This is a genomic window from Veillonella parvula, assembly GCF_042850485.1.
Taxonomy (GTDB): Bacteria; Bacillota; Negativicutes; order Veillonellales; family Veillonellaceae; genus Veillonella; species Veillonella parvula_Q.
In genome coordinates this window covers 2,046,373-2,104,043 of sequence record NZ_AP031417.1, presented here as the reverse complement: position 1 = coordinate 2,104,043, position 57,671 = coordinate 2,046,373, and the positions used below count along the sequence as shown (strand labels likewise).

Below are 57,671 nucleotides of genomic sequence, written 5' to 3'. Positions count from 1 at the left end.
CCCTATTGGGTGAAAGTGCGCGTGTCTTCTGGGTTAAACGGAAGGAAGCAAAGCAGCTAGAAAAGCTAAAAGCCGAACAGGGTCAAACAGCGTAAGGATATATAAAGTCAATTGAGTATATGAGCTGTATTATTATAGCTATAATAATAATACTTTCACAAAAAGCGGAGGTACTGTGATGGAGAACAGTAATGTAAAAGAGAATTTGGAAGTCCTATTCGAGAAGTTTAAAAATATGATTAAAGTGGAAACTGTAGTTGGTGAAGCTGTGCAAATCGGCGATACTACGCTCGTTCCATTCGTTGATGTAACCTTTGGCTTCGGTACTGGTACAAACCATTGCACAGCCAACAAAAGCCAAGAATCTGGCGGCGGTGGCGGTGGTGCCAAAATGGAACCAAGTGCAATCCTTGTTATTAAAGGTGACCGCATCGAATTGTTCAACATTAAGGGCAATCCTTACAGCAGCAGCTTTGATCGTCTTATCGGTTTGGTACCTGATCTTGTATCTAAATTGAAATCCGATAAATACATCTATTTAAATGATGAACAATAATTCGGTGAATAATAAACCATAATTTGATGACAAATCATAAATAATTGGTGAAAGCCGAAATGCCCACATGTGTGTTCTGAATATGTCTGTATCGACTGCTTTAAGGGTCTCAGAGTATGCTTGTGGGTATTATTTTAAGTTCTAATAACTTTCATAAGTAGTTCATAGGCCTTTATTATGCTATTTATCATAGTCTTGTGAAAGTTAGCAAGATTTGTTATAGTAAAAATAGTACACTATTGGATTGTATAGTGACACTTTTAATCGAGGAGGATTTCAGATGAAATTATCTAAAAAATTGACTACCTTAGCTATCGTTGGTGCTATGTCTGCTACTGCTGCAGTAGCAAGTGCTGCTAACATTGGCTTAGTAAATATGAGCCAAGTAGTAAATAGCTACCCTGGCTACGGTGCATTAGATATGAAAATGCAACAAGTAGACGCTCAATACCGTCCACAAATTGAAAAAAAAGTTCAAGAAATTGAAAAAATTAAAGACTCTGCACAAGCAGAAGCAGAATTCAACAAAACTGTAGCTCCATTGCTTCAAAAAGAAAACGAAGAAATCAATAAAATTGCTCAACCTATGATGCAAGCAATTCACAACACTGTTGAAGCTATTCGCGTTGAAAAACAAATGGACGTAGTATTGGATGATCCATACACAATTCGTGCTGCTGACGCTAACAGCAAAATCGAAAACATTACTAACGAAGTAATTAGCCGTCTTAAAAAATAATAAGTACAAAACCCCCTAGCTGAGGTATCAGCTAGGGGGTTATTTATTAAAATACATTTTAATAAATCCGATAAAGGAGTGAGATTTAATGAAAGATTTTAAAGCGTTAGCCACAGAGCGGTATTCAGTTCGGAAGTTCGATGCTCGACCAGTGGAGCAAGAGAAGGTAGATATGTTACTCGCAGTTGCTCGATTAGCACCTACGGCGCATAATTATCAGCCACAACGACTGCTCGTGTTAAATACAGAAGATAGCTTAAAGAAACTAAAAGATTGCACTAATGGTCACTTCAATGCACCGTTAGCAATTATCGTTTGTTACGATAATACGGTGAGCTGGAAGCGAGAATACGATGATACAGATATGGGGGGTGTAGATGCTAGCATTGTGGGATCCCACATTATGTTTACCGTAGCCGATATAGGTTTAGGCACAACGTGGATTGCTCATTTTGATCCTGCTAAAGTACGCAAGGCATATAACTTGCCTGATAATATCATTCCTGTAGCCATCTTCCCAATTGGTTATCCTCATCCAGACTGTGTTCCTGCACCGGGCCATACAAAACGCTTTGATGTGAGTGAATTTACAATCTATAATTCCTTTTAAAAGGATGCTCTTTAGATTATGTATTATTCTATGGGTATTTAATAACTATGGATATAACTGAACCAATAAATAGCTATATAAAACCTAATAATTATACTATTTCTATTTAATATATACTCCATATAAAAAGGACAGTTGTTTGTATCAACTGTCCTTTGGTATTTTATTCTGGTTTATGAATGAGGTTTACAACGAATTCGCTGTCTTCTACGAGTGTAGCTTGGATGTAGTTGTCGCCGTTAAATTCCAATACTTGGCCTGGTACAAGTACATGCTCTTCAGTTTCATTAAGGAACACTTGTACTTTACCTTTTACAACTGTAAAGATGACATTAGCTTCAGGGTGGTTATGTTTTTCCACCTTTTCACCAGCCTTGCCGCCTTTTTTTACGATTACATAGTTAGGACCTTGGAATAATAAACCTAATTCTTGATTAACTGTGCCTGCCATAATGGACCTCCTAGTTCTAATTTTTATATTGAAAGTTTAATGTAATACATACTATGTTGTATATCTATCTTATAATTGTATTATAAATGATATTGTTTATCAATTCTGTGCTTATGGCTACAGTTTCGAAAATAGTTAAGCTATTGTATAATTTATATAAAAATAGGTATGAAAAAAGGAGCGTAAGTTACGCTCCTTTTTCAGTACATATATCTGAGAGTAGATAGTTTATATTATTTTTTACGAATGGTATATAAACGTGTGCCATTTTCTTCTGTCGTTACAAGTTCAAATGCTGGATCGATAGCTTTTACAAAGGCCTCGAACCATGTTTGGTAAGCTAATGCCATGAACTTAGGGTCAACGCCCGCTGTACGCCAGTAGCCTGCTTGTAATCTGTGGTCGCCAACCCAGGTAAATTCATCTGGGCTTTCAGAAACCACTTGGTCACCACCATCGCAAGGCATGCCATTTACGTAGAAGTTTTGTAACGCATTGTAAATCGCTGGTGCAGTGTGTTCTTCAAGGTTATCTTGAGCCACAACGCCACATGCTTGGCCTTGTACTGCAAAGGCATCTAGAATAGCGGTTACTACGTGTACTGCTTCATCGCCGGAATTTGTGTCGAGCATATCTTTGATGAAAGCTGCTTCACGAACGGAAGCAATGTTGATTTGGTTAGCTAACCAGCCGTGAATATTGCCATGGTCGATGATATTTTCCAAGGGAATGCTTGGATTAATTGGCTCGCCGTATGTATCTACGGAGATGGAGTGTAGTTCCTCCGCCAAATCATCAACAACTTTAGAAGTTTTTTCTAAAATCAAATTTTCACGCTCAACGAGCAATTGAATTTTGCGATATAACCAGTAATGGATGTGACCTAAGAATGCGGACATATTAAGCTCCTTTTCGTGCTGTTTCTAATTTCTCTACTAAATCGTATACATTAAAACCGTGGATTTCTGCGGCTTGCCATAATGGCTCAGCTGTTGCAGATGGGCAACCTAAGCAGCCCATACCAATACCTTGTAATACAGGTACAACATGTGGGTAGGTTTCAACGATGTCGCGAATAATTGTGTCTGGAGTGATAGGGGAACCTGCTTCGAGACGTGGTGCTTCTACTTCAGGATCGTTACCTTGACCAGGCAAGAACACAGCTGGTTCTTCGGATTTGCTTTCAGCTGGAGCCCCTTCAAGGTCGCCCAATACAGCTGCTTTGAAAGCCTCTAAACCAATGCGGTCGATGAATTCGCCCATGCGTTCGATTTGTGCGTTTTCTTTATAGTATGCGATGATTCGATCAACTAATGCAAGAGCTTCTTTTTCTGTTTTAACTTCTGCGATGAGGTCGCCGATGCGAGGATGCGCACCGCCGCTACCGCCAGCGTATACATTCCAACCATCTACAGTACCGATAACGCCCACATCTTTCATGCGGCTTTCAGTACAAGAGTTTGGACAACCGGACACACCGATTTTCATTTTACTTGGCATTTCAAGAGATAAATATTTGCGTTCGATTTGCATGCCAAGGTGTACGCTGTCTTGTTTAGCGCGTTTACAGAAGGTAGTACCTGGGCAGATTTTTACGCTGCGCACGCGGTTGGACACAGTGTATGCTGGCTCCATGCCAAGCATTTCCCATGCTTTATCTACGTCTTCTGCTTTCAAATTCGTAATCATAATGCGTTGGCTGCCAGTTAATTTGAGAACAGCGCCGAACTCATTCGCTACGTCGATATATTTTTGTAATTGATCTGGTTGAATGAAACCTGCAGGAACGCGAGGTGTAATTGCATAACGGCGTTGACCGTTTTTTATGCGTTGTAAATTTGCTGCAATTTGTGCCATATTAAATCCTTTCTCGAGCCCTCTCTGCGGAGAATAGTGGCTAAAACTACTTAGTTAATCTATAAAACTCTTTATATATTAATTATTTACGCCCTAGGGTTTTGTGAAAGCTTCGCACATATATACGGACAAGTGGGATGAGATCAACTAGGCGATGCCTCATCAAAACCCGGCGTAATGATCAGTATGGGTATTTAGAATACTGACCCGACGCTCTTAGTATAAACCATTTTAACAAACAATAATGTAACTCAAGCTACAAAAATAGAACTTTTTTAATATTAATTATTGATTGTTTACTAACTATCATTATATACGATACTGTTTACAGATGAAACCCAAGGTTACATATCGTATAATAGACATATAGAGTGTTCTTGATGTAGGAGAAACGATGAAAGTCCTTTACGATACTATTTTAAAAGCAACATACATAGGTCGCCCGAATCGTTTTGTGGTGACTTTAGATTTGAATGGTGAAAGTGTACTCGCTCATTTGCCAAATCCTGGTCGCATGTGGGAGCTCTTGTTTACGGGGGTAACGATGTACATCGTGCCTCACGACAAGCCGGATGCGAAGACGAAATACCGTGTGGTAGGTATCGAGCGCGATGGCGTTGTTATCATGCTCGATACAAACTACAGCAACGATGTAGCGGAACATTTGATTGAAAATAAATGTATCCCTGGTTGGGAGGAGTGGCGCGTAGTGAGACGGGAATATACGGTTAAACTACATGGCACATCATCTCGATTTGACTTGCTCCTCACCAATGATAAGGGGGATGAGTTTTTACTAGAGGTTAAGTCGTGTACCTTGTTCTCTAAGATGGGAGCCATGTTCCCTGATGCTATTACAGAGCGAGGCCGCAAGCATTTATTGCATCTGAAAGAATTACAAAATGAAGGCTACCACACGGGTGTTCTATTCCTCGTACAATGGGATCAAGCGCAGTGGTTCTTGCCAGATTATCATACGGATTTGGAATTTGCTAAAACCTTTAAAGAGGTGGCACCTTCATTAGATTGGAAAGCTGTGGCTGTGGCGTGGGATGAGACTTTCACCATGCCTACGGTGACACATGAATGTTCCTATCCAAGTAGTATCCTCGACACAGAGGCTCATGATAGTGGTGTGTATGTGATGGTCATGTACCTCAATCACGACCTAGATCTCGAAATCGGGTCTAAAGGGATGATGCATTTCAAACCTGGTTACTATATGTATGTTGGTTCCGCGAAGGCAAATTTAACGAAACGCATTGAACGTCATAAACGAAAACGGAAGAAAATGCATTGGCATCTAGATTACTTCCGCGGTCACTGTGAAATGATAGCGGGCTTGCCGATTCGTACTAGTGGGCGGCCGCAGGCTATGACAACTTCTGCTCAGGAACGGCGTAAAGGTAAACTCTCTGACGATGATTCCGCTGCTCGTGAAAGTGCAGATGTAGATCTAACCAAAATCGACGTAGAATGTGCTCTTGCTGATGCGGTGCGAGCTATTGCGGAATGGAATGTACCGAACTTTGGGTGTAGCGACTGTGACTGCAATAGCCATCTATTCGGAATGAGCGAAAATCCGATACACAATCAATTCTTTATGAATGTAATAGAAAATTACAGGATGAATATGCTAGATGAACTAGTTAATAGGTAATTATTATTGATGGGGCCCGAGAACTATATACGTAATTAATTAAAAAGTGCTATTACCTATCTCTTCGCTCCATAGTGACCTAAGTCGCTCATCAATAGGTAATAGCACTTTTTAAAACACTAGCTATAGAGGTGTCCCATCAATAATAATATAGTCCTATCCATAGTTATCCCAGCATATTCATTCTATAGTTTCTACAAAGAGAGAGGGGAGGTTTTGTGTATGAGGTTGTTTAGGTATGTGTTGTTAGGTATCGTTGGTGTTTGTAGTGTTGTGTTGAGTGGTTGTTCTTTCATTTGGACGACGGAGAATGGTGATCCTGCTACACCAGAGGATATCAAGTCTAGCGTGGAGAAGGAGTTTGCTGCTGTGCATCCGAATCTTGTTCTCCAGTCGTCTGTGGTGGAGAAGGAGAAGCCATTCCAGCGAAATGTGTATGTGTTTTATGATGAAAGTAATGGTATTTCCTTTACTACAAATTCTGTAGTCAAGCGGCCAACATTGCCGGCCCCTGGTGGCGAGCGAAAAAATGATGCGGATTTTGCGTATTCACAAGCGTATTTAGTTCATTTGAATGGTTCGTTAGTGGAACGTGCTAAGCAGTATGGCATACGGATGGCGACGCACGAGGAAGCCTTGGAGCTAGCTAAGTCTAAAGCGACACGTGTAGCAGGTACTAATAAGATATCTCTATTCACATATGATGAGATTATCTTTGTAGACGAATCTGTAAAGGGTGGAGATATTCTAACCTTTATGAAATCTATATATAGCCTGTATAAACCGCAAGACAACCCAGCGTTATTGCACCCTCGTTCTGATAGAAGCGTAGGCTTTTATTATCTACCAAAAGGAGAAGCGGACAAAACAAAAGCTAAGTATTTGATCGCCTTTCGATTTATGGCAAAAAATGATTGGAAAGAAACCATGCTAACAGGTATTGGTAGTACTGGTAACGACACTTCGGCTGTAGAACGAGATTTTGTTAGCATTTTAGATCATATGATACAACATGCGGCTCATTGAATAAGAGATAGAGGTTACTATATTTTATAGAATTAATTACAGCTATGCAACAGTTGTACAATTGGGCCATGTAATGGGAAGGAACTTTTACAAAATATAGCGTTATATACGCAAAAATGCTATAATTATATGATGAATTAGTATCAGTGTTAGTAAAATGAGGTGAGATTGTGGCAGACCAACAATGGTCCCACGGGAATATTCATCCCGTTCAGATTGATAAAGAAATGAAGAATGCGTACATCGATTATGCAATGTCCGTAATCGTTATGCGTGCGCTTCCAGATGTGCGCGATGGCTTGAAACCAGTACATCGTCGTATTTTGTATGCGATGCACGAAACAGGCATGACGCCAAATAAACCGTACAAGAAATCCGCTCGTATCGTCGGTGACGTACTCGGTAAGTATCATCCACATGGTGATAGATCCGTTTACGATGCGACGGTTCGTTTGGCACAGGATTTTAATACGCGCTACCTTTTGGTTGACGGTCACGGTAACTTTGGCTCCATCGACGGCGATAGTGCCGCTGCGATGCGTTATACCGAAGTACGTATGGCGAAGATTACAACGGAAATGCTTGCCGATATCGACAAGGAAACTGTTGATTTCATGCCGAACTATGATGAAAGCTTGCAAGAACCAACTGTATTGCCAGCGAAGATTCCAAATCTTCTCATCAATGGTTCCAGTGGTATCGCCGTAGGGATGGCGACAAATATTCCACCACATAACCTCAACGAGGTATGTAATGGCCTAGCGATGCTCATCGACAATCCAGATGTGACGGTAGATGAATTGATGACCGCTATTAAAGGTCCAGACTTCCCGACTGGCGCACTCATTTTGGGCCGAGAAGGCATCAAAAAAGCGTACTCCACAGGTCGTGGTAGCGTTAAAATGCGTGCTCGTGCAACCATCGAAGAGATGTCCAAGGGCAAGCATAAGATCGTAGTGACTGAGATTCCGTACCAAGTGAATAAGGCTCGTGTCATTGAAACCATTGCGAACTTGAGCCGTGATAAGGTCATCGATGGTATTACAGCACTTCGCGATGAATCTGACCGCCAAGGTATGCGTATTGTTATTGAATTACGGGCTGACGTGCAACCAGACATCGTACTTAACAAATTATATAAACATACTCAACTTCAAGAAACATTCGGCGTGATAATGCTAGCTCTCGTAGATGGCCATCCTCGCGTATTGAATTTGAAAGAAGTATTGGGTTACTACTTAGATCATCGTCTAGATGTTATCGTACGCCGTACTCAATTCGAGCTTAACAAAGCCGAAGCACGTGCTCATATCTTGGAAGGCTTGTTGATTGCCCTCGACCACATCGATGAAGTAATCGCTACAATCCGCAGTTCCCAAACTGACGAAATTGCACGCAATGCATTAATGCAAAAATTCGGACTTTCAGAGAAACAAGCGGTAGCCATCCTCGACATGCGTTTACGCCGTTTAACAGGCTTGGAACGGGAGAAAATCGAAGAGGAATACAAGGAATTATTGGCATTGATCGAAGATTTGAAAGCTATCTTGGCTAGTGAAGCACGTCAACGTCAAATCATCAAAGACGAACTTGATGACATGAAGAAAAAATACGGCGACCCTCGTCGTTCTGAAATCACCATCGATACGTCCGATCTTGATGTGGAGGACCTCATCGCTGACGAAGAAATGGTTATTACCTTGACGAAACAGGGGTATATCAAGCGCATGAATGCGAACGTATATCGCAACCAACATAAAGGCGGCGCTGGCGTTATCGGTATGAAGACGAAGGAAGACGATTATGTAACGCAAATTATGCATGTGCGGACCCATAATACATTGTTATTCTTCACATCTACAGGCCGTGCATATCGCCTCAAGGCGTATGAAGTGCCGGAAGCAGGCTCTCGCAACTCTCGCGGTACCGCTATGGTTAACGTATTGCCACTCGCGGTAGGCGAATCCGTTACGACTATGATCGACCTTGAACGGGTCCATGAAGATGTAAATTTATTCATGGTCACTGAGTTCGGCGTTGTAAAACGTACAGCTATTGAAGAATATCGCAATATCCGTCGTTCTGGCCTCAATGCAATTAACCTCGACGAAGGCGATCGCTTGATTTCCGTTAATGTAACGACTGGAAACCAAGATATCTTGATTGGCACTAAGTTGGGTATCGCTATTCGCTTCAGCGAGCACGATGTGCGCCTCATGAAACGGGCGGCTCACGGCGTGCGCGGTATTAAATTGAATGCAGGCGACGTAGTTGTAGGCGCTGGTGTTCTTAATACTGATGAAAGTGAAGCACAAGTGTTTACTATCTCTGAAGAAGGTTTTGGTAAACGCAATGATGCGGAAGCTTACACATTGCAAAAACGCGGTGGTAAAGGCTCTAAGAACTTTAAGATTACGAACAAAACCGGCGATGTAGTGGCCGTAGAGGTTGTTCATAATGATGATGAAGTTATGCTTATTTCTGAGCAAGGCAAAATCATCCGCTTCAATATGAATGACATCGCTGTGAAGAAGGGCAAAGCTATTTCTGGTGTGAAAACACAAAATCTCGATGAAGGTGATAAGGTAGCTAGTATTGCTGTTATTCCAGGCGCTGAAATCGAAGAAGAAGTAGAATAATATAAAACACTATATAACGATTAAGTAACCATGGGCGATCATCTTAGATGGTCGCCTCTAGTGTTAAGGAGTTTAAAAATGAAAAAATGGTTAGCTGCTATGTTTGCAGCAGGAGTTTTCTTTGTAGGTGGCTTTGGTCAAGCTAGTGCTGCTGACTGGTACTATATCGATGCTGATGCTGACGATGCGGCATGGTTTATTGACAACTCTTCTGTATATAAAACAGATGATGCGGCTACAGTACTTGTTAAAATTAACAATGTAGAAGGCTTTACATATATCTACACAGTACGAATCGATCGCAAAGAAAAAACATGGACAGAACTTGATACAACAGTATATAGCAATGCTGGTATAGCATTGTTATCCAGTAAACAAGCACAAAAACCTACGAAAATTGAACCGGATACCATGGGGGCGGAAGTTATGCAGGCCCTATGGGGTAAATAATCCAACAATTTAATAGAAGCTGATATTCGCTCTGTCTATTTAGATACTCAGAACGTATAAGTAGCCCCGAACTATCCTGAAAGACTCCATAGTGACCTAAGTCGTTTTCAGAATAGTTCGGGGCTTTCTATATTATTAGTACTCTTACAGGGCAAATATCAGCTTTCAAATCCGTTGGATTATTTAATCCCATCGGACTTTATTAGACGATGTTACGGGAGTGGAAATCTTATGTTCTTTATGCATTAAATAGAGTTTTTATTAGCATTTTGCAATTATGATGATATAATGAAATTGTATGAAAATTATATGAATAGTTAATTGAAGGTACAGTAATGTACAGATAGAAGAGAACAATTATAAAAAATGGTTCTCGTGCTATAGTGCGTTTAAAATTAGTAGAGAATATTGGGGAATATTCCATCTATACTGCAATATTTGATCGTGGAGCTAAATATGCACGTCTTACTGACGCTTTGTCTTATAATCAACAAGGTAATCTAGAAGAATCAGAAGCTTATGATGATATGAATGTTGAAATCGAAGAGGGCAGTAATCTAGATCACGTGTATCACTTGATTTGGTAAATTTCCTCTTTAGTTTTAGAAAACGAGATATATCTCTACGTCCTCCAAAGCGAGCTAAGTCGGCCTACGAGATATACCCCGTTTTCTTCTAATCCTAATGGGGAAATTTACGATATTTGCGTTCGGGAGAAAGATTCCAATATGCCGTTTTTAGAAAGTAATTAATTTTAATGAAGAAGAATGTAATTCTTTAAAGTTTTACGTAGAAATAAGTTTTATTGAAAGTCGTATTTCTATAATATAATTTATATACCAATGTGTAGCTAAGAGGTAAATGATGGAAAAATCATATTTAGAACATATGGAAAGTATCACATCTGAAGCGTTATATCGAGGATTACTTGGATATGGATTATTTGGAGAGAAGATACCACCTATTTTTTCTTCATTTGATTTTTATCAGTGGTGTATAGAACATCCTAATCTATTGGGTAACTCAAAGCGTAGTGAGTATATTTATTATGAATCGATTCGTAATGTGAATATACCTAGACAGCTAGGTTTACCAGAACCTTTTTCCTATGCATGCTTATGTAAAGTTTTATCAGAGTATTGGGATGGGGAGCTTCAATCTTATTTTAGATTAAAAACATAGAATCATAATTATAAAATTAGTAGAGTACATATTAGAAAGCTAGAAAATAGTGATGCAATATTTGAAATGAATTATAAAAAAGAGAGTGAAGATGGAGATCCTATAAGAAGGCTATCTATTGGTAAAAAATATGTAGTAAAGAGTGATATAAAATCATGTTATCCAAGTATATATAGTCACGCACTTAGCTGGGCGTTGGTTGGTAAAGAAGAAGCGAAAAGAAGTTCTCGTGATAATGCACAGTGGTTTAATAAAATAGATCAATGTGTTAGAAATGTTAAAAATGGTGAGACTAATGGAATTCTTATTGGGCCCCATACATCAAATATTTTATCTGAAATAATTTTAGTTAGTGTTGATGATAATTTATATAGAGCTGGGTATAAGTTTATTAGAAATATTGATGATTACTATTGTGTAACAGAAACATATGAAGAAGCAGAATCTTTTATTAAATCTTTAGTATTAGAGCTTAAAAGCTATAATTTATCTGTAAATCAATCTAAAACGATGATTTTAAATTTACCATTGACATCAGAGAGTGAATGGGTTCATGTTTTAGGTGTACCGCCTTTAGTAGGAAAATTTGGAGTCGTAGAGATACAATCTGTTAAGGCTTACTTAGGTCAAGCCCTTCAAATTATGCAAAATAATAATGGTGATGCGGCACCTATTAAATATGCAATAAAGGTATTAAAATCGTTAAATGTAAGTAAAAAATCAAAGGATTATATTGTTGATACTATATTACATTGGGCTATAATCTATCCCTATTTAATACCATTACTTCATGATTTTATTTTTGATTGTTATGACGTACCTTTAGAGTTTATTGGAGAGTTTATATCTATACTCTATACAGATTCTATTATTAGAAGGAATGATGAAGGTGTTGCATATGCTTTGTTTTTCTCTATTAAATATAATATTGAGATAGAGTCTTTTAATATGGATAATTTGTTAAGAGGAGACTGTATTTGTAAGTTACTATCTTTCTTGTACTGCAAAAAGTTTGGGCATCATGATGCACAAAATACTTTAAAAGAACATGCTCAGAGATTAATGGAGTTTAATTTTAATGAATATTGGATTTTTATTTATGAAATACTAAATCAGGAAGAGTTGAGGGGAAGAGGTCTTTGGAGTAATTTGAAAAATCAAGGAATATCTTTTATTAAAAGTGAATATAGGTAAAGAAATGAAATTTAATTAGCGTATCAACTGTGATTAGTTCTATGATGACTATAGGTCAAATCATTATTCTCTTATTTTATGGTATAATCTAAGGGAATAGTTTTATTTATAAGGGATTAGAGCGGAATGGAGGTGTGTGTATGCGTCGTTTTGAGTATGGCCAGATTCAATCTTTGTCGTGGGAGATGGATATTTTGAGTCTTATTGCGGGGATTTATCGGGGAAATGGCAAGGAGGAGGTTTTGCTTTCACAGAGTCCTGCCATATTAGACTCGCTTGTAGAGTTGGCAAAGGTACAGAGTACAGAGGCTTCAAATGCGATTGAAGGGATTGTGACGACGAGTACACGTCTCCGGCAGTTAGTGGCTGACAAGACGATACCGCGAAATCGGGATGAGCAGGAAATCATGGGATATCGTGATGCATTGAATGTTATCCATGAGAGTTATGATTCCATATCGTTGTCTCGGAACCATATTTTACAGTTGCACAAGATTTTGTATAATTATCAGTTTAATGTTCGTAGTGGGCAGTTAAAGAGCGTACAGAATTATATTAGTGCTACGTATCCAGATGGTCGAACAGAGGTATTATTTACTCCGCTAGCACCTTATGAAACGGCGGAGGCTCTCGATCAGATTTGCGCGGAATATAATCGGGTTGTAGGTAATGGCGAGGTGGAACCACTTCTAGCGATTCCCATTTTTATTCATGACTTTTTATGTATTCACCCTTTTAATGATGGAAATGGTCGCATGAGTCGATTGCTGACGACGTTATTGCTGTATCGAAGTGGCTTTATGGTTGGTAAATATGTGTCCTTAGAGGCTAAAATTGCAGCAAATAAGGACATGTATTATGCGGCTTTACGCGAGTCTAGTGATGCGTGGTATGGTGAAAGCTCCTGCCCTACGGCTTTCATTCGGTATTGGTTACAAATGTTATTGGCCGCTTATCATGATTTTGAGGATCGTAGTGCTTTGCTAGTAAATAGCGGTTCTGCGATGAATCAGGTGCAAGCTGCCATCGATAGGCATTTAGGGGCTTTCACAAAGCAAGATATTAGAGAATGGTGTCCAAATATCAGCGATAGTGCTATTGAAGGTGCAGTGCGTACACTTGTAAGAAAAGGCAGTATCCAGCGTAAGGGTGGTGGCCGTTCGACCTATTATGTGAAGCTTTAAGATTTGAGTTCATAAGTTTGTCTTTCATAAAATATTTAGTTTTCCCTTATATACTAGTTTGTATATTTTTGTATTTTCTTTGAGAGGTATTAATATGAAAAAAACATTGGCAGCTGTTTTGGCAGCAGGCGCATTATTAATCGGCGGTATTGGTAGTGTTGATGCGGCTAATTGGTATACAGTAGGCACTGATAGTAATGGTGTTACTTGGTCTATCGACAATGATTCCGTTAAAAAAGATGATAAAAAAGCGGTAATGGACATTAAAGCTATGGACTATGAAGGTTACCACTACATCGTGACTGAAGAGTTCAATCATAAAAAACGGGAAGTTAAGGATCTTAAGGTGACTCTTTATAACCCACAAGGTTATGTTGTGAAAGAGGAACAAGTTAATAAAAATAGCCGTAAAGTTGAGCCAGGTACGCCTGCGTACGCTGTATTCCAACTTATTTGGGGCGGTAAATAATTGAATCCTACAGATGAGTATAATATTGATTAGTACAGGCTTGTCTAGATTGAATGATTTTGTGAAAGTTTCACTGGCGCACGTTCTTTAGAAGAACGTGCGTTTTTTATGTATAATATAATTTTGTTTTAGCTTTTATAGTATTAACAATTAAGCCATTAGTTTTTATAGCGCTATAAGTAAGTCACTTATTAAGGCACGTTAGTTAACGCTCTTAAGATAGATGAATTATTCATCTTTCTATGGTAAAATGTGATTTATATTACACTTTTTTGGAGATTTTGTGCAAAAGTGTAACAATTCTACATAGTATAAACTTTCACCATATCGTATACTATAGGTAAGATGCAGAAGTATGGCTTGGGCGCAGTGCTCCGTAGTTTAGCATATTTCGCCCCAATAGGTTTGGTAGTTATAGTTTGTTAGAGGAGGTCCTCATGTCTCAATACGAATTTATCGATAAACGCGTGCCGATTGCACTCGACAATCCATCCATTTATCACGACATTTCCAAGTGCAAAAACTGTACGTTATGCCGTCGCGCTTGTGCGGATGTAATGAGCGTACTTGATTACTACGACCTTGATGCAAACGGAGATGTGCCTGTATGTATTCATTGTGGTCAATGTGCGGCAGCATGCCCATTCGACTCCATGCATGCTAAATCCGAGCTTGAAAAGGTAAAAGCAGCCCTTGCTGATCCTGAGAAAATCGTCGTAATCCAAACAGCGCCAGCAGTTCGTGTATCCATCGGTGAAGGCTTTGGCTATGAACCAGGTACATTCTTGGAAGGCAAAATGGTTGGTGCTTTGCGTAAACTTGGTGCAGACTATGTAGTAGATACTAACTTTGGTGCGGACTTAACCATCATGGAGGAAGCATCCGAGCTTGTGGAACGCCTTAAAAATGGCGGTCAAATACCTCAGTTTACAAGCTGTTGTCCAGCGTGGGTGCGCTTTGCGGAAATCTATTTCCCTGAATTGATTCCTAACTTGTCTTCCACACGTTCTTGTATCGCTATGGAAGCGGCTATGATTAAAACGTACTTTGCAGAGAAAAAAGGCATTGATCCTCGTAAGATCGTATCCATATCTGTAAACCCTTGTACGGCTAAAAAAGCAGAAACGAAACGGGAAGAAGAAAATGCAGCGGCTCGTTACCACAATGACGAATCCCTTGGCATGGACACAGATATTTCCATCACAACTCGTGAATTCATCCGTTGGATTCAAGAGGAACATATTGACTTCAACACAGTAGAAGAATCTCAATTTGATGACTTAATCGGCATGGAAACTGGCGCATCCATCATCTTCGGTAACACAGGTGGTGTTATGGAAGCGGCGATGCGTACGGCTTACAAGCTCATCACTGATAAAGAGCCACCTCCATACGCGTTGACTCACCTTGAAGACGTTCGCGGTATGGAAGGCGTAAAAGAGGCAACTGTTCAATTGGGTGATGACGTAATATTGTCCGTTGCCGTTGTTCACGGTGGTAAAAATACACGTGACTTCTTGAATGCATTGAAAGAAAACGGTAAACACTACGACTTCATCGAAGTTATGGCGTGCCCAGGCGGTTGTATTGGTGGCGGTGGCCAACCGCGCACTAAATTGCCGCAAGCGGTGAAAACTAAAGAAGCTCGTATCGGCGGTCTTTACGAAGCTGACGAAAACTACAAATGGGTTGCGTCCTATGAAAATGAAGAAATCCAAACATTGTACAAAGATTTCTTAGGCGAACCATTGGGCCATAAGGCACACGAACTTTTACATACACACTATACAGACCGCAGCGCGGTTCTTGGTACTCGTAAAGACGTAACACCTGAAACATGTCCAACATCCCCTAAATTCAAAGGCTAATGATAGCCGATTGTTTAAATATGGTGCAAGTTGGTGTTGACTATGTACCAGTAAACAAAGAAAAATTTAAAGGTTAATAATAGTCGATTACTTAAACAGTAGGCTGTTACGGCAACTCAATGTTTATAAACATATAGTAGCGTTAGCTGTTTAGGGTATAATAACATAAAATAGAAAATCCTACGGGTCATGAGTGACTTGATACTCACGTAGCCTTTTGTTACAGTGCGGTCACTTTTTAAACGATTCGTAGGATTTTTTTATATAATTATTCAAAATTCACATATTTTTACTGTATAACTTTATTATAATAATTCAGTATAAAAAAAATTATTTTATTATGAGGAAAAGATGAATCATTTAGTGTATAATATAAAAATATACTGTACGGATCAAGAGGGGACTTATGGGTGTTGCATTGGGAGAGCAACATAGAAAGCCCATAATATTCATAATATTGCGTAAGCATTAAGGAGCTTTTAGGAGAGATGAACCAGTTTTTTCGGCGGGTCCTGAGTGGCCTCGCCTTACTAGTTGCTGTCGTTGGTACAACTGGATGCCAACATGAGAGTCAGGCAGAACAAGAAACGGTACGAACCGTATCGTACCGTGCCGTCCTGGAGTCCAACAAACCCGTGTCTGAAAAGGTGGACACTTGGATTGCGGCCATGTCTCAAGAGGATAAGGTGGGGCAGCTGATGATGATCAGCCTTCATGGTAGCACGATAGGACAATCCCAAAAGGATGTGATCCGAAAATACCGTGTCAGTGGCGTTATGCTAACGAATGAAAATCTTATTAATAAGAACCAAGTGAAAACTTTCACCAGCGATATTATGCAAACGGCGATAACCTCTAGCATGGTGACACCTTATATTGCGGTGCATCGTGATCGCATATTGCATGGGAATGAAAGTTTCTTGCGGTTGCCGAAGCCCAATCGATGGGGGCAATTGCCTATGGATCGTATCATTAATTTGGCCACGCGATCTGCTATTGAAATGCGGGATATGGGCTTTAACTTGGTTATTGGGCCTAATGCTAATCTTGGTGTACCTAATATGTCCTATACATCTGACCCCACGTGGGCAGGTCACATAAACCTTGCCATGGTGGAGCGTTACCAAATTAATCATATGTGGTCCGCTTATAACTACTTTCCGGCAGTGACCTTAGGGGATGCGTCCTTTGGCTCAGCTAATGAGGCAAAAGCATATCTCAGCAATAATGATGTAGCCGTCTTTAAACGTCTTATCGCGCAGACAACGGCGAATAGCTATATGCTTGTGATGAGCCACATTCAGATTCCCGCTATCGATAATGAACACTTGGCGAGTTCCTCTAAGCCGATTATTGATGGTTGGCTTCGCAAGGAGCTTGGCTATAAGGGTATTGTTATGACGGATCGTATTGATGTAGGTGCTTTGCAATCCAATCAAAAGATAGGCGATTACGCTGTGGCCTCTATTTTGGCGGGCAGTGATCTTATTCTTGTTGATGCGGATACGATTCATATCGATGAAGTCCATCGTGCGCTGACGCAAGCGGTGGCGGATGGAACGATTACGACCGAGCGTCTTAACGAATCGGTTAAGCGCATCTTATTGATGAAAATGCAAACGCAAATTGATCCATAAGATATTTAGGAATATTAGATTTTGTAATCAAAAATTTACGAATTAGATATTTACAAGTTAGATATTTACTATTAAGAAACTTAGTATAAGAAAATTCAGTAACAATTTAATATGCTTTACATGCAAATGACGTGCTATACCTTTTAGGTAGCACGTCATTTTTAACATATATGGATTAAACTATATAGATTAAAATCTATAGTTTAATATGTATAGCTTATAATGTATAACTTATATAACCATGCCTTATAGGATATGTTGATATCAAAGGTATATGAAAATAAAGTAATTATAATGCCTTTTATGATGGTAAGGCAACACGTATCGCATGAAAGCTCTGATTTGATGCGTAAAAAAATTAACATAATAAAAAGCTATGTTAACTATATGAAAAAAAGTTTAATAATGATTTAAAATTATGATATAATAATTTCCGTAAATAGTTGGAGGTGAGTATATGAATTTTGTGGGACGTGCCGAAATTATAGAGCGTATCCAGTCCCGAATTGCAATGGGCCAAATGAGTTTATGTGTTGTATATGGTCCTCATCGCAGTGGTAAATCCTATGTGGCTTCGCAACTTGTACGCCGTCATAAGGCGATATATTTGGCGGGGCGCATGGCCAATGAATCCGTCCATGTAGCTGATATAAATAGAGCTCTTGAGGCACGTTTTGTTCCTGCTAATGCTCAAGATACATTCGAGCCTGTAGAGAGTTTGCAGCAGGCCTTTGTGAGGCTTTTTGAAAGCAGTGTGAAAACACCTCAGACTGTGGTGATTGACGATTATCCATCCTTGGTGGAAGCAGTTCCTCAGTTTCCCATTCACTTGCGCGATTTATTAGATACCTACAAAGATACGAGCCGTTTGAACATCATTTTGATGGCTAATGGTCTGGAACAGCTCGATGGCCGCATCATTGGCGATCGCAGCCTCATTGGGCCTTTCGTGTCCGAATATCTTGAGGTGAAACCATTTTCCTTGGTTGATATGAAATCCTTGGGTCTTCACTATGCAAAGGATGATTTGCGCACCGTCTTTGCCGTAACCGGTGGGTTACCTGCCTATGTGCAATACTTTGATAATGGTGAAAGCATCGATACGAATATTATTAACTTGTTCTTCTCAGTAACGGGAGCTCTCTTTGAAGAAACACAATATATTTTGCATCGAGATATGAAAAATATAACCGGTGCCAATGCTATTTTAACGGGTCTTGCTAGCTTGGAAAGACCGTACTACGTGGAGCTTTTACAAGAAAGCCAAATTAAAAGCGGTACCTTTACATCCCGTTTGAACGATCTCATGTCCATGGGGCTTGTGGGCCGCATTCAGGCAAGTAATCGTGGGAATGCGAAGTACGCGGATTACCATTTCACGAATAGCATGTTCCATTTCTGGTACCGCTATGTATATAAATACTGGGGAGACATCGTGCGCGGTTATGGCGCTGATGTATATTATAATCATGTAAAACCGCAGCTCAATGACTTTGTCCAAGCCGCGTGTATTGCGATTTAATCAGACAATCTCAGATTGAATACTACTACCTAAAGATTGAATACTATTACCCAATGATAGTATATTTCCTCTAAAAAATGACACCACATTATGTATGTGGTGTCATTTTTAGTAATTATCTATTTTCAGCAATTACCCTTTGAATCGCATAGGTACGGTGTACTATGGATAGAAACTAAGATTCAAATTTAAAAACTGTTTTCTTAGTATATGGATTTTGATGTTCTTTGTGTAGTATGAATAAATTATTAAACTATAAATTAGCTAAACTTATATTAAAACATACTAGGTTTCTATGATTTTGTTACAATAAAATGATTGGTAGTTATAATAATCTGTAGGAATTGTCAATCTGAGGTTGAGCGTAGAGGGGAGGAGAATAATATGAAATGTAGAGTGAAGTTATTTGTGTGTATGTGTTTTAGTATTTTGTGCTTATCTTTTATGTTAAGTGTTGAAGCTTATCAAACATCATTGGATAGTGTTATTCATGTCTCCCAAAAGATTGCAGGTGATTGGTATGATGCCAATGGTAATAAGGTATTAAGTATTTCAAATGGTTATATTAATGGGTGCCGTATCGTGGATGGTACTGATTTCGCAGGGGGTTATCCAGGTTTAGGTGTTTTTATTATTCAAGAGGCACAAGGTAGAAAGGCTATTCATTTAGAATGGTTAGGGTTTGATGAGCATAAGACTTTGATCATGAATAAAAAAGATCAACTAACAAGTAAATTTCCAAAAGAGCATTATGAATCTGTTCATGGAGTGTATTTGGGTATGACTCGACAACAGGTTATTGACTTGCTAGGTATACCAAATTCTATTGATAAAATATATGGTCGTGAGATATTAAAATATACGGACTTAGGTTTTCAAATTAGGACCGAGTATAATATGGTTACAGAGATTACACTTACTGGTAAAGGTGCTCGTTTGGATAAGTCTGGATTGGGGATTGATTCTTCTATGGTTGATTATTACAACTTCTATCAATTTAATAAAATGCCATCCGAGCTTTCAAAGGATAAATATCAATTACCATTTTCTATTGGTCATGGTGAATTTATATTCTTTGGTGGTAACGAGGTTTCGCTCACTATTTATAATACTTAATATTGTAAAAGTAACCAGATATTGTGACTATAATATAGTAAGAAGGTATGAGCAGGTGTTACTCCTATGAAATCCTAGTTACAAATAGGCACGTTCTCAAGGATATAGTATATTTATACTAATGAGAGCGTGCTTTTGTTATTGTTTTTTGAGCCTTAGTATTCCTTATTTGCCTTACAAAAAGCAAATAGCCTTCCGTTGCCTAGTTTAACTAGATAACGGAAGGCTATTTCCTAATCTTTTTTCGATTTCGAGATGCACCTGATGTTTCGACTGGTCTGACTATCTTTTAATATGATAGAGATAAAGGTATATCGTCAAATTGAGATGAATATGTACAATCGCATTAGATTAGTATTCTTAAACGGATTTATTTTGAGTACTGATAATTAAATTTAATAATAAGATGTATAATAAAGTATAGTGATTCAAGCAACATAATTTGCATTAGGTATACTCTTGGCAAACCGCATATATGAATGTGTATGGTGTGCAATTCGATAATGTAGTTGGAGAATAGGAGGCGCATATTATGGCAAGCACAGTGATCGATAGTAAAGTGTTTGGTGCATTATTTAGTACTGATGAAATGAGACGTGTATTTAGCGATCTAAATCTTGTACAGAAATGGTTAGATACCGAGGCAGCTCTTGCACAGGCGCAAGGTGAGCTCGGTGTGATTCCTAAAACTCAAGCTGAAGATATCGTTAAGTATGCTGATGCTAAGGCTCTTAATATTGACGAGATTGGCGAGTTCTACAAATCCTCTATTACTATTGTTCCTTTGTTGAAAGCTTTCAAAGAAATCCTGCCAGATAATGCAGGCGAATATGTCCATTGGGGAGCCACAAGCCAAGATATTGTCGATACAGGTCTTATCTTGCAAGAGAAAGAGGCATACCAAATTATCTTACGAGATATGAAAGTGTGCCAACAACATGTACTCAATCTTGTAAAAAAATATAAAGATACCATTATGTGTGGTCGTACTCATGTTATTCATGCGTTGCCGATTACATTAGGTTATAAAGTCGCTGTATGGGCCGATGAATTGGGGCGCGATATTCAACGGTTAGAAGAGATTGAAAAACGTGTATTTGTGGGTCAAATGTCTGGTGCGGTTGGTACATTAGCATCACAACCAGAAAAAGGCTTAGAAACACAACAACGCATGATGGAAATTTTGGGGCTCGGTCAACCGACCATCTCATGGCATGTTGCTCGAGATAGCCAAGCAGAGTTTGCTAGTACACTAGCTTTATGTGCCGGTACATTAGGCCGCATTGCTCATGAGATTTTAAGCTTACAACGTACCGAAATTCTTGAGTTAGAAGAACCGTTCTTCATGGGTAAAGTTGGTTCCTCTACTATGCCACATAAACGTAATCCTCAAGTATTAGAAAACATTATCGCTGTTTGTCGTAGCGTACGTACCATTGCTCCTGGTATTGCAGAAGCCATGATTTGTGAAAATGAACGCGATTGGGGATGCTTATTAACAGAATGGGAATCCATCCCAAGAGCTTGTGAATTATTGGCTGCTGCTTTAGAAAAATCTAAAGACGTACTAGAAAATCTTATTGTATATCCAAAACATATGGAGCAAAACCTATACAAACTACGTGGCTTGATGATGAGCGAATGTATCATGATGCATTTGGCACCTCGTTTGGGCCGTATGACAGCACATTCCATTGTTTACCGTACATGTATGAAAGCCTATGAAGAAGAAGCACAAATGAAAGATGCCTTGATGGCTGAACCAGAGGTTACGGAAGCCTTTACAGAAACAGAAATCGACTATATGTTGGACCCTCATAATTATATTGGTTTGGCAACTCAATTTGCTGACCGAGTATTAGAAAAATATAAATAAGGTTATGTATACTAGGGCCCAATTAAGGGCCCTTTTATGTAAGGAGTCGATAGTATGACTGTGAAATGGAATAGATTATTAATCGTATTGGTGCTGGGGATGTTACACAAGGTGAATGATGAAAGCTAGGTTTTATTATGACAACTGTTAATATAGTAATTTGGCTAGGCATCGGTGGAGCTTGGTGGCATGCTATCGGATTATGGTAATAATTCATCCTTAGATTCAAATTCATACTGCAGTGATAATATATTTAGTAATAATATATCTTTAGATTTAAAAGCATATTGAACTAGATAAATAAGAAAAACTCCTATTAGTTTAACCGATAGGAGTTTTCTCTTTATTTATCTATATATCTCTATTATTCGTTCCTTATTGTATCGTATATTAGTTCGTTTTATAATAAAGTTAGGATAGTCAGATGAGGTTGGGCCTCTCTTCGTCATCGAAGGGAGGGATAAGCCTATGAGTGATTATGAAGTAATCATGCTCGTATTACAGGTGATAACTGTGGTTATTGCTTTTGGGGCACTAATAGCGCTTATTTGTCTCACAAAAGACAAATAGCCCTTCGTTATCTTAGATGATTCGATAACTGAAAGGCCATTTCTCAAGATTTTCTGTTTTTAGAGATGCGCCTGACGTTACGACTCGTCTGACTATCTACCTATATTATAGGGATAAAGATATATATCGTCAAATTGAGATAAACCTTATAAATATCAATATAGGTAAATCCTAGATACTAAATTATAAAATTATTAATCATAGGCACAGCCTTATTTGCATAGTATACTTATGCTAATAAGGCTGTACTTATTTTATTGAGAGCATTTAGGAGAGAAAATATGAAAGCAAAACATATGGTTATGGGGCTTACGATAGCCTTACAATTTGTTAGTGGATTTAATTATACTGCAGATGCGAGTTGGCTGAGTAAAACTTGGGACCGCCTTGAAACAAATGCAGCGAAGCAGTCTTATGATTGGCCAAAAGCTGAGCAATATAGACATTATAGTATTGGTCAGTATGTAGGTGAGAGATTGCCACAAAAAGAACTTATGGTGCTTGGAGTTCCATTAGGCAGTACTTTTGATGAGGTGAAAGCCAGTCTAGGTCAACCAACAAAGGAAACTAGATATGGCTTATCCTATGGTGGGGTAACTTTTGGTAATACTATATTGGGAGGTATGGATAATACTGTTACGTATATATCGATTACGAATCGTGATGCGGTAACTTATAGAGGAATAGCTGTGGGAGACTCTATGAGAAAAGTCTTAAAAGTTTATGGGCGCCCAGATTACATTGATTATGATGATCGTTGGTTTTATGGATTATTACAATATAGAACTGATATGATGAACGGCATACTATTTGAACACAAAGGAGATAAAGTAAGTAAAATTATGATTTATCTTTAAAATTGATATAGTTAAAGTGCACCTTTATGCGTTAAACATAGAGGTGCACTTTTTTTTGACTAATATTAACTCTAATATATTATAGGGCATGGACATAGAGTTAGATTTAAAGAAGTCCCGTATAACTATAAGTTTTATGAGAAAATGATGAATTTATTTATTATTTTATGCTAAAATGAAGTTAATTATACAGGGGTTGGCGACTTATAGATTATAGATACTATTTAAATAGGAAATTTTTGCAATAAAAAATCTCAATTCCGAAGAATTGAGAGTAGGTGCCCCACGTCGGGCGGCCCGAAGGCATTGTAAATAAATTTGTATTTGAACTCGTAATGTAATTCTGTAAACCTCCAAAACTAGTTGGATTAATTATAGTATAGTTAAGCATTTGATGAATGTCAATTATTAATTTCCAAAGGAGAAGACTTATGGAAACGCAAGCATCGAACCAACTTATTTCAAGTCATTTGAAAGGATATCCGATTAAAGATTATTTTGTGGGGTTAGATATTGGTACAAGCTCAGTGGGCTGGGCAGTAACCAATAAGTCATATGAGTTGCTGAAATTTCGTTCTCATAAAATGTGGGGGAGTCGTTTGTTTGATGAGGGAGAATCCGCTGTGGCACGCCGTGGATTCCGGTCTATGCGTCGTCGTTTAGAACGTCGTAAATTACGCTTAAAACTATTAGAAGAATTGTTTGCTGATGCTATGGCACAGGTGGATCCTACATTCTTTATGCGCCTTCGTGAAAGTAAGTACCACTATGAGGATAAAACGACCGGTCATAGTTCTAAACATATTTTGTTTATCGATAAAAACTATACTGATCAAGATTATTATAAAGCGTATCCTACTATTTATCATTTGCGTGAAGAGTTAATGAAAGATGGTACTGATGATATTCGTAAGTTATTCTTGGCAGTACATCATATTTTAAAATACCGTGGTAATTTTCTTTATGAAGGGGCTTCATTTGATTCAAATGCTTCAACGCTTGATGATGTGCTTAAACAAGCCTTAGAAAATATTACGTTCAATTGTTTTGATTCTAGTGCTGCAATTGGTTCTATCGGTCAAATCCTTATGGAGCTAGGTAAAACAAAATCTGACAAAGCAAAGGCCATAGAACGTCTTGTTGATACATATATAATTACTGATAAAGTGGATACTTCTGGTAAAACTCAAAAAGAACAGGTCAAGGAGGATAAAAAAAGACTTAAATCATTTGCTAATTTGGTGTTAGGTTTATCTGCGAGCCTTACTGACTTATTCGGCTCTGTAGAGGATTTAGATGAAGATCTTAAAAAGTTACAAATTATAGGGGATACATATGATGAGAGACGTGATGACCTAGCTAAAGTTTGGGGGGACGAGATTCATATTATTGATGATTGTAAATCTGTATATGATGCTATTATCCTTATGTCTATTAAAGAACCTGGCCTTACTATTTCTGAATCTAAGGTAAAAGCTTTCAACAAGCATAAAGATGATTTAGCTATATTGAAATCTTTATTAAAGGCTGATAAAAGTATTTATAATACGATGTTTAAGGCTGATGAAAAAGGTCTACACAACTATGTGCATTATATTAAACAAGGCCGTACTGAGGAAACTAGTTGTAACCGTGAAGATTTTTATAAATACACTAAGAAAATAGTAGAAGGACTATCTGATTCTAAGGATAAAGAATATATTCTTAGTCAAATTGAGCTACAAACATTATTACCATTACAACGAATTAAAGACAATGGTGTTATTCCTTATCAATTACATTTAGAAGAACTCAAAGCAATCCTTACTAAATGTGGTCCTAAATTCCCATTTTTAAATGAAGTGACGGATGGTTTTTCTGTAGCAGAGAAACTTATTAAAATGCTTGAGTTTCGCATTCCGTATTACGTAGGGCCTTTAAATACTCATCATAATGTAGATAACGGTGGTTTTGCTTGGGCGGTTCGGAAAGCATCTGGACGAGTAACTCCGTGGAATTTTGATGATAAAATTGATCGGGAAAAATCAGCAGCTGCTTTTATTAAAAACCTTACGAATAAATGTACTTATTTGTTAGGTGAAGATGTGTTGCCTAAATCATCTCTTTTATATAGTGAGTTCATGTTGCTTAACGAGCTAAATAATGTGCGTATTGATGGGAAACCATTAGAGACAAAGGTAAAAGCGCATCTTATTAAGGCCGTATTTAAGCAAGACCATAAGAAGATGACTAAAAATCGTATAGAGCAATTCTTAAAGGATAATAATTATATCTCTGAGAAGCATAAACTTGAGATTACAGGTCTTGATGGAGAAATTAAAAATGATTTAGCCTCTTATCGTGATATGGTTCGTATTCTTGGTAATAATTTTGATTTGTCTATGGCCGAAGAGATTATTACGGATATTACTATCTTTGGTGAAAGTAAAAAAATGTTACGTGAAACGTTGCGTAAAAAATTCGCTTCGTGCCTTGATGATGAAGCTATCAAAAAATTGTTGAAATTAAGATATCGAGATTGGGGACGTCTTTCTAAGAAATTACTAAATGGTATCGAGGGATGTGATAAAGCTGGTGATGGTACACCTGAAACTATTATTATATTGATGCGTAATTTCAGCTATAACTTGATGGAACTATTAGGCGATAAATTTTCCTTTATGGAACGTATTCAAGAAATAAATGCTAAATTAACAGAAGGTCAAATCGTGAACCCTCATGATATTATCGATGATTTAGCGCTTTCACCTGCTGTTAAACGTGCGGTATGGCAGGCATTGCGCATCGTTGATGAAATTGTACATATTAAAAAAACTTTACCGGCTCGTATCTTTGTAGAAGTAACACGGTCAAATAAAGCGGAGAAAAAGAAAAAAGATTCTCGCCAAAAACGATTATCAGATTTATATGCAGCAATAAAAAAAGATGATGCATTATTAAGTGGACTTACGAACGAAGAGTTTGGAGGGCTAAAATCAGGACTAGCTAAATATGATGATGCGGCTTTAAGAAGTAAAAAGCTTTATTTATACTACACTCAAATGGGACGCTGTGCTTATACTGGTGAAGTTATAGATTTAAGTCAGTTAAATACAGATAACTATGATATTGATCATATTTATCCTCGTAGCCTTACCAAGGATGATAGTTTTGATAACTTAGTGTTATGTAAACGAACTGCAAATGCTCAGAAATCAGATACATATCCAATTAGTAAAGAAATTCAAAAGGCACAAAAGGCATTCTGGATATTCTTGAAGCAACAAGGTCTTATTAGTGAACGGAAATATGAGCGCCTTACTCGCATTACACCGCTTACAGCTGATGATTTAAGTGGTTTTATTGCTCGTCAATTAGTTGAAACTAATCAATCAGTTAAGGCAGCCACAACATTACTGCGTCGTCTTTACCCAGGTGTTGATGTAGTCTTTGTAAAGGCTGAAAATGTAACAGACTTCCGTCGTGATAATGACTTTATCAAAGTTCGCTCATTGAATCATCACCATCATGCTAAAGATGCTTATTTAAATATTGTTGTTGGTAATGTATATCATGAAAGATTTACACGTAACTTCCGTGCATTCTTTAAAAAGAATGGAGCTAATCGTACATATAACTTAGCGAAGATGTTCAATTATGATGTAAATTGCACAAATGCTAAAGATGGAAAAGCTTGGGATGTAAAAACAAGCATGGATACTGTTAAGAAAATGATGGACAGCAACGATGTTCGAGTGACGAAGCGTGTTTATGAACAAAAGGGACAATTGTCTGATATTAATTTGACTAAGGCGAGTAAAGTTAAGGCTGATATATATTTACCAATAAAAGCTAATGATCCAATTATGTCACAGAATATGAAATATGGAGGCTATTCAGATATAAAGAATGCATACTATACGATTATTGAGTATAGTGATAAAAAGAATAACAGTATCAAGGCATTTATACCAATACCTATATTTATAGCTACTAAGACTTTAACGAAGCAAGCTCTTTTAGAATATATAAAAACGGTTTTACCAAAGGCTAATAATCTACGAATAATTTATAAAAAAGTATATAATGATCAGTTATTAAAAATTGATGGATTTAACTATTATTTAGGTGGCCGATCAAATGATCGTTTTTGTATTGATAACGCAATTCAACTTATAGTTCCTTTAGAGATTCAGTTTTATATAAAATTGGTTGAGAAATTTACAGCTATAATATCAGAAAATAAAAATATTGCGCTTAAAGCGTCATCGGTCAAATCTAGAAATCCAATAAATAATCAGGTTGAAAATATAACCTTAGAGTATACGCAAAAATTATTCGATTATTTGGTATCTAAGTTTAACGAGCTTATTTATTTGAAGATGAGAGGTAATAAGTTAACAGATGTTAATAATATAGGAAGAAAACAATTTATAAAACTTTCTTTAGAAGAACGATGTAAGGCATTAGCTGAGCTGCTTAATATTTTTACTAATATGAATAAAAAACTATCTTTAAGTACTATAAATGTTAGCGCATCTCGTAAAGTTGTTAATTTTAAGATTTCGTCATTAGATGAATTTAAAATTGTAAATGAATCTATTACTGGTCTATATTCTAATGAAATAACTATAGTTTAAAGCGTGGGAGTTAGTATTAGGGGTTATTATGAGTTGGCGTACGGTAGTCATAGGTAGTCGTTCTAAGTTAGATTTTAAAATGAATTACATGATTATTCGTAAGGACTTTGAAACGACTAAAGTATATATTGATGAAATCTATATGTTGATTATTGAATCTACGGCGGTGAGCCTCACCGCCGTACTCTTAAATGAGTTGATTAAAAAGAAGGTGGCTATTGTATTTTGTGATGAGAAACGAAATCCAGCGAGTGAGGTTCTTCCATTACATGGTAGTCATAATAGTAGTAAACGTTGTCGGGAGCAAGCTAATTGGTCTAAAGATGTACAGGCTTATATTTGGACTGAAATTGTACGGCATAAAATTATGAATCAAGCAGACTTATTACAGCATCAGAATTTAGCTGAGGCAGATTTACTATATCAATATCTGGATGAGTTGACTTTAAACGATGAAACGCAACGTGAAGGTCATGCTGCAAAGGTATATTTTAATGCTTTGTTTGGAAAATCATTTTCTCGAGAACAAGATAATCCTATTAATGCAGCCCTTAATTATGGATATGCGATATTGCTTTCTGCAGTAAATCGAGAGATTTTATCTTTAGGATATATTACACAATTAGGGTTAAATCACTGTAATCAATTTAATCCGTATAATTTAGGATCTGATTTAATGGAACCATTGCGTGGATTTGTTGATGCAGTAGTTATCAAGTTAAGACCTACAGAATTTGACCGTAATGTGAAGCTTGCTCTTATAGAATTGCTATCTGAAGATGTAAAGATTAATGATACCGTTCGAACATTTAGTGCAGCGATTCGTATTTATTGTAAAAGTGTGTTTGATGCATTGTGTACTCAAAATGCTAATCAGATTAGGTTTATAGAATATGAGCTATAGATTTATGAGAATACTAGTAATGTTCGACTTACCGACGTTAACTTCGGAAGATCGAAAAGAATATAGGAATTTTAGAAAGTACTTAATTGTATCTGGCTTTCTGATGTTACAAGAGTCTGTATATTCAAAGTTAGTTCTTAATACAACTAGCGCTAATCTTATTATGGAACATGTGCGTAAAAATAAGCCACCTAGCGGTAGCTTATTTATGTTAACTGTAACAGAAAAGCAGTTTTCAAGAATGGAAATTGTAGTTGGAGATAAGCAAAGTGAAGTTATAGATTCAACAGAGAGGGTGCTCGTGATATGAAATTAATGTATCAAGATTCTATATTGGACTTTGAGATATTTCATGATAAGGTAACCGTTATATCTTTTGAAGATTGTAAAGCTTTTCGACATATGGTTACAGAGCTCGATATACAGTGTGATGGTGGTGAAGGGCCTTGGATCTTAAACGATAATAATAAAGCTTTTAGTATAGATAAGTATAGCCATATGATACTTAATCCATTATATGTAGATGTAAATAGTAAAACTTTATTAACTAAATTACAAAACCAACTATCTAAAGACGCTTTATTGATGACTGAAGAGGTAGCGGATATTGTAAATCGACTTCATGCCTTTTACTATTCTTTAGAATTTGGATATCCTTTATCAATCCAACATAAACTTGAAATTGGAACTGCTGAACTTATTAAATTAGGGAGTTTTAATTTTGAGTTTAATCGTAAAGGAGATGTTATGGATTTAATGTCCTATATAGAAGTGGTGGATACATTATTATCTCCTATGCTGTATATTATGGTGAATTTAGATCTAGTTTTAAATGACGATGAACTTAATGCATTTTATCAAAATATGCTAAGTCGGCAATTACGACTGGTTTGTCTAACAACTGGATCTCTTAACAAAGAAAAACTTGATAAAAGCCTTATAAATGGGTATATTTTAGATAATGATTTCTGTGTTATTTGAAGAGGATACAGAATTACACCTAGTGGTAGCTCGAGTTATTCTTGAGCCTCAAATTTAATTTGGGGTTTGAGAGTAGTGTAATTCTGTAAACCTCTAAAACGGCAAATACTCGACTGCAGCAACATACGAGGTTTGAGAGTAGTGTAATTCTGTAAACCTCTAAAACCCACATTTTATGAGGGACGCAGTAATTGTAGTTTGAGAGTAGTGTAATTCTGTAAACCTCTAAAACGAATATCCAAATAGCCAATATATTTATTCTGTTTGAGAGTAGTGTAATTCTGTAAACCTCTAAAACAATAATTGAGTAGAACAAGCTAACGCAATGGTTTGAGAGTAGTGTAATTCTGTAAACCTCTAAAACGTATGCGTGACGCCATCAAGGCATCCGCAGGTTTGAGAGTAGTGTAATTCTGTAAACCTCTAAAACACCTCCGATGGAGCAGAGCAAAATCAAATTGTTTGAGAGTAGTGTAATTCTGTAAACCTCTAAAACTCTGCTAACCCAGTATTCGCTTATGATTTAGTTTGAGAGTAGTGTAATTCTGTAAACCTCTAAAACATAGTCATGTGGACATTTAACCACAAAGTCGTTTGAGAGTAGTGTAATTCTGTAAACCTCTAAAACGCTGTGCTAAATCAATTCAAGAGTTTTGTAGTTTGAGAGTAGTGTAATTCTGTAAACCTCTAAAACCAAGCATCATATAAGGCTATGTATGATACAGTTTGAGAGTAGTGTAATTCTGTAAACCTCTAAAACTGTACAATACTTATCTTATTTAATGTATCTGTTTGAGAGTAGTGTAATTCTGTAAACCTCTAAAACGAATTCGTTTTTATTTAGATCGATAGCCTCGTTTGAGAGTAGTGTAATTCTGTAAACCTCTAAAACCTTAGATGATTGTGAAGGCTGCAACTGTGGGTTTGAGAGTAGTGTAATTCTGTAAACCTCTAAAACAGTAAACACCATATCGGCTTGTTCCTTACCGTTTGAGAGTAGTGTAATTCTGTAAACCTCTAAAACATTCCCGCCGATTACATGCGGAATTTCTATGTTTGAGAGTAGTGTAATTCTGTAAACCTCTAAAACTGAAATAATTAGACACCCTTTACCTAACGCGTTTGAGAGTAGTGTAATTCTGTAAACCTCTAAAATGCGATTGGGATTATGCAAAACTAGCAGAGGGTTTGAGAGTAGTGTGATTCTGTAAACCTCTAAAACGAGCAAATTAGATCCTTCTTTAAAGAGTTGGTTTGAGAGTAATGTAATTAGAATTTAGTAGATTATAAATTTGTGAAACGACATAAAAAGCCGAGCTACCTTGTTTTAGTAGCTCGGCTTTATTTGTTAATTTATATATTTATATAATATGATGCTTATTGTATCGTATATTAGTTCGCTCTATAATAGATTTAGGATAGTTAGACGAGGTTGGGACTCTCTTCGTTTTTGAAGGGAGGGATAAGTCTATGAGCGATTATGAAATAATCATGCTCCTGTTACAAGTAATGGCTATTGTTATTGCTTTTGGGGCTTTAATAGCACTTATTTGCCTTACAAGAAGCAAATAGCCCTCCGTTGCCTAGTGTAACTAGATAACTGAAAGGCCATTTCCTAATGTTTTACTGATTTAGAGATGAGCCTGACGGCACTACTCGTCTGACTATCTACCTATATTATAGGGATAAAGATTTATATCGTCAAATTGAGATAAACCTTATAAATATCAATATAGGTAAATCCTATATACTAAATTATAAAATTATTAATCATAGGTACAGCCTTATCTGCATAGTATACTTATGTTAACAAGGTTGTGCTTATTTATTTTATAAAAATTGAGAGAGGGTACTATGTTACGTAAAAGTATAATCATGATAGCACTAGCGACTGCTTTCACTATGAATGTATGCGCTGTACAGATTGAAGTGCCAAAAGGGCAACCACCTGTGCCTAGGGCCGATGCAAGCATTCCTGCTAATGCGTATGAGAATTATCGTCATATTAATAAGGTGGCGGAGCAAGAGGTAGAGTCATATATTCAATTTGTAGAATCGAAGTCTGTAAATCCGGCATCGAAACTGGATAAGTTATATCGAGAACGGTCTGGTTTTGTTAAGGCTTCGGAGCTTGCAGATTATTCGCAGTCTACAGTTGTGTTGCTTCATGAAGGGGATAAGAATATCAGATTATCCGTACCAAATGTTAGCTTACGGGGTGATGTTGTAGAGTCTCCATCCGGAAAACAAGGGCCCTTGTTTGCTGTTCGAAGCCTTAGTGCGTTTTTAGTTGTCGGTCCACCGCATGCTAAAGAGCTTAATAAATATTCTGAAAGTAAAGGAAAATATATGTATCCAGGATTACGGAACACATCTTGGAAGCTCATGTCAAATAATGCCCATGTAATGTATGCGGAATTTACACCAAATGATACAAATACATCTTATGGCATTACCTATGGCGGTTGGGTAAATACAGAGGATCCATATCAAGATAAAGCGCCTGAAGTGGTGATGAGTAATTATATTATTCCATCTATCGAATCATTATCTGGATTAGATGCTTATACTAATGTTGAGCATTGGGGTAATTTTAACTATCGTATTCCTAAAACGGCTAAGCTCATCAGTGAAACTGTGGAAGACGAGACATATGATGTAAGAACCTATGAGGATACAGGATTTAAAATGCGGGTAATACGTAGCTTAATCAAGAAAGAAAAGCCAGATGTAACGATTATTAAGATCCCAACATTATATTTTTTACATAAATATAATGATTTAGACACACCTACACAGTATGCAGTAGTATGGAACAATGGGATTGCAGGCTCTTTAGTTGATTCCTATAAGCCTAATAGTGAATCCTATCTTCGTCATGTTGTGAGAGATTCTGTATACGTTTACAGTTATCGTATTAATTATGATGAAAGTAAAACATCTTATACACATAAACAACTGAGAGATATGATCGAATATGTGGGCTTTGATGATGCGGCAAGATTACGAAAAGAGCCACAATGGCGAGAAGAAGGGTCTTATAAGGAGAAACTTGAAGAGAGCCCAGTATTTATACCGTGGTATATGGAATGGATTAATATATTAACTCAATAAGAAATGTAGTTTTAAAGTTTTTATGGTGTAAGCGATTACCGCCAGCTTTTAATTCATAGAATTAGCTCGGCTTTTATTAGTTTATGCATATATTTATATAATATGGTCTTTATTGTATCGTATATTAGTTTGCTCTATAATAGACTTAGGATAGTTAGACGAGGTTGGGCCTCTCTTCGTTTTTGAAGGGAGGGGTGCTTATGAGTGGGTATAAAATCATTATGGTTATCCTTGGGATTTTATCAGTCATGATATCCTTTGGAGCACTTGTGGCGCTTATTTGTCTAGAAATAGCAAAATAGCCCTTCGTTTCTTCGGAAATTAGATAAAACGAAAAGGCCATTTCTACATGTTTATATGTTATTAGAGATGAGCCTGACGCAACTACTCGTCTGACTATCTACCTATATTATAGGGGTAAAGATTTATATCGTCAAATTGAGATAAACTGGAGGTTCTTATGAAAGCATTTGAAACAAAGGATTATAAAGCTTTTACCATGTTTGAGAATCGTTGGGCTCTTGTTACGGCTGGAATGCTTGATGATTTTAATACATGTACGGTTAGTTGGGGCAGTATGGGCAACATATGGGGCCCTAATGGTGGCGATATATCCACTGTGACGGTGTACATCCATCCAGCGCGTTACACTCAAGAGTTTATGGCTAAATATGATACTTTTACAGTTAGTTTCTTCCCTGAAAGCTATCACAAGGCTCTTGGTTATTTAGGTTCTCATTCTGGCCGCGACGAAAATAAGGTGGCAAATTCTGGCCTAACACCAGTTGTGGCAGGTGATGGGGTAACTTTCAAAGAAGCAGAGTTAACTTTTGTATGTAAAAAGCTATATGAACACCAATTCGATGAAGCCCATTTGGCTGAAAGGATAAAAGATTATTACGCATCTAATCCTGCTGTATATACACAAGCTGGGCATGATCGTTGGGAACCACATTATATGTACATTGGTGAAGTAGTAGAGGCTATAGAACAATAGAAATATAGAATAATAGTTGTTTAGTTAATAGCTACTTAGCAAGATAGGGCAGAATGCATAATAGATAGATCCTATATAACATATGATTGTGTAGACGATAGATAAAATAAATACAGATAAATAAACGACAAACAAAAAAGGCAGCCCTGAGCTGTATCCCCAAAAATTGGACACAATTTTTGAGAGGTACAGTTTACGTTAGGGACTGCCTTTTTTGCTATTTTTATCAAAAGGAGAAAGTGAGAAGGTATTTACTACCTGCATTTATAATAACATAGTTAATGAGTATAAAATGCCACATATTATTGGAATAAATTTATCTGATTTGAATCCTATATTTTTTAGAGCCCATGATTAAGAGAGGTCATGACTTTGATGAAAAATGAATATACAAGAGCTGACTACAGAAAATGGCTTATATAGTGACTTCTTTTGTTAATCAGTACTATAAATAGTGTAAATTAATAAAATTTTTATAAAATATAATCCCACAAGAAGTGCAAAATCTGATATAATATTAGTATGAAAATCGACGTATGTAAGGACTGGAAAAATGGTGTGTATAAAGTGATTTTCTAGCCTAGAAAATCGCTGTATCCTTGGTATTCAGTCGATATAATCGGAATGTTGTATATATGAAATGACTACGCAAATGCGTAGTTTTTATTATTTCTTGTTTGGTGTAGGTAGTCCCATGAGTGTAGTGAAGCCCTTATTATGGCTATTAGAACCGTATATCGTATACAAAGCCTATTTGTGGGGTACCCGTTTCATGGCACAACCCTTCACGTGGGAAGGCGAATTAGATTGGTTTGCTTTTATGTTAACCCTATTGCTCGTCATTGATGTGGTGGCGTTGCCCTTGGTGATCTTCTATTGCCCTGGTTTGAATCCTGGGGTACGTGTTCCAGACTGGATTCGCCGTTTAGGAACGCCTATTTACACCGTCCATAATTGGCTTGATAGTAAAGTAGGTGGCGACACATCTACGCCGATTGTATGGCTTCGTAAAGCCTTGCATTCCTTGCTTTTATTCATTTATTATCTAGTGCCATTTTATGTGGGTGGTCATCTCGTAATGGGCCTCGTAGTAGCGCTCATGTATGACGTCCTCGTATGGGCTCATGGAGGTGTGTGATGACGACTTGTGAATGGCCGACGACGCCTTTATATCAGGATTACCACGATTACGAGTGGGGCCGACCAATTCATGATGACCAACATCAATTTGAACATCTTTGTCTTGAAAGTCTCCAATGTGGACTCAGTTGGCTTACGATTTTGAATAAACGGAACATCATTCGAGCATGCTTTGATCATTTTGATATTGATGCGGTGGCTGCTTATGGTGAAAGCGACATTGAACGCATCATGCAGACGGAGGGGATGCTTAAGCATCGTCCTAAAATTGAAGCTATTATCAATAATGCTGCTGCTTTTAAACGTATTCAATCTGAATTTGGTTCGTTTTGTAACTATATTTGGGGATTTACCAATCATAAAACGATTATTTATGAAAACCATCCAGAAGGTCATTTTCCTACAAAGAATGGTTTATCTACGCGGATAAGCAAAGACTTAAAGCAGCGGGGCTTTAAGTTTGTAGGTCCTGTTACAATTTATTCGCATCTACAAGCTAGTGGCCTTATCAATGATCACGGTAAAGACTGTCCTTGCTTTGAGGAGATTAATAAAACAGCAGATATCGTACGGTTACCTGTAGACGATGAAGCGTAAGGGTGATAAGTATAAATTAGTTAACAATAGTTTTTATGCATACTTATGTTTACATAATTGAATTTGTTGTTATGTGGAATTGGGTGTACACTAAAGTCGATGAGGCGATAGCGACTCATCTCATGTCGGCCCGCTTTATATATAAACACATATACTCTCTCTCTCTCCTAAGCGGGTCTATCATTAGTTCTCTCTCAACGCTATAAACTATACAGAGCCTCTATCCTTATTGGGTAGAGGCTTTTTGCTATATATAATGTTATAAAAGGAGCCATACTGTATTAGGAAAACCTATAGCAGCATTAATCAGGCTATATGTATGGTCCTAAAAAAACTTTAATTAATCCAATTTCAACTATATATTTTATGCCATATAAATTGATTTATTTCGATATGATTGCTATACTGAAGTAAATTGATAGTGTTACTTTCACAATTAAAGAAGGGAAATATATGATTGGTTTGGGAACGGCCATTAATATTGGCCTCATCATAGCTGGCAGCCTATGTGGCCTCGCGTTTGGTCGCTTTATGAAAGAAAATTTAAAGCAAACGCTCATGATTGTGAGCGGTCTTATCGTGCTCCTCCTCGGTATGAGCGGGGCCATGCAGTATATGCTTGTCATTGTCAATGGATCTCTACAGACAACGGGCCCGCTATTGATGATTATTAGCATGGTCGTAGGCGCTGTTATTGGCGAAATTATCGACCTTAATCATTGGATTACCGTGTTTGGTGACTGGGTGAAAGCTCGCACTGGCAACGCTGGGGATCCAAAGTTTACCCATGCTTTTATCACTGCATCTTTAACGTTTACCGTAGGTGCTATGGGTGTACTTGGTTCCATTCAAGATGGCCTTACTGGAAATTATCAGACATTACTTTTAAAAGGCATCCTTGACGGCATCATTGTTATGGTTATGGTATCCTCTATGGGGAAAGGGGCGCTGTTCTCCTTTATTCCAGTAGGTATTACGCAATGGCTCATTACGGCTATGGCACATATTGCAGCGCCGTTGATGACACCTAGTGCCATCGATAACCTATCTTACGTCGGATCTATTCTGATTTTTTGCGTTGGTATCGACCTCATCTGGCCTGGTAAAGTACGTATTGCAAACCTTTTGCCAGCCATCTTCGTGGCAATGGGGCTTACATTTTTGCTATAACTAGTATTATAAATAATACATAGATTTTTATAAGAGACCTATATTCTCTCAACCTTTAATATGTATTTTATACATGATACGGTCGAGGATGTAGGTCTTTTTACTTTTTAAAATTAATTTAGTTGAAGTGGGAATTAATGATAGTTTTAATTCAATTATGACGATAGGGTAAATTGATTACATTCCGAAATAGGTGGCCAATAGAGTCATCTCAAGTGTAGGAATTAGATGATGTTTTATAGAATCTCTTTATTAAAATTATTTGTAGAATAATTTTAATTCTATGTATAGTTTTTCATCAAGTATATGTTATTGAATTATACCTGTTTAACAGGTATAATTGAAAGAGAGATTCTATGATTATCGGATTTAAGGATAAGGAAACAGAAAAAGTTTACTATCAAAGCTTTTCTAAACGCTTTTCTCCGTTTATACAAAGGTTAGCTCTTCGTAAATTACTATTGTTAGATAATGCTGAATCATTACAAGATTTACGTTGGCCACCAGGTAATCGCTTGGAGTTGTTGCAAGGAGATCGATTTGGTCAGTATAGTTTGCGGATTAATGGTCAATATAGACTGTGTTTTAAAGTAAAAGATAGTAGTAGTTTTTATGATGTAGAAATTGTAGATTATCATTAATAGAGAGGAAATTAATATGGAAAAGTTTATTCCTACACCTACCATTAGTGAAATATTAAAAGAAGAGTTTATGGATCCATTAGGACTATCTGCATATCGATTGGCTAAGGATATACATGTGCCTGTTTCACGGATTCAAGAAATATTGAATGGTACACGATCTATTTCAGCAGATACATCGTTGCGTTTAGCGAAATACTTTGATGTTTCGGAAGGGTATTTCTTGCGTTTACAGATGGATGTTGATTTGCGTACAGCAAAACTTAGTGAGGGGATGGATGAAGTATTATCCTCTATTGCACATTGTGCTTCATTAGAACCCGTAGACTGTCAATAAGAGATTGATAATTTTCGATGTATTTGGTACAATTATCTTAAATTAGTAAGTTGTTATAACATTGAATATTGATATAAGGAGAACCTATGTTATTCGTTGAATATCCTAAATGCACAACATGCAAAAAAGCAAAGAAATTTTTAGATGATCATAACATTAAGTACACAGATCGTGATATCAAGTCCGAAAACCCTACAGCTGAGGAAATTGCTGCTTGGTATCCACAATCTGGTAAGGATTTGAAAGCATTCTTTAATACTTCTGGTATGATTTACCGTGAACAACAATTAAAGGATAAATTGCCAAACCTTAGCGAAGAAGAAAAACTAGCTTTATTAGCATCTAATGGCATGCTTGTAAAACGTCCTATCTTGGTTCTTGAAGACAAAGTACTCGTTGGATTTAAAGAAGCAGAATGGATTGAGGCGTTGAAGCTCTAATTTCATAACCTTGGGTCAAAGCCCCTATCTCTAAAAGCCTCCATAGCAAGCTAAGTCATTTTTAGAGATAGGGGCTTTTCCTTTTATATGAAATTAGGATCTTCAACTAGTGCCTATTAAAATGAGCTCCATAGCGAGCTAAGTCGTTTTTAGGGACCTGTTCTTTCTACGTTTTAATAAAGAAATTAGAGCTCACAACTAAGATCTCTTTACGGTTAAGTCATTTTTAGAGATAGGGGCTTTTCCTTTTATATGAAATTAGGATCTTCAACTAGTGCCTATTGAAAGGAGCTCCATAGCGAGCTAAGTCGTTTTTAGGGACTTGTTCTTTCTACGTTTTAATAAAGAAATTAGAGCTCACAACTAGGACCTTTTAACGGCTAAGCCATTTTTAAAGATAGGGGTTTTCATTTATTAAAAAATTTGATTTGTATATTTCTTTTATGTTTTGTATAATAATTATACCATAGCAATACCCCTATGGGTATTTTAGGCGTTAGCAATATAAGTGTTAATAGTATTATTTATAGAAGTAAAAGGTATTTCCGGATTAAGTAAGGCCGGTATCTGATTTATAGAGAGGTCTATATGAAGTTTTTACAGTCTTTATCAGCGCAGGTGTCTCTGCGTACGCAGGGGGCTATTTTGGCACTCGGCTTGTTATTTATCATATTAGATGCGCTTACGGAGCCTATGAACCCAGCTATTGATTTGGCGTGGGTAACGGTCATCATTTGTGGCTTGCCATTGCTCATCAACAGCGTGCAAAGTATTTTGGATCATTTAGAGATTCATGCTAATTTTCTCATCGTGATAGCCATGGTGGCGCTCATTGCGATTGGAGATTATCATACGGCCGCTTATGTAGGTCTCATCGTACATGGTGGCTTTTTCTTAGAGCAGCTTATTACGGGCGATGTACACTATACATTGGATGATGACATGTTGCCGACCATGCCTACACAGCTTGTAGCCTTGCGTCAGGGCATCAACAATTATTCATCCGTCATCGTTGTGGCCGTTATGTTACTTTCCATGGGTTCCTATGCATTGACACAGAACTTTATGCATACCATTACATTGCTAGTTATTCTTTGCCCATGCTCTTTGGAACTCGTTCTTGTGGCACTCATGATGGGATCCCTTGTAGATGAAAACTCTCCGACGGCGGGGCTTTCAAAAGAGGCGAAACAATGCCATTTGGGCCTACTCATCGTGTCCATTTTGTTCCACGTTGCTATCATCGGTGCTGGCGTGTTAGGATCTATTAATCCTGTAACAGCTGCTGCATTGCACGGCTTGGCGCGACTCGGTCTCGTGTATAATTTGAAAGTATTAAACGGCTCCTTGTGCGTCGCATAAAAAATTAAACTCCCCTAGTAATCCTAAGATTACTAGGGGAGTTTTGTATATACAACAGTGAGTTGCACAGTATGTATTTTACATTACGTATTATATAGTACGTAACGTATTATATGGTACGTAACGTATTATATGGTACGTATTATACAGTACGTATTCTATTGTTGTCCTTTGTCTCCAAGTGTGAGGAGTAGGAAGACGATGGATAGGATACATGCACCAACGAGGGCAATGAAACCACCATCCCAACCGTAGAGGTCAACCATGAGACCCATGAAAGCACCAGCACCAGCGGACCCGATGAGGTAACCAAGAAGGCCTGTAAGGCCAGTAGCACCACCTGTTGCTACACGTGGCACCATATCTGCTGCTTGAAGGCCAATCATCATAACAGGACCGTAGATGAGGAAGCCGATAGCAATGAGTGCTAAGTTATCGATGAGGACATTGCCTGCAGGGTTAAACCAGTATACAAGGATCGCTAAGATAACGAATAACATGAAGCAAATCGTAGCTGGAGCACGACGGCCGCGGAATACGCGGTCACTTAAGTAACCACTTACAAGCATGCCTGGAATACCAGCCCATTCATATAAGAAGTAAGCCCAACGGGAACCTTCTTTTGTGAAGCCTTTCACAGCGGTTAAATAGGTCGGTGCCCAGCTAACTACGCCGTAACGGATGAAGTATACAAAGATATTTGCAATCGCAAGATACCATAAGTATTTATTATGCAAAATATATTTGTAGAAGATTTCTTTGAAAGTACTTTTTTCTTCATTTTCTGTATGTGTATGAACGACTTCATGTTTGTATTCCTCGATAGGAGGTAAACCACAGGATTGAGGCGTATCTTTCAATAATACAAAGGTAATAATCGCTAACACGATAGAGATAAGGGCAGGGAAGAAGAAGATACTATGCCATGTACCGAATAGGTAGATGCCAAGCGTAGCAAGAGGAGCGATAATGCCGCCACCTAGGTTGTGGGAAACGTTCCACCAAGACCACCAAGCACCGCGTTCGGAACGGGAGAACCAAGTTACCATGTTTTTTGCATATGGAGGGTAGCCCATACCTTGGAACCAACCGTTTAATAAGGCAAGAACGCACATGATAGGAATACTGCTCATAACACCTGGTAAGGTGCCGAATAATAACATAACTAAAGCACTAAGCAATAGACCTACTGTGGAGAAGTATTTTGGGTTAGAGCGGTCAGACGCATTACCCATAACAAATTTACTTACGCCGTAAGCTACGGATAAGATGGTCATAACTATACCGAGATCCGCTTTAGTGTAGCCGTACTCAGCAATCATGTACGGAACAGCCAAGCTAAAGTTTTGGCGGATCAAATAGAATGTAGCATAACCAATAAATGTACCTGCAAAGACTTCGCGACGAAGACGTTTGTAGGTGGAATCAATTTGCGCCTCTGGTAAACGTTCAATATGAGGAGCAGGAGAGAAAATCGACATCGTTACACATCCTTTCTACAACATGTCATTTGTAATAATACCATGTAGGGTATGTAGTCGACTATACTTAATTTTCTATTATAATAAATAGTTATTAGAAAACTGTATTATGGATAGTATTGATTAGGGTGAAATAGTATTGAATAGGTTGAAAATCATCAAAATATCTTCTATGTAAAAATTATTAGATTTGCAAATAAATATATGAATAACTGTTCATGCATTTGTGTAATGAGGCTATGCAAGAATAATATAATCTTAATAAATCCAGTATCTATCTGTGTTTTTAAGCATATATGAATGATTGTACATATTTTGTTGTTGACACAAATATACCCATAGGGGTATAACATAATCATAAGGTATACCCCTATGGGTATACAAACAATAAAAATGGTAAACAGAACGATAAATAACATGTTTGCCCTTAAGGTGTTATATACATGGACGCATGTATGTAGACCATAATCAATGTGTACATATCATTATATATAAGCTTTCACAGGAGGTAATTATGGAACGGTGGAGCAAAATAGCAGAATGGTTCGATTTGAATCGTGAAAAGATTACATTAGTAGCCGGCGGTATCGGCGTAGTATTTAGTTTATTAGGTGTTCGTTTAGGTTTGCCTTTTGACTGGGCTTGGTTCACAATAGTATTGTGTGGCCTTCCTATCGTGTGGGGCGCAGCGGTTGCCATGTACGAAGAGTTCGACGTAAAAGCAGATTTGCTCGTATCCTTGGCGCTTATTGCAGCCGTTGCTATTGGCGAAGTATTTGCGGCCGCAGAAATTGCTTTCATCATGCAACTGGGGGCCATGCTTGAAGAGTTCACTGTATCAAAAGCGCAAGCGGGCATCGAACGTCTCGTTAAATTAACGCCTACAACAGCGCGCATTGTTCGTAACGGCAAGGAAGAGGTATTGCCTGCAGATATCGTAATGGTAGGCGACGTAATCCGCGTGTTGCCAGGCGAGGTTATTCCTGTAGATGGTACGATTTTGTCTGGTGATACAGCGATCGATCAATCCGTTATGACTGGCGAATCCATGCCGGTAGATAAAACGATGGGTGACGAAGTATTCTCTGGTACGGTGAATCAATTTGGCGCCTTCGATATGACTGCGACCAAAGAGGGAGAAGATAGCTCTATTCAACGTATGATTAAGCTCGTTAAATCTACGGACCCAGGCAATGCGAAAATCGTTAGCCTTGCAGACCGTTGGGCTACATGGATCGTAGTGATTGCGTTGTTGGCAGCGGTTGGCACCTATGTGGTAACCGGTGAAATCATTCGTGCCGTAACCATCCTCGTTGTGTTCTGTCCTTGTGCGCTTGTATTAGCAACGCCGGCAGCGATTATGGCGGCTATCTCCAATGCAAGCCAACACGGTTTCCTCGTGCGTCGTGGCAATATTATGGAACGCTTGGCGAAGGTTGATACGATGACTTTCGATAAAACGGGTACATTGACCTATGGTACGCCTGAGGTCACTGCCGTTGAAACTGTGGGCTCCATGCCTACTGATGAGCTGTACCGCTTAGTGGCTTCTGTAGAGACTAAATCTGAGCATCCTTTAGGCAAGGCTATCGTGAATGGCTTTACATCCCATCATGGTGAAAGCTTTGATTCTGTAGATTCCTTCCGCATGGTTCCTGGTAAAGGCTTAGAGGCGACTGTACAAGATAAAGCCGTTTTGGCTGGTAACGAAGCGATGATGACCTTGTCTAATATTTCTATTGCTGACTCTGTGAAAGAGGCTGTTCATGATCACTTAAACCGAGGTGCATCCATTGTATATGTTGCCGTTGATGGCGTATTGGCTGGTTATGTGGCTTTGGCTGATCGTGTTCGCCGTGAAAGTCGCGCCGTAGTAGAGTCTTTAAACGATCTTGATGTAATGCCTGTTCTTTTAACAGGTGACCATGTGGCAACAGCAAAAACGATTGGTAAACGATTGAACGTATCCAATGTGATTGCAGACTGTTTGCCAGAAGACAAAATGGATACAGTGGCTCAATTACAACAAGACGGCAACATTGTAGCCATGGTTGGCGATGGTGTAAACGATGCACCAGCTCTTAAAAAATCTGATGTGGGCATCGCTATGGGCGGTGTTGGTAGTGATATCGCAGTAGAGGCAGCAGATATCGTTCTTGTAAACGATAATATTAAAGAAATTCCTCATCTCGTGGCCTTATCTAAACGCATGATGACCACAATTAAGGTAAACCTTTCCTTCTCCTTAATCTTAAACTTCGTGGCCATCATCTTGGCAATGGTTGGGACTTTATCTCCAGTATGGGGCGCCCTTGTTCACAACGGCGGCAGCCTTCTCGTAGTTGCAAACTCTGCATTATTGTTGCGCTGGGCTTATAAATCTAACCACATAGTAGATGATGATCATTCCGTTCTTGTGAAAGCAGCTCGTAAACGCGTGTTTGAGGCTTAATAGTAGCTCATTATACATATAAGTATGGAGTGTGTGCATCGATTTGATTACTAAATCGGTGAGCGTTAAAAAATAATATAGTCAATAAAAAGTGCTATCTATCCCTAACGGAACTCAAATAGAGTTGGGGGATAGATAGCGCTTTTGTTTCACTTATAGTATAAAATCGATGGTTTCTAGTGTTGATTAATTAATATATGTTACAGGATAACCTTTGGCTTCGATTTCACGGCGGTTAAGACCATTTGGTAGATCTGGGTAGCCGATAGCGAGGCTAGCGTAGACTTTTTCGTCTTCGCTAAGACCTAGTTCGCGCATTTTGGCTTGGATGCGTTCATTATCTTGAAGATGACGGATTTGGTTAACCCAGCAACTGCCAAGGTCGAGTTCATTGCAAGTAAGCATCATGTTTTGCATAGCACAAGATACATCAGCAAAGTTATTAGCATAGTTTGCTTTACTAGCTAATACGATGAGCACAGGTGCATTATAGTGGAATACAAATTTGCCTTCGGCGGACATCTTAATGATATTCACCATGTAAGGTAAAGTATTTTCTGTAATCGGCATTTTGCCGTATTCTTCTTGAATGAGTGTTACTAGTTCTTGAAGCACATCTTGGTTTGTAATGACCATGAAATGTGTTAATTGTGTATTACCGCCAGATGGAGCGCGGCGCCCAGAATCAAGGACTTGATTGATAAGTTCTCGAGATACTTGATCTACTTTAAATTTACGTGTACTATGACGAGTTTTGATGCACTCTAAGGTGTTCATATAGGCCTCCTATTATAAGTTAGCTTTGATATAGAATTTCTTTTATTATACTACAAGGAAGGTCCTAGTAGGGGGCGTATTTTTACTAAGTCATTTATTAGGAGACGGGCCTGCAACGAAAGAAGATTTCATTGAAAACAGAAGTTATAACTTTCTAATTTAATATCAAATTAATTTATAAATAAAGTAACAACTTTATGGTATGATTTTTACCCATAAATTCTATAGAAGCATCTAATTCTTAACGAATAAGAAAATAAATATTAATTAATTGACAAATTTAAAAATATCTGTTCAAAGTGGGCTTTTTGCGTTGACTGTTTACCGTAAAATTGTGTATAATTAATTAGTAGATAATTGTGTGCATATGGAGGTAGAATATGGCAGAAATTGGTGTACTTGAAGGGTACAAACATAAAGAAGATGTTCCTGATTCAGAATATTTAAGATTGGAAAATCAATTGAGCTTTCCACTCTATGTAGTGGCAAAGGAAATTGTTAATGCATATCGTAGTCACTTAGATCCTTTAAATTTGACATATACTCAATACATCGTAATGATGGCATTGTGGCAATATGGTGATTTATCCGTTAAGGAATTGGGACAAGTATTGCGCCTTGATTCCGGTACATTAACACCGCTTTTAAAGAAATTAGAAGCCAAAGCATTCTTGAAACGCAAACGCAGTCGTCAAGATGAACGCGTAGTTATGGTAACCCTTACTGATACGGGCAAAGCATTACGTGATGTAGCGGTTCATATACCACGCCGCTTGGCTGAATCGTCAGGTCCTATATTTGACGTAGAAGAGACACGTCAATTGCGTATGTTGCTTAATAAATTGCTAGAAGCAATCGATAACGCAAATGCAAAAACAGCAGAGAACATGAAGGGCTAATTTGATACAACCTCATATGCATATATTCTGTAACCTTGGAAATCTAAAAATTTTATTAAAAATGTGATATACTATACATATAGCGTATTGTATTCAAGTCATGTGAGAGTATGACTGATTCGTGATTTGCCCTCGTGGCACAAAGGAGATCATTATGAATAAAAATTTATTAGGTGCATTTGTATTAGCCGGTACATTATTAGTAGGTGGTGTTGCAAACGCAGAAAACTGGAATGGGTTAGCTAACTACCCAGAGGTTCCAAATAGTGCAAATGGTACAGAAACGTATTTCTTTGATAAAGCATCTGAGTTTAAAGGTATCGATAGCAGCCGTAACAACGTATTTGGTGTTAATGTAATTAACATGCATAATAACCAATACGGGGAAGCTACATTGTTCAAATATCTTGTTAATCCAAGCTTACATACTGTATATCGTTACGCTCCAGATGGTCAAGTTTACCAAATTCAACCTGGAACAAATGAGTTCAATATGTTTATGGCTGCTTGGAAAGAAGTATACGGCACAACTTTCGAATTCCCAGCGTTATAATCTGATGGCCCGTGCCGTAATAATTACATAACTATTGCTGGTGAAAGCTCCTTTTGGGCTTTCACCAGTGTTGTTTATGGAGGTTTTTTATGTCTAAATCTGAATTTGCTCAAGCCTATACGGAGCGTATGTTCCCTGATATTGCAGCCCCAGCAGGTTATATTGATCCAGAGTTTGAAATATTGTTTGATAATTTTGCCTTTGATGAAGTCATCACCGAAGAAGGCCGTAATGTACCGGCAAAGGATCGCTTCTTAGCCATTCTCGCTACATTAGTAGGCGCCTCAGCTGTTGATGAATATGCATTAATGCTACCGGCAGCATTAAACTTTGGCCTTATTCCTGATGAAGTGGTAGAGCTCATTTATCAAGCGGTGCCCTATCTTGGCATCGGACGTGTGCGCCCATTCTTTAAGGTGACCAATAAGATTTTTGACTATCGAGGAGAGGCTATTGTTGATTCCTCTCGCAGTACTATTACTAGTGAGTCTCGTCTAGAAAAGGGCGTAGAAAAACAAGTGGAAATCTTTGGGGAGGCTATGCGCAATTCTTACCAAGAAGGGCCAGAAGATATTCGTCATATCAACAAATGGCTTGCCAATACGTTCGGCGATTACTATACGCGTAAAGGCCTTAGCGTGGCTCATCGTGAAATGATTACCTTCTGCTTCCTTGCGGCTCAAGGTGGCTGTGAAGCTCAAGTCAAGGCTCATGTAGAAGGTAATTTGAACGTAGGGAACAGCAAACAATATTTGATTAATATCGCATCCCAATGCGTGCCGTATATCGGCTATCCCCGTACCTTAAATGCCCTTCGTTGCATTCAAGAAGGCTACACCGCATGGGACTCAAAGCAATAAAAGTAATAAAGATAATAATGAGTTAACGAAGTTTGACAATGCGTTGATGTAAATTAATAATGTATTGATACAACTTACATACTAACAATAATAGGTTAGTACAACTCATATAATTATGAATTGATATAACTAATGAAGGAGTTCTATGTTTGATTTAAATCCGGTTCAGATATTAGCAAGTATTCCTGCTATTATGATCGTTTTTTCTATCTTTGGATATGCAGAGGCAAAGGTAGCAACTTGGTTTGGTGATCCAACGCCACGTCTGGCGGGACGTCTCACATTGTCACCAATGGCACACCTTGATCTAATTGGTACCATCTGTATTATTCTTGTTGGCTTTGGTTGGGCAAAACCTATGTCAATTAATCCATCTTACTTTAAAGATCCACGACGTGATATAAGCTTGCTTGCCTTTGCAGGTCCTGTGGCAGGTCTTATAGCAGGCTTTATATTCACCTTTATATATATGCTCCTTGGAAAATTAGGCCTCATGGAGTCCCAAGGTCTTGCCATGGTTATGCAATATATTATTTTATATAGTATTGGCTTATCAATCTTCTGTTTGATTCCGTTCCCACCATTGCCTGGTTTTAATATTATCTTGCCGTGGTTGCCTACAGAGTGGCAGATGAGATATTACCAATTAGGGATGCTTAATTTATTATTCTTTATCATCCTTATTAACACACCCATTATTTCCATGGTTATTCGTCCATTACAACAAACGATATTTAAAATCTACTTTGCCATTATTGGGCTCATACTATAATTTTATTTTGTGAAAGTTTCTACCATAAAGATAATATCTTTATGGTAGTTTTTATAGTTTATAGATAGATTTAGCTTATCTTTACATATAATGTATTTGTAAATTTTTTTCGTTTTTTATAGTAACAATTTTACTTTTGACTGTTCTTTGGATTTTATATTAAAAACTATCGATGTAGTTCCTCAATTGTGTTATAATAAATACAGAAATCGTAAATTTTCGATATATTGATATTACAGTGTATTATTAGATACTATTGATAGAGTAAATTGATCCACTACATCGATATGTAAATCAATACACTAAATCGACACGTAAATCGATATATTAAATCGATATATTAAATTGATATATTAAATTGATATATTAAATCGATACAGTATATAGATATTCAAGTGAATACAAGAGGAATTACATATGAATTTTGAAGAAAATCAAGTGCCAGAGGCGATTCTGGACAAGCTTACAAAGGTGTGCACATGCCGTAGTATTACGCGCAAAACGATTAAAGAAGCCATTTTAGATGGTGCTCATACATTTCCACAAGTAAAAGAAGCAACTCGTGCTGGCACGGGCGCTTGCGGTGGCAAAGGCTGTGGGCCTCGTATCGTAAAGCTCTTAGCGGAAATGAAAGAGCAAGGCAAAATTTAATTTGTGAAATGTAACATACACATTTTATACATCCAAAATGTAAACTATAATGTTTACACAACAAAAATGAAACATATAAAGATTGTTATTTGATTCTCTCAATGGATATACCCGTTGGGTTCTCGAGTAACAATCTTTTTGTTTTGTAAGATACATGTACTATAATGCTGCTTGTCGTGTGTTGGTTATGTTGGGCTCGTTTATATTTTTTGATATACTATACATAATACTTTTTAGAGATTTAAGGGAGGTATGCATGTTTCGACGTTTCGTAGCAGCCACTATGATTGGTGCATTAGCACTCACAACGGGCTGCGGTTTACATAATCCATTTACTTCAAAGGCAGAGCCTGTGACCTATGAGTCCGTGGCACAGAGCGAGCTTTCACCAGAGCAAAAGGTGGACAAGTTAGTGGCTAATATGTCCGATGCAGACAAGGTGGGGCAATTGTTGATGATTGGCATTCACGGAAAGACGTTGAATGATGATGCTAAATTCATGCTCAACGAGTACCGCGTGGGAGGCATCATTTTGTTTGATCGAAATATGGAGTCCAAGGATCAAGTTAAAACGCTCATTGCAGATATTAATAAGGCTGGTAAAAGCGCCGGTTTAACGCCACTGTTCCTCGGCATCGACCAAGAGGGCGGTGCAGTAGCGCGCATGGATGATAAGCTCATCAAGGTTCCTCCCGCTGAGGAGGTAGGCAAAATGCCCGTTGAGCAAGCTGTATCCTTGGCAAAACAGTCTGGTGCAGAACTAAAAGACTTGGGCTTTAACATTAACTTTGCTCCTGTGGCGGACTTAGGATTAACCTATGGTCGCTCTTATAGTACGAGCCCTGATGAGGTCGTTCGCTATGCAGGCGCCGTTGGCAAGGCTTACGATGAAGCGGGCTTGTGGTATTCCTATAAGCACTTTCCGGGCATTGGTAAGACCGATGTAGACTTGCACGCTGACACAAGTATCGTTCCTGTCTCTAAAGAAACATTGCTTTCAGAGGACATAAAGGTATTCGTAGACCTCATCAAACAGTCCAAACCGAATACCTATACAATCATGGTGTCTCATGCGATGTACCCACAAATCGATCCAGATCATCCTGCTAGTTTATCGAAAGCAATTATTACCGATTGGTTGCGCAAGGACATAGGCTATAATGGCGTTGTGGTAACGGACGATATGGACATGGGGGCCCTTGCAAATCACTATACTTTTGGCGATATGGCGGTGCAATCCATCCTCGCCGGCAGTGATATCTTGCTCGTATGTCACGAATACGAACACATGCAAGAGGCTTATAACGGCCTTATGAAAGCCGTGAAAGACGGTCGTATCTCGAAAGAACGACTTGATGAATCGGTGAAACGAATCTTGCTCATGAAAATGAATAAAATTTCTTAGAATTTCTTATTTTAAGGAAGGAATTTTAAGAGTATATCACGAATATAGACAGTGGAAATACTATTCATGGACGGCGAATCTGAGTTGACACTCAAGGGAGAACTTTGTTATAGTTAATACACAGAGAAACTGTGCGAAACTTACGGGTAACGCGCAACACTCGTCGACCCAAGGGTCGGCGAGTTTTTTTGTTTGTAGGAGGGATTTATGTCTAAGCCTTTTAAGTCTTTAGATTCCCTATTACGCTTGATGAGAAAACGGAATATTACGATTGAAAAGGGAATTGAGGGCGGTCGAGTAAAGAGAATTTTAGCTAGAGATAATTATTACTCAATAATTAATGGTTACAAAGATATTTTTTTAGATAATAACGCTACAGTTAATAGTGGAGATGACTATTATATAACGGGAACAACATTTTTTCAGATTTATGGGCTATATTGTTTTGACCGTAACCTTCGAATTATTTTATTAAAGGCTCTTTTACAAGCAGAGCAAAATATTTGCACGAAAGTATCTTATCGTTTTTCCGAAGTGCATACATCTGAATTCAGCCATTTAAATGTAAATAATTTTTCTAAGACTAATTTACCTAAAGCTACAGAGTTGGTATCAAAATTATCAAATGCTACACAACGTAATGCAAGACACACTATGTTTTCCCATTATTTAACGACACATCAAGATTTACCTTTATGGGTTTTAGTAACAAAGCTTACATTTGGTGAGATTACGAATTTTTATAAATTAATTACTCCTAACATACAGGAGAAAATCTTGGAAGACATACATAAGGAATATATGACTGAGTATCGGATTTCTATAATGAATCCAACTTCAACCTTAATACCTATTTTTAGTGAAATATTAGATGTTTTGGTAGGATATAGAAATGTATGTGCACATGGAGATCGACTTTATAATCATAGGATTATAGGTCCAAAGAAGACGATAAAAAAACTAACATATTATTTTGTGCCTAATCCAAAGGGGAGTGAATCTTCTGTATATGGAGTATTGATTTCTTTGAGATTATTATTACCACGAATAGCATATAAAAGCATTATTGATGAGATTATAAGTGAGTTATTACTTTTAAAAGAAAGTTTACCAATTATACAGTTTAATCAAGTTCTTGCTAAAATGGAGTTAACGCTTCAGTGGAAACAAACATTAGAAACACTAAAATAATAAAATATATAGTGTATACATAACGTGCTATCAAGGATTTTATTAAACCGATAGAGAATTAATAAGTAAAGTGATTCTCTGTCGGTTTATTTTTTATTGTATAATTTGTTTTGTTAGGAGTGAAGTATATGGCTCGCAGAATAATGTTGAACGGTACGTCCTATTTTGGACAAGGCGCGATTCAGGAGATTGTGAACGAAATTAAGAATCGCCATTTCAAAAAAGCCCTCGTTACATCTACGCCAGATTTATTTGAATTTAAAGTGGCTACAAAGGTTACGGATTTGCTTGATGCGGCAGGTATTGCTTATGAAGTCTACGACGGTATCAAACCAAATCCTACCATCGAAAACGTAACGGCTGGTGTTGAGGCTTGTAAAGCGGCTGGCGCCGATGTTATCGTTGCTGTTGGTGGCGGTAGCCCGATCGATACAAGCAAGGCGATTGCTACTATTATTACGAACCCTGAGTTCACCGATGTACGCAGCCTTGAAGGTTTAGCGCCTACTAAGAATCCGTGCTTGCCAATCATCGCTGTTACTACTACATCTGGTACGGCTGCAGAGGTTACTATCAACTACGTTATTACAGACGTTGAAAAGAACCGCAAATTCGTTTGCGTTGATCCTCATGACATCCCAATCGTTGCCATCGTGGATCCTGATATGTCCGCGTCTATGCCGACAGGTCTTTGTGCTGCCACAGGTATGGATGCCCTCGTACACGCCGTAGAAGGTTATATCACAAAAGGTGCGTGGGAACTAACGGATATGCTTCATTTGAAAGCTATCGAAATCATCGGCCGTTCCTTGCGCAGCGCTGTGGCTGGCGATTATGCAGGCCGTGAAGCTATGTCTTTAGGTCAATACATCGCGGGCATGGGTTTCTCCAACGTAGGCCTTGGCATTGTTCACTCCATGGCTCATCCATTAAGTGCTGTGTACGATATCCCTCATGGTAAGGCTTGTGCGATGTTGTTAACAGCAGTATTGAAATTCAATGCCCCTGCTACAGGTGAAAAATATCGTGAAATCGCTCGCGTTATGGGCGTTCCTAATGTAGATGCTATGGATGAAGCAACCTATCGTCAAGCGGCTATCGACGTAATTCAGAAATTAGCTGATGACGTAGGCATTCCTAAATCCCTTAGCGAAGCTGGTGTAAAACGGGAAGATATTCCATTCCTCGCTGAATCTGCTTTCAACGATGCATGTACACCTGGTAACCCACGGGATGCCTCTTTAGAAGAAATAATCGGCATCTATGAATCCATATTCTAATTAGCGTCTTTACATATTTCAAATGCCTCCGAATGTGTAAAGAAAATACATTTACACACTTGCTTAACAAAACTAGCCATCTCTTTTTAGAGGTGGCTAGCTTTGTGTTTAAAGCGCTATCTATTGTTTTGTGATTCGGATCTTTGATCTTGTGTTCCGTGAGAAAGCTATTTTTATACGTAATCCTTTCTTGAAAATGGTGGTTTACATAAGTATACTAAGGATATGAATGCATAGTTCGTGTAGACCTATGTCGGCAGAGGAACGGTTGGTTTTGGTCACTGCTAAGGAGGATGTTATGAAATTATGGAAATTTAATAAGCGTAGTTCTACCTTGGCAGATATGTCCATGAATCGAGTGCTCTTAACGGAACTCATTGCAAAGGGTGCTCTTGTTGGGGTGATTGCAGGTTTTTTTGGGGCATCATACCGCTATTTGATACTTGAATCAGAGCATATCAGGTGGCATTTGATGGATGATATTACTATGGAATGGGCCATAGGTTGGCTTGTGGTAATGGTCATTTTTGCGTTTATTGTAGATCGATTGCTCGCATGGGCCCCATTGTCTGGTGGTTCTGGTATCCCGCAAATTGAAGGAGAGATGTTAGGTCTCTTTGATATGAAGCCCTATCGGACACTAGTATCTAAAATGATTGGTGGCGTACTGACCGGCTTTGCAGGATTTTCCGTAGGTCGTGAAGGGCCAGCCGTACAGATTGGCGGCTCTACTGGGAAGATTGTGTCCTACTGGATGAATTCGGGACTACGAGAACAGCGTATTTTGACATCCGCAGGTGCTGGGGCAGGCTTAACAGCTGCCTTTAGTGCGCCCGTATCGGGGGCGATGTTCGTCTTTGAAGAGGTACATAAAAGCTTTTATCCGTATCTCGTTGTACCAACCTTCGTGGCAACTTTGATTTCTAACTATATTACAGTTAGTATCTTTGGACTTACACCAGCGCTGGGCTTTACGGTGACCTCAGGGGTTCCTCTTGAATATTTCCCGATACTGCTCATGGTTGGTGTTATCATGGGGCTATGTGGCGTGTTATTTTGCCGTATGATTTTTGCTTTCAAGAGGTTCTTTGACTGGCTCAAATGTTCTCGATTCTTGAAATTAGCCCTTACCTTTGTGGCGGTGGCGGCCATTGGCTTTGATTCGCAGCTCCTCTTGGGTGGGGGCAATGACCTTGTGGGTCAGCTTGCCTTTCAATCTCATGGCGTATTGCTCTTAGGTGGCATCGTATTAGGCAAGATTTTACTTACCACCTTCTGCTATGGCAGTGGTGCTCAAGGGGGCATATTTTTGCCCATGCTCGTAATTGGTGCTGCAACAGGTGCTTTTTGTGAAAGCTTACTTTCAACCTTAGGACTTATTTCTCCTGATTTTGTACCACAGTTCGTTATCTGTGCCATGGGAGGGATGTTGGCCGCAGCTATGCGTACTCCCATCTTGGCGATTTTGCTCGTCCTTGAAATGACGAATAGTTTCTCTAATATTTATGCTATCGGTACCGTTACGCTCGTGGCCTATCTTGTGGCGGATCTTTTAAAAGAACCGCCGATTTACGATTCCTTGTTGCAAGCCATGAGTGGTCAAAGCAATCTAGAATCGGTGCAAACCTTCTTTCAAACGAAGGTGCCTGTGGTGGCAAACTATACGGATGTACAGCTACAAGACTTGGCCTTACCAGATGGCACGTTGATTGTTAGCATTCGCCGTAATGGTACCTACATTGTGCCATTAGGCGATGTAAAACTCGAACCAGGGGATGAATTACAAGTCTCTTGTGAGCGTGGCCGATTGAAAGCCGCGAAGGCGTATTTTCAATCTAATTAGGAGTGTTAGTAGATGAAGATTGTAAAAGCTACCGAGTCAGATATATTAGAATTATATCGATTACAATTGCTTACTTTTGAAAGTGAAGCGGAAATGATTGGCTGTCGACTGATCCCTGCATTGATGGAGTCAGAAGCGGATTATAGCGGTACTTTTAATCAATGGCACACCTATAAAATGGTAGATGATGCGGGGAAGATAATCGGAGGCATTCGTTATCAATATGACGATGGCGTAGTAGAGGTCGGTCGCTTGATGGTGCATCCAGACTATCGGCAACAAGGGTTGGCTCGAAAATTATTAGCCTTTGTAGATGAACAATGCAGCCAAGACCGGCGTGTATTATATACATGTACAAAAAGCTGGATCAATATAAAATTATATACAAAAATGGGGTATAAAGCCGTTAGAGAAATACAGGATGACACGGGATTATCCTTTGTATATATGGAGAAACAATAATTCAAACGGCATGGGAGGTTTTAATGTGATTGATAATATAGTGGTATTCTATATATTCTTTACCATAGTTGGCTTTTTAGCAGCTATGATTGGCACCATCATCGGTGCCGGTGGGGGCCTTGTGTTTGTGCCTCTCTTTATGTACTGGTTCCCAGAGTGGTCTCCATCTATGGTCGTAGGAACATCGCTTTTTTCTGTTATGTGTAACGCCATTTCTGGATCTATAGCTTATCTTAAGCAAAAAAAGGTATACATTAACGCTGCTATCATCTTTAGTCTTGCTACCTTTCCGGGGGCTATTTTAGGTGCCCAAATGTCTGGATGGTTCTCTGGTAAAGGCTTTATGTTTGCCTTTGGATGCTTTATGCTGTGTGCATCCGTATTGATTGGTTTTAAAAATTTTAGAAAAGGGGAAAGAAAGGAAGAAAGCCTTACTCTTGAGCAGTTGAGCTATAGTAAATCTATCGGTATTAGTATTAGCTTTTTTGTTGGCTTTATTTCGAGTATCTTTGGTATCGGTGGTGGCCTCATCCATGTGCCGGCTTTGATTTATCTCATGGGCTTTCCTACCCATATGGCAACGGCTACAAGTCAATCTATTCTCGCCGTATCAACAACGGTGGGGGTTATTACACATTTAATTGAAAGCCACATCATATTTAGTATTGCTATTCCTACTAGTATTGGCGCTATCTTTGGTGCTCAAGTAGGTGCTCGTATTGCAAAACGTCTCAAAGCAAAAGCTATCCTCGCCCTCATGAGTATAGCTGTCTTTGCATTGGCGGTACGCCTCATTCTTAAATCTGGTATTTTGGGATAATATGGTTTTATAATTAATCTATCTTTAATAAGCATAATTTAGTAAAGCTCTCTAATGGTGATTCGTAAGCGTTTATCATTAGAGGGTTTTCTGTATTTTCAGCATTTTATAAAAGGGTATAACTAAAAGTCATAGAGAACTATAAATGAGAATGAAAAATTTAAAATATATAAATCATACTATTTTTATGCATAATGTTGGTAATGTATTTACTATAGAATTATAGGTAGTACGAATCGTTATTTAGAGAGGTTTTAGCATATAATTACTGACTATATCTATACATGCTTAATAAATAAGGATTCTTGATTGTATATGAGGAAAAATGAGTACATGATAATGCTAATGAGATGTACTTTCAACTGAGGGAATAAAAGGGTAATGCATATCGATTTTTATTAGAAGAGATATAAATTATGCATAATTATAGTGAGGAGAATGAGAACGGCGTATACTAAAAGTAATAGATTCCTTAAGAAAGGATAGGAGGAAATAGAAGTGAGTACACTTATTAGAGATTATGAACGTTTTGCCAAGGAGGCAAATGAGATTTGTAAAGGTCGCGTATACACCGATCATTTACGTCGTTATGCATATGGCGTTGATGCGTCTTGCTATAGCTATTTACCAAAGGTAGTTGTTAAAGCTGAAGATGAACGAGAAGTAAGACGGCTTATTCGTTTGTGTCAACAATGTGGGACACCATTTACATTCCGTGCGGCCGGCTCCTCCTTGTCTGGTCAATGCTCCAGTGAAGATGTGCTCATCGTATGTAATGATGGCTTCAAGAAAATGGAAGTTATCGATGATGGGAAAGCCTTAAAATGTGAATGCGGTGTTATCGGTTCTGATGCAAATGACTTATTGAAACCGTACAATCGTAAAATTGGTCCAGATCCTGCTACGCTTGCTACCGCATTAGTGGGCGGTATTTTGAATAATAACTCCTCAGGTATGTGCTGTGGTACGGCGCAGAACTCGTATAAAACAATTCGCTCCATTCGCGTTGTGTTATTAGATGGTTCCATTCTCGACACATCCGACCAAAAGAGCATTGATCAATTCCTCAAAGAAAAACCTCAAATGGTAGAGGATATCTTGCAATTGCGCAAAGATATTTTGGCCGATGAAGAATTGACGCACTTGATTCATCACAAGTATAAAATTAAAAATACTACGGGTTACGGCTTGAACTCTCTCGTTGATTTTGAAGATATTATCGATATCATTAATCACTTGTTCATTGGCTCTGAAGGTACATTGGGCTTCGTGTCCGAAGTTGTATATAACACGGTTGAAGACGTGCCTCATAAAGGCTGTGGACTCATGTTCTTTAGTACATTGAATGATGCATCCCTAGCGGTTGTAGCTTTGGCTAATATGGGCCGTGAAAAGGTTATTGCTGCGGAAATGATGGACTATCAGTCCTTGCGCGCTGTTCAAGCCTTAGATAATGTGCCTGACTTCGTTCGTGAAGTGCCTGAAGGCACGAGTGCCATCTTGTTCCAAACTGAAAGCTACACGAAAGAAACGGTTGATCAAAACTTGGCTTTCATTAAAGACAAGTTGAAAGATATCCCAACAGCCCTCCCAAGTCTTTACTCTCAAGACCCTGTAGAATACGATTCTTGGTGGGCTATCCGTAAAGGCATCTTGCCAATCGTTGGTGGTCAACGTAGAAAAGGCACCACTGTTATTACAGAGGACGTGTGCTTCCAAATCGAAGATTTCACTAAGGGTATCGAAATGATTACCGAATTGTTCCACAAATACGATTTTGTAGACGGTGGTGTAATCTTTGGTCATGCTTTGTCTGGTAATGTTCACTTTAACATCACACCTGACTTCAGTGACCCTAAAGATACTAAGAATTTTGCTGATTTGGTAGAAGAAATGTCCGAACGCGTATCTGGTTTCGGTGGTTCTTTGAAAGCCGAACATGGTACAGGTCGCATGGTGGCACCATTTGTTGAAATGGAATGGGGCCGCAAAGCGTACGAAATCAATCGTCGCATCAAAGCCATCTTTGACCCTGAACGCATCTTGAATCCTGATGTTATCATCACAGATGATCCAGATGTGTATAAGAAAAATCTTAAAGCTCAATGCGTTATCGATGATGCTTTTACAATCTGTATGGAATGTGGTTTCTGTGAAAAACATTGTCCAAGTCGCAATTTAACATTGACTCCTCGTCAACGTATTGCATTGTTGCGTGAAACAAAACGCCTTGAAAACGAAGGCAATTTCACATTGGCTGCGGAACTTAAAAAAGGCTATGAATATTTTGGTGTAGATACCTGTGCTGCGTGCTCCATGTGTAAAGGTCTTTGCCCGCTCAGCATCGATACTGCTCAAATTGCATTATCTATGCGCCGCATCGATCCTCCAGCACCGGAATTAGCTAAGAAGATTTACGATAATTTCTCTACTACACTTCAAATGGCTCGTGCCGGCGTA

50 protein-coding genes and 1 CRISPR repeat array (2 of these 51 only partly in view) are annotated in these 57,671 nt (G+C 38.2%); of the genes, 45 read left to right on the top strand and 5 right to left on the bottom strand.

Annotated features, from left to right (window positions below; all coding sequences use genetic code 11):
- From ACGHIY_RS09635 to ACGHIY_RS09620, 4 genes are all read left to right on the top strand, one after another.
- Positions 1-95, top strand: the end of a protein-coding gene (locus ACGHIY_RS09635; RefSeq protein ID WP_390525775.1) for a hypothetical protein. Its footprint begins 1,045 nt before the window's first position; 95 of the gene's 1,140 nt are visible here — the last part of the coding sequence; its start codon lies off the left edge, out of view; the stop codon is at positions 93-95.
- A gap of 83 nt (positions 96-178) precedes the next feature.
- A complete protein-coding gene (locus ACGHIY_RS09630; RefSeq protein WP_004698027.1) occupies positions 179-556 on the top strand; it encodes a GerW family sporulation protein in 378 nt (125 codons plus the stop codon).
- 280 nt (positions 557-836) lie between these two features.
- Complete coding sequence (locus ACGHIY_RS09625) at positions 837-1,295, top strand: OmpH family outer membrane protein (RefSeq protein WP_004698051.1); 459 nt, start codon at positions 837-839, stop codon at positions 1,293-1,295.
- An 88-nt stretch (positions 1,296-1,383) separates the two neighbouring features.
- Positions 1,384-1,905 (top strand): nitroreductase family protein, encoded by a 522-nt coding sequence (locus ACGHIY_RS09620; protein ID WP_390525520.1) that lies wholly within the window; start codon positions 1,384-1,386, stop codon positions 1,903-1,905.
- Positions 1,906-2,068: 163 nt separating this feature from the next.
- Here the strand turns inward: ACGHIY_RS09620 and ACGHIY_RS09615 are convergent, their stop codons facing one another.
- The 3 genes from ACGHIY_RS09615 to ACGHIY_RS09605 all read right to left on the bottom strand — a co-directional run bounded on the left by ACGHIY_RS09615 (position 2,069) and on the right by ACGHIY_RS09605 (position 4,213).
- Positions 2,069-2,356 carry a cupin domain-containing protein gene (locus tag ACGHIY_RS09615; protein ID WP_004694414.1) on the bottom strand — a complete coding sequence of 96 codons (288 nt, stop codon included), beginning with the start codon at positions 2,354-2,356 and terminating at the stop codon, positions 2,069-2,071.
- A 233-nt stretch (positions 2,357-2,589) separates the two neighbouring features.
- Entirely contained in the window at positions 2,590-3,255 is a 666-nt protein-coding gene (locus tag ACGHIY_RS09610; RefSeq protein WP_119563120.1) for a hypothetical protein, read from the bottom strand.
- Position 3,256: 1 nt separating this feature from the next.
- The gene (locus ACGHIY_RS09605; protein ID WP_004694418.1) at positions 3,257-4,213 is read right to left on the bottom strand and encodes a DUF1858 domain-containing protein; all 957 of its coding nucleotides are present in this window, start codon (positions 4,211-4,213) and stop codon (positions 3,257-3,259) included.
- Between the two features lie 394 nt (positions 4,214-4,607).
- Between ACGHIY_RS09605 and sfsA the strand changes: the two genes are divergently transcribed.
- From sfsA to ACGHIY_RS09465, 28 genes are all read left to right on the top strand, one after another.
- A complete protein-coding gene (sfsA, locus tag ACGHIY_RS09600; RefSeq protein ID WP_390525519.1) occupies positions 4,608-5,873 on the top strand; it encodes a DNA/RNA nuclease SfsA in 1,266 nt (421 codons plus the stop codon).
- Positions 5,874-6,095: 222 nt separating this feature from the next.
- Positions 6,096-6,899 (top strand): hypothetical protein, encoded by an 804-nt coding sequence (locus tag ACGHIY_RS09595; protein ID WP_390525518.1) that lies wholly within the window; start codon positions 6,096-6,098, stop codon positions 6,897-6,899.
- Between the two features lie 170 nt (positions 6,900-7,069).
- Positions 7,070-9,538, top strand: a complete 2,469-nt coding sequence (gene gyrA / locus ACGHIY_RS09590) for a DNA gyrase subunit A (protein ID WP_390525517.1) — start codon at positions 7,070-7,072, stop codon at positions 9,536-9,538.
- A 78-nt stretch (positions 9,539-9,616) separates the two neighbouring features.
- Positions 9,617-9,988 (top strand): hypothetical protein, encoded by a 372-nt coding sequence (locus ACGHIY_RS09585; protein WP_004698032.1) that lies wholly within the window; start codon positions 9,617-9,619, stop codon positions 9,986-9,988.
- Between the two features lie 383 nt (positions 9,989-10,371).
- Positions 10,372-10,575 (top strand): hypothetical protein, encoded by a 204-nt coding sequence (locus ACGHIY_RS09580; RefSeq protein ID WP_390525516.1) that lies wholly within the window; start codon positions 10,372-10,374, stop codon positions 10,573-10,575.
- Between the two features lie 274 nt (positions 10,576-10,849).
- Positions 10,850-11,170 (top strand): hypothetical protein, encoded by a 321-nt coding sequence (locus tag ACGHIY_RS09575; protein ID WP_390525515.1) that lies wholly within the window; start codon positions 10,850-10,852, stop codon positions 11,168-11,170.
- A 66-nt stretch (positions 11,171-11,236) separates the two neighbouring features.
- Positions 11,237-12,364, top strand: a complete 1,128-nt coding sequence (locus ACGHIY_RS09570) for an RNA-directed DNA polymerase (protein ID WP_390525514.1) — start codon at positions 11,237-11,239, stop codon at positions 12,362-12,364.
- Between the two features lie 140 nt (positions 12,365-12,504).
- A complete protein-coding gene (locus ACGHIY_RS09565) occupies positions 12,505-13,548 on the top strand; it encodes a Fic family protein (protein ID WP_390525513.1) in 1,044 nt (347 codons plus the stop codon).
- Between the two features lie 94 nt (positions 13,549-13,642).
- A complete protein-coding gene (locus ACGHIY_RS09560; protein ID WP_004694437.1) occupies positions 13,643-14,017 on the top strand; it encodes a hypothetical protein in 375 nt (124 codons plus the stop codon).
- 437 nt (positions 14,018-14,454) lie between these two features.
- Positions 14,455-15,885, top strand: a complete 1,431-nt coding sequence (locus ACGHIY_RS09555; protein ID WP_316073838.1) for a [FeFe] hydrogenase, group A — start codon at positions 14,455-14,457, stop codon at positions 15,883-15,885.
- A 488-nt stretch (positions 15,886-16,373) separates the two neighbouring features.
- Positions 16,374-17,522, top strand: a complete 1,149-nt coding sequence (locus ACGHIY_RS09550) for a glycoside hydrolase family 3 N-terminal domain-containing protein (RefSeq protein WP_008714589.1) — start codon at positions 16,374-16,376, stop codon at positions 17,520-17,522.
- A 457-nt stretch (positions 17,523-17,979) separates the two neighbouring features.
- Positions 17,980-19,044 carry an ATP-binding protein gene (locus ACGHIY_RS09545; RefSeq protein WP_008601927.1) on the top strand — a complete coding sequence of 355 codons (1,065 nt, stop codon included), beginning with the start codon at positions 17,980-17,982 and terminating at the stop codon, positions 19,042-19,044.
- Positions 19,045-19,428: 384 nt separating this feature from the next.
- The gene (locus ACGHIY_RS09540) at positions 19,429-20,160 is read left to right on the top strand and encodes a hypothetical protein (protein WP_390525512.1); all 732 of its coding nucleotides are present in this window, start codon (positions 19,429-19,431) and stop codon (positions 20,158-20,160) included.
- Positions 20,161-20,692: 532 nt separating this feature from the next.
- Positions 20,693-22,036 (top strand): adenylosuccinate lyase, encoded by a 1,344-nt coding sequence (purB, locus tag ACGHIY_RS09535; RefSeq protein WP_390525511.1) that lies wholly within the window; start codon positions 20,693-20,695, stop codon positions 22,034-22,036.
- Between the two features lie 851 nt (positions 22,037-22,887).
- A complete protein-coding gene (locus ACGHIY_RS09530) occupies positions 22,888-23,463 on the top strand; it encodes a TonB-dependent receptor (protein ID WP_390525510.1) in 576 nt (191 codons plus the stop codon).
- A gap of 431 nt (positions 23,464-23,894) precedes the next feature.
- Positions 23,895-28,082, top strand: a complete 4,188-nt coding sequence (gene cas9 / locus ACGHIY_RS09525) for a type II CRISPR RNA-guided endonuclease Cas9 (protein ID WP_390525509.1) — start codon at positions 23,895-23,897, stop codon at positions 28,080-28,082.
- A gap of 28 nt (positions 28,083-28,110) precedes the next feature.
- A complete protein-coding gene (gene cas1 / locus ACGHIY_RS09520) occupies positions 28,111-28,986 on the top strand; it encodes a type II CRISPR-associated endonuclease Cas1 (RefSeq protein ID WP_390525508.1) in 876 nt (291 codons plus the stop codon).
- Complete coding sequence (gene cas2 / locus ACGHIY_RS09515) at positions 28,976-29,296, top strand: CRISPR-associated endonuclease Cas2 (RefSeq protein WP_198001854.1); 321 nt, start codon at positions 28,976-28,978, stop codon at positions 29,294-29,296. Before cas1 ends, cas2 begins: the two co-directional genes overlap by 11 nt.
- A complete protein-coding gene (csn2, locus tag ACGHIY_RS09510; RefSeq protein WP_288565557.1) occupies positions 29,293-29,967 on the top strand; it encodes a type II-A CRISPR-associated protein Csn2 in 675 nt (224 codons plus the stop codon). The genes cas2 and csn2 overlap by 4 nt, the downstream gene beginning before the upstream one ends.
- Before the next feature lie 64 nt (positions 29,968-30,031).
- Positions 30,032-31,255: direct repeats of the CRISPR family, unit length 36 nt; unit sequence GTTTGAGAGTAGTGTAATTCTGTAAACCTCTAAAAC.
- A gap of 566 nt (positions 31,256-31,821) precedes the next feature.
- The gene (locus tag ACGHIY_RS09505; RefSeq protein WP_390525507.1) at positions 31,822-33,081 is read left to right on the top strand and encodes a hypothetical protein; all 1,260 of its coding nucleotides are present in this window, start codon (positions 31,822-31,824) and stop codon (positions 33,079-33,081) included.
- Between the two features lie 460 nt (positions 33,082-33,541).
- The gene (locus ACGHIY_RS09500; protein ID WP_390525506.1) at positions 33,542-34,078 is read left to right on the top strand and encodes a flavin reductase; all 537 of its coding nucleotides are present in this window, start codon (positions 33,542-33,544) and stop codon (positions 34,076-34,078) included.
- Positions 34,079-34,772: 694 nt separating this feature from the next.
- A complete protein-coding gene (locus ACGHIY_RS09495) occupies positions 34,773-35,216 on the top strand; it encodes a hypothetical protein (protein WP_302010178.1) in 444 nt (147 codons plus the stop codon).
- The gene (locus ACGHIY_RS09490; RefSeq protein ID WP_288581439.1) at positions 35,216-35,815 is read left to right on the top strand and encodes a DNA-3-methyladenine glycosylase I; all 600 of its coding nucleotides are present in this window, start codon (positions 35,216-35,218) and stop codon (positions 35,813-35,815) included. Before ACGHIY_RS09495 ends, ACGHIY_RS09490 begins: the two co-directional genes overlap by 1 nt.
- Positions 35,816-36,268: 453 nt before the next feature.
- Positions 36,269-36,985, top strand: a complete 717-nt coding sequence (locus ACGHIY_RS09485; RefSeq protein ID WP_123138216.1) for a DUF554 domain-containing protein — start codon at positions 36,269-36,271, stop codon at positions 36,983-36,985.
- Positions 36,986-37,341: 356 nt separating this feature from the next.
- Positions 37,342-37,626: a type II toxin-antitoxin system RelE/ParE family toxin gene (locus ACGHIY_RS09480; RefSeq protein WP_004694505.1), complete on the top strand. Its 285-nt coding sequence runs from the start codon at positions 37,342-37,344 to the stop codon at positions 37,624-37,626.
- A gap of 16 nt (positions 37,627-37,642) precedes the next feature.
- Positions 37,643-37,963: a HigA family addiction module antitoxin gene (locus ACGHIY_RS09475; protein WP_058948305.1), complete on the top strand. Its 321-nt coding sequence runs from the start codon at positions 37,643-37,645 to the stop codon at positions 37,961-37,963.
- Positions 37,964-38,049: 86 nt separating this feature from the next.
- Positions 38,050-38,403, top strand: coding sequence for a Spx/MgsR family RNA polymerase-binding regulatory protein (locus ACGHIY_RS09470; RefSeq protein ID WP_005384960.1), 354 nt, complete (start codon positions 38,050-38,052; stop codon positions 38,401-38,403).
- A gap of 588 nt (positions 38,404-38,991) precedes the next feature.
- Positions 38,992-39,765 (top strand): hypothetical protein, encoded by a 774-nt coding sequence (locus ACGHIY_RS09465; protein ID WP_021148765.1) that lies wholly within the window; start codon positions 38,992-38,994, stop codon positions 39,763-39,765.
- Positions 39,766-39,923: 158 nt separating this feature from the next.
- Here the strand turns inward: ACGHIY_RS09465 and pgtP are convergent, their stop codons facing one another.
- Positions 39,924-41,246, bottom strand: coding sequence for a phosphoglycerate transporter protein PgtP (gene pgtP / locus ACGHIY_RS09460; protein WP_021148764.1), 1,323 nt, complete (start codon positions 41,244-41,246; stop codon positions 39,924-39,926).
- Between the two features lie 514 nt (positions 41,247-41,760).
- Between pgtP and ACGHIY_RS09455 the strand changes: the two genes are divergently transcribed.
- Entirely contained in the window at positions 41,761-43,698 is a 1,938-nt protein-coding gene (locus ACGHIY_RS09455; RefSeq protein ID WP_314095714.1) for a cation-translocating P-type ATPase, read from the top strand.
- A 186-nt stretch (positions 43,699-43,884) separates the two neighbouring features.
- Here the strand turns inward: ACGHIY_RS09455 and ACGHIY_RS09450 are convergent, their stop codons facing one another.
- Positions 43,885-44,475 carry a nitroreductase gene (locus ACGHIY_RS09450; protein WP_390525505.1) on the bottom strand — a complete coding sequence of 197 codons (591 nt, stop codon included), beginning with the start codon at positions 44,473-44,475 and terminating at the stop codon, positions 43,885-43,887.
- 380 nt (positions 44,476-44,855) lie between these two features.
- Here ACGHIY_RS09450 and ACGHIY_RS09445 point away from each other — a divergent pair, with 380 nt between their 5' ends.
- From ACGHIY_RS09445 to ACGHIY_RS09390, 12 genes are all read left to right on the top strand, one after another.
- On the top strand, positions 44,856-45,374 hold the full coding sequence (locus tag ACGHIY_RS09445) for a MarR family winged helix-turn-helix transcriptional regulator (RefSeq protein ID WP_004694519.1): 519 nt from the start codon (positions 44,856-44,858) through the stop codon (positions 45,372-45,374).
- A gap of 154 nt (positions 45,375-45,528) precedes the next feature.
- Positions 45,529-45,927: a hypothetical protein gene (locus ACGHIY_RS09440; protein ID WP_004694522.1), complete on the top strand. Its 399-nt coding sequence runs from the start codon at positions 45,529-45,531 to the stop codon at positions 45,925-45,927.
- Positions 45,928-46,016: 89 nt separating this feature from the next.
- On the top strand, positions 46,017-46,787 hold the full coding sequence (locus ACGHIY_RS09435; protein ID WP_390525504.1) for a carboxymuconolactone decarboxylase family protein: 771 nt from the start codon (positions 46,017-46,019) through the stop codon (positions 46,785-46,787).
- A 145-nt stretch (positions 46,788-46,932) separates the two neighbouring features.
- On the top strand, positions 46,933-47,559 hold the full coding sequence (locus tag ACGHIY_RS09430; RefSeq protein WP_004698228.1) for a site-2 protease family protein: 627 nt from the start codon (positions 46,933-46,935) through the stop codon (positions 47,557-47,559).
- Positions 47,560-47,976: 417 nt separating this feature from the next.
- Positions 47,977-48,210, top strand: coding sequence for a (2Fe-2S)-binding protein (locus ACGHIY_RS09425; protein WP_004694527.1), 234 nt, complete (start codon positions 47,977-47,979; stop codon positions 48,208-48,210).
- Between the two features lie 256 nt (positions 48,211-48,466).
- On the top strand, positions 48,467-49,615 hold the full coding sequence (locus ACGHIY_RS09420; protein WP_390525503.1) for a glycoside hydrolase family 3 N-terminal domain-containing protein: 1,149 nt from the start codon (positions 48,467-48,469) through the stop codon (positions 49,613-49,615).
- 207 nt (positions 49,616-49,822) lie between these two features.
- The gene (locus ACGHIY_RS09415) at positions 49,823-50,806 is read left to right on the top strand and encodes an Abi family protein (RefSeq protein WP_390525502.1); all 984 of its coding nucleotides are present in this window, start codon (positions 49,823-49,825) and stop codon (positions 50,804-50,806) included.
- 128 nt (positions 50,807-50,934) lie between these two features.
- Positions 50,935-52,086, top strand: a complete 1,152-nt coding sequence (gene fucO / locus ACGHIY_RS09410) for a lactaldehyde reductase (protein WP_308521735.1) — start codon at positions 50,935-50,937, stop codon at positions 52,084-52,086.
- Between the two features lie 298 nt (positions 52,087-52,384).
- A complete protein-coding gene (locus ACGHIY_RS09405; protein WP_390525501.1) occupies positions 52,385-53,929 on the top strand; it encodes a ClC family H(+)/Cl(-) exchange transporter in 1,545 nt (514 codons plus the stop codon).
- A gap of 12 nt (positions 53,930-53,941) precedes the next feature.
- Positions 53,942-54,391: a GNAT family N-acetyltransferase gene (locus ACGHIY_RS09400; protein ID WP_316584214.1), complete on the top strand. Its 450-nt coding sequence runs from the start codon at positions 53,942-53,944 to the stop codon at positions 54,389-54,391.
- Between the two features lie 25 nt (positions 54,392-54,416).
- Positions 54,417-55,211 (top strand): sulfite exporter TauE/SafE family protein, encoded by a 795-nt coding sequence (locus ACGHIY_RS09395; RefSeq protein WP_004694536.1) that lies wholly within the window; start codon positions 54,417-54,419, stop codon positions 55,209-55,211.
- Positions 55,212-55,709: 498 nt separating this feature from the next.
- Positions 55,710-57,671, top strand: partial view of an FAD-binding and (Fe-S)-binding domain-containing protein gene (locus ACGHIY_RS09390; protein ID WP_390525500.1) — the 5' portion only. It continues 861 nt past the right edge of the window; only the first 1,962 of its 2,823 coding nucleotides appear in the window; its start codon is at positions 55,710-55,712; its stop codon lies off the right edge, out of view.

Bases quoted from the DNA above. Each gene is read 5' to 3' on its own strand.
- ACGHIY_RS09625 (WP_004698051.1), top strand. From the start codon at position 837: ATGAAATTATCTAAAAAATTGACTACCTTAGCTATCGTTGGTGCTATG.
- ACGHIY_RS09605 (WP_004694418.1), bottom strand. From the start codon at position 4,213: ATGGCACAAATTGCAGCAAATTTACAACGCATAAAAAACGGTCAACGC.
- pgtP (WP_021148764.1), bottom strand. From the start codon at position 41,246: ATGTCGATTTTCTCTCCTGCTCCTCATATTGAACGTTTACCAGAGGCG.
- ACGHIY_RS09530 (WP_390525510.1), top strand. From the start codon at position 22,888: ATGAAAGCAAAACATATGGTTATGGGGCTTACGATAGCCTTACAATTT.
- csn2 (WP_288565557.1), top strand. From the start codon at position 29,293: ATGAAATTAATGTATCAAGATTCTATATTGGACTTTGAGATATTTCAT.
- ACGHIY_RS09490 (WP_288581439.1), top strand. From the start codon at position 35,216: ATGACGACTTGTGAATGGCCGACGACGCCTTTATATCAGGATTACCAC.
- ACGHIY_RS09470 (WP_005384960.1), top strand. From the start codon at position 38,050: ATGTTATTCGTTGAATATCCTAAATGCACAACATGCAAAAAAGCAAAG.
- cas1 (WP_390525508.1), top strand. From the start codon at position 28,111: ATGAGTTGGCGTACGGTAGTCATAGGTAGTCGTTCTAAGTTAGATTTT.
- purB (WP_390525511.1), top strand. From the start codon at position 20,693: ATGGCAAGCACAGTGATCGATAGTAAAGTGTTTGGTGCATTATTTAGT.
- ACGHIY_RS09555 (WP_316073838.1), top strand. From the start codon at position 14,455: ATGTCTCAATACGAATTTATCGATAAACGCGTGCCGATTGCACTCGAC.
- ACGHIY_RS09405 (WP_390525501.1), top strand. From the start codon at position 52,385: ATGAAATTATGGAAATTTAATAAGCGTAGTTCTACCTTGGCAGATATG.
- cas2 (WP_198001854.1), top strand. From the start codon at position 28,976: ATGAGCTATAGATTTATGAGAATACTAGTAATGTTCGACTTACCGACG.
- ACGHIY_RS09445 (WP_004694519.1), top strand. From the start codon at position 44,856: ATGGCAGAAATTGGTGTACTTGAAGGGTACAAACATAAAGAAGATGTT.
- ACGHIY_RS09430 (WP_004698228.1), top strand. From the start codon at position 46,933: ATGTTTGATTTAAATCCGGTTCAGATATTAGCAAGTATTCCTGCTATT.
- ACGHIY_RS09425 (WP_004694527.1), top strand. From the start codon at position 47,977: ATGAATTTTGAAGAAAATCAAGTGCCAGAGGCGATTCTGGACAAGCTT.
- ACGHIY_RS09400 (WP_316584214.1), top strand. From the start codon at position 53,942: ATGAAGATTGTAAAAGCTACCGAGTCAGATATATTAGAATTATATCGA.
- ACGHIY_RS09570 (WP_390525514.1), top strand. From the start codon at position 11,237: ATGAATTATAAAAAAGAGAGTGAAGATGGAGATCCTATAAGAAGGCTA.
- ACGHIY_RS09610 (WP_119563120.1), bottom strand. From the start codon at position 3,255: ATGTCCGCATTCTTAGGTCACATCCATTACTGGTTATATCGCAAAATT.
- ACGHIY_RS09630 (WP_004698027.1), top strand. From the start codon at position 179: ATGGAGAACAGTAATGTAAAAGAGAATTTGGAAGTCCTATTCGAGAAG.
- ACGHIY_RS09420 (WP_390525503.1), top strand. From the start codon at position 48,467: ATGTTTCGACGTTTCGTAGCAGCCACTATGATTGGTGCATTAGCACTC.
- ACGHIY_RS09495 (WP_302010178.1), top strand. From the start codon at position 34,773: ATGAGTGTAGTGAAGCCCTTATTATGGCTATTAGAACCGTATATCGTA.
- ACGHIY_RS09475 (WP_058948305.1), top strand. From the start codon at position 37,643: ATGGAAAAGTTTATTCCTACACCTACCATTAGTGAAATATTAAAAGAA.
- ACGHIY_RS09560 (WP_004694437.1), top strand. From the start codon at position 13,643: ATGAAAAAAACATTGGCAGCTGTTTTGGCAGCAGGCGCATTATTAATC.
- ACGHIY_RS09615 (WP_004694414.1), bottom strand. From the start codon at position 2,356: ATGGCAGGCACAGTTAATCAAGAATTAGGTTTATTATTCCAAGGTCCT.
- ACGHIY_RS09585 (WP_004698032.1), top strand. From the start codon at position 9,617: ATGAAAAAATGGTTAGCTGCTATGTTTGCAGCAGGAGTTTTCTTTGTA.
- cas9 (WP_390525509.1), top strand. From the start codon at position 23,895: ATGGAAACGCAAGCATCGAACCAACTTATTTCAAGTCATTTGAAAGGA.
- sfsA (WP_390525519.1), top strand. From the start codon at position 4,608: ATGAAAGTCCTTTACGATACTATTTTAAAAGCAACATACATAGGTCGC.
- ACGHIY_RS09440 (WP_004694522.1), top strand. From the start codon at position 45,529: ATGAATAAAAATTTATTAGGTGCATTTGTATTAGCCGGTACATTATTA.
- ACGHIY_RS09565 (WP_390525513.1), top strand. From the start codon at position 12,505: ATGCGTCGTTTTGAGTATGGCCAGATTCAATCTTTGTCGTGGGAGATG.
- ACGHIY_RS09500 (WP_390525506.1), top strand. From the start codon at position 33,542: ATGAAAGCATTTGAAACAAAGGATTATAAAGCTTTTACCATGTTTGAG.
- ACGHIY_RS09545 (WP_008601927.1), top strand. From the start codon at position 17,980: ATGAATTTTGTGGGACGTGCCGAAATTATAGAGCGTATCCAGTCCCGA.
- ACGHIY_RS09455 (WP_314095714.1), top strand. From the start codon at position 41,761: ATGGAACGGTGGAGCAAAATAGCAGAATGGTTCGATTTGAATCGTGAA.
- ACGHIY_RS09480 (WP_004694505.1), top strand. From the start codon at position 37,342: ATGATTATCGGATTTAAGGATAAGGAAACAGAAAAAGTTTACTATCAA.
- ACGHIY_RS09450 (WP_390525505.1), bottom strand. From the start codon at position 44,475: ATGAACACCTTAGAGTGCATCAAAACTCGTCATAGTACACGTAAATTT.
- ACGHIY_RS09465 (WP_021148765.1), top strand. From the start codon at position 38,992: ATGAAGTTTTTACAGTCTTTATCAGCGCAGGTGTCTCTGCGTACGCAG.
- ACGHIY_RS09435 (WP_390525504.1), top strand. From the start codon at position 46,017: ATGTCTAAATCTGAATTTGCTCAAGCCTATACGGAGCGTATGTTCCCT.
- ACGHIY_RS09485 (WP_123138216.1), top strand. From the start codon at position 36,269: ATGATTGGTTTGGGAACGGCCATTAATATTGGCCTCATCATAGCTGGC.
- ACGHIY_RS09575 (WP_390525515.1), top strand. From the start codon at position 10,850: ATGATGGAAAAATCATATTTAGAACATATGGAAAGTATCACATCTGAA.
- ACGHIY_RS09540 (WP_390525512.1), top strand. From the start codon at position 19,429: ATGAAATGTAGAGTGAAGTTATTTGTGTGTATGTGTTTTAGTATTTTG.
- ACGHIY_RS09595 (WP_390525518.1), top strand. From the start codon at position 6,096: ATGAGGTTGTTTAGGTATGTGTTGTTAGGTATCGTTGGTGTTTGTAGT.
- ACGHIY_RS09415 (WP_390525502.1), top strand. From the start codon at position 49,823: ATGTCTAAGCCTTTTAAGTCTTTAGATTCCCTATTACGCTTGATGAGA.
- ACGHIY_RS09550 (WP_008714589.1), top strand. From the start codon at position 16,374: ATGAACCAGTTTTTTCGGCGGGTCCTGAGTGGCCTCGCCTTACTAGTT.
- fucO (WP_308521735.1), top strand. From the start codon at position 50,935: ATGGCTCGCAGAATAATGTTGAACGGTACGTCCTATTTTGGACAAGGC.
- ACGHIY_RS09620 (WP_390525520.1), top strand. From the start codon at position 1,384: ATGAAAGATTTTAAAGCGTTAGCCACAGAGCGGTATTCAGTTCGGAAG.
- ACGHIY_RS09505 (WP_390525507.1), top strand. From the start codon at position 31,822: ATGTTACGTAAAAGTATAATCATGATAGCACTAGCGACTGCTTTCACT.